The sequence below is a fragment of the Thiocystis violacea genome (genome assembly GCF_016583565.1).
Taxonomy (GTDB): domain Bacteria; phylum Pseudomonadota; class Gammaproteobacteria; order Chromatiales; family Chromatiaceae; genus Thiorhodococcus; species Thiorhodococcus violaceus_A.
On sequence record NZ_NRRF01000022.1, the window covers coordinates 1 to 57,671 of the forward strand.

45 protein-coding genes, 1 tRNA gene and 1 riboswitch (1 of these 47 running past the window's edge) are annotated in these 57,671 nt (G+C 66.1%); of the genes, 21 read left to right on the forward strand and 25 right to left on the reverse strand.

Going from position 1 to position 57,671, the window contains the following annotated elements; all coding sequences use genetic code 11:
* The first annotated feature begins 130 nt into the window (after positions 1–130).
* The 3 genes from parE to CKO23_RS10850 all read left to right on the forward strand — a co-directional run bounded on the left by parE (position 131) and on the right by CKO23_RS10850 (position 5,737).
* Positions 131–2,017 carry a DNA topoisomerase IV subunit B gene (gene parE, locus CKO23_RS10840; RefSeq protein WP_200330919.1) on the forward strand — a complete coding sequence of 629 codons (1,887 nt, stop codon included), beginning with the start codon at positions 131–133 and terminating at the stop codon, positions 2,015–2,017.
* Positions 2,018–2,197: 180 nt separating this feature from the next.
* Positions 2,198–3,316 carry an FIST signal transduction protein gene (locus CKO23_RS10845; protein ID WP_200330921.1) on the forward strand — a complete coding sequence of 373 codons (1,119 nt, stop codon included), beginning with the start codon at positions 2,198–2,200 and terminating at the stop codon, positions 3,314–3,316.
* Positions 3,317–3,445: 129 nt separating this feature from the next.
* Entirely contained in the window at positions 3,446–5,737 is a 2,292-nt protein-coding gene (locus tag CKO23_RS10850; RefSeq protein WP_200330923.1) for a 2OG-Fe(II) oxygenase, read from the forward strand.
* A gap of 260 nt (positions 5,738–5,997) precedes the next feature.
* Here CKO23_RS10850 and CKO23_RS26560 read toward each other — a convergent pair whose 3' ends face one another.
* The 3 genes from CKO23_RS26560 to budA form a co-directional block, all read right to left on the reverse strand.
* Positions 5,998–6,813, reverse strand: a complete 816-nt coding sequence (locus CKO23_RS26560; RefSeq protein ID WP_200330925.1) for a LysM peptidoglycan-binding domain-containing protein — start codon at positions 6,811–6,813, stop codon at positions 5,998–6,000.
* A gap of 191 nt (positions 6,814–7,004) precedes the next feature.
* On the reverse strand, positions 7,005–8,366 hold the full coding sequence (locus tag CKO23_RS10860) for a TrpB-like pyridoxal phosphate-dependent enzyme (protein ID WP_200330927.1): 1,362 nt from the start codon (positions 8,364–8,366) through the stop codon (positions 7,005–7,007).
* Between the two features lie 312 nt (positions 8,367–8,678).
* Positions 8,679–9,638 (reverse strand): acetolactate decarboxylase, encoded by a 960-nt coding sequence (gene budA, locus CKO23_RS10865; RefSeq protein ID WP_242482357.1) that lies wholly within the window; start codon positions 9,636–9,638, stop codon positions 8,679–8,681.
* A gap of 189 nt (positions 9,639–9,827) precedes the next feature.
* Here budA and CKO23_RS10875 point away from each other — a divergent pair, with 189 nt between their 5' ends.
* Together CKO23_RS10875 and CKO23_RS10880 are read left to right on the forward strand one after the other, a co-directional pair.
* Positions 9,828–11,075, forward strand: a complete 1,248-nt coding sequence (locus CKO23_RS10875; protein ID WP_200330929.1) for a lipoprotein-releasing ABC transporter permease subunit — start codon at positions 9,828–9,830, stop codon at positions 11,073–11,075.
* Positions 11,068–11,778, forward strand: a complete 711-nt coding sequence (locus tag CKO23_RS10880; RefSeq protein ID WP_200330931.1) for an ABC transporter ATP-binding protein — start codon at positions 11,068–11,070, stop codon at positions 11,776–11,778. Before CKO23_RS10875 ends, CKO23_RS10880 begins: the two co-directional genes overlap by 8 nt.
* On the opposite strand, the gene CKO23_RS10885 is transcribed toward CKO23_RS10880, so the two are convergent.
* Positions 11,721–12,251: a DUF2062 domain-containing protein gene (locus CKO23_RS10885; RefSeq protein ID WP_207168514.1), complete on the reverse strand. Its 531-nt coding sequence runs from the start codon at positions 12,249–12,251 to the stop codon at positions 11,721–11,723. The two genes, CKO23_RS10880 and CKO23_RS10885, sit on opposite strands and share 58 nt — an antisense overlap.
* A 187-nt stretch (positions 12,252–12,438) precedes the next feature.
* On the opposite strand from CKO23_RS10885, the gene CKO23_RS10890 reads away from it, so the two are divergent.
* Positions 12,439–14,787: a DNA internalization-related competence protein ComEC/Rec2 gene (locus CKO23_RS10890; RefSeq protein ID WP_346014596.1), complete on the forward strand. Its 2,349-nt coding sequence runs from the start codon at positions 12,439–12,441 to the stop codon at positions 14,785–14,787.
* On the opposite strand, the gene CKO23_RS10895 is transcribed toward CKO23_RS10890, so the two are convergent.
* The 6 genes from CKO23_RS10895 to CKO23_RS10920 form a co-directional block, all read right to left on the reverse strand.
* On the reverse strand, positions 14,761–15,501 hold the full coding sequence (locus CKO23_RS10895) for an adenosylcobinamide-GDP ribazoletransferase (protein WP_200330935.1): 741 nt from the start codon (positions 15,499–15,501) through the stop codon (positions 14,761–14,763). The two genes, CKO23_RS10890 and CKO23_RS10895, sit on opposite strands and share 27 nt — an antisense overlap.
* A 32-nt stretch (positions 15,502–15,533) precedes the next feature.
* Entirely contained in the window at positions 15,534–16,115 is a 582-nt protein-coding gene (locus CKO23_RS10900) for a histidine phosphatase family protein (RefSeq protein ID WP_200330937.1), read from the reverse strand.
* Positions 16,116–16,119: 4 nt separating this feature from the next.
* Positions 16,120–17,175, reverse strand: coding sequence for a nicotinate-nucleotide--dimethylbenzimidazole phosphoribosyltransferase (cobT, locus tag CKO23_RS10905; RefSeq protein WP_200330939.1), 1,056 nt, complete (start codon positions 17,173–17,175; stop codon positions 16,120–16,122).
* A gap of 151 nt (positions 17,176–17,326) precedes the next feature.
* Complete coding sequence (gene btuB, locus CKO23_RS10910; RefSeq protein ID WP_200330941.1) at positions 17,327–19,204, reverse strand: TonB-dependent vitamin B12 receptor; 1,878 nt, start codon at positions 19,202–19,204, stop codon at positions 17,327–17,329.
* A 214-nt stretch (positions 19,205–19,418) separates the two neighbouring features.
* Positions 19,419–19,655: riboswitch (cobalamin riboswitch) on the reverse strand.
* A gap of 459 nt (positions 19,656–20,114) precedes the next feature.
* Positions 20,115–21,746, reverse strand: coding sequence for a chaperonin GroEL (groL, locus tag CKO23_RS10915; protein WP_200330943.1), 1,632 nt, complete (start codon positions 21,744–21,746; stop codon positions 20,115–20,117).
* Between the two features lie 58 nt (positions 21,747–21,804).
* Entirely contained in the window at positions 21,805–22,092 is a 288-nt protein-coding gene (locus tag CKO23_RS10920) for a co-chaperone GroES (protein ID WP_200330945.1), read from the reverse strand.
* A 263-nt stretch (positions 22,093–22,355) separates the two neighbouring features.
* Between CKO23_RS10920 and recJ the strand changes: the two genes are divergently transcribed.
* The 3 genes from recJ to CKO23_RS10935 all read left to right on the forward strand — a co-directional run bounded on the left by recJ (position 22,356) and on the right by CKO23_RS10935 (position 25,147).
* Positions 22,356–24,131, forward strand: a complete 1,776-nt coding sequence (gene recJ / locus CKO23_RS10925) for a single-stranded-DNA-specific exonuclease RecJ (protein ID WP_200330947.1) — start codon at positions 22,356–22,358, stop codon at positions 24,129–24,131.
* Between the two features lie 20 nt (positions 24,132–24,151).
* Positions 24,152–24,688: a ribosome biogenesis factor YjgA gene (yjgA, locus tag CKO23_RS10930; protein ID WP_200330949.1), complete on the forward strand. Its 537-nt coding sequence runs from the start codon at positions 24,152–24,154 to the stop codon at positions 24,686–24,688.
* Positions 24,689–24,799: 111 nt separating this feature from the next.
* Positions 24,800–25,147: a transposase gene (locus CKO23_RS10935; RefSeq protein ID WP_200330951.1), complete on the forward strand. Its 348-nt coding sequence runs from the start codon at positions 24,800–24,802 to the stop codon at positions 25,145–25,147.
* Between the two features lie 279 nt (positions 25,148–25,426).
* On the opposite strand, the gene CKO23_RS10940 is transcribed toward CKO23_RS10935, so the two are convergent.
* On the reverse strand, positions 25,427–26,677 hold the full coding sequence (locus tag CKO23_RS10940) for a hypothetical protein (protein ID WP_200330953.1): 1,251 nt from the start codon (positions 26,675–26,677) through the stop codon (positions 25,427–25,429).
* Between the two features lie 212 nt (positions 26,678–26,889).
* On the opposite strand from CKO23_RS10940, the gene CKO23_RS10945 reads away from it, so the two are divergent.
* The 4 genes from CKO23_RS10945 (at position 26,890) to CKO23_RS10960 (ending at position 31,855) form a co-directional block, all read left to right on the forward strand.
* Positions 26,890–27,843, forward strand: coding sequence for a glycosyltransferase family 2 protein (locus CKO23_RS10945; RefSeq protein WP_242482358.1), 954 nt, complete (start codon positions 26,890–26,892; stop codon positions 27,841–27,843).
* 2 nt (positions 27,844–27,845) lie between these two features.
* Positions 27,846–29,489 carry an ArnT family glycosyltransferase gene (locus tag CKO23_RS10950; protein ID WP_200330956.1) on the forward strand — a complete coding sequence of 548 codons (1,644 nt, stop codon included), beginning with the start codon at positions 27,846–27,848 and terminating at the stop codon, positions 29,487–29,489.
* Positions 29,490–29,504: 15 nt separating this feature from the next.
* A complete protein-coding gene (locus CKO23_RS10955) occupies positions 29,505–30,389 on the forward strand; it encodes a phosphatase PAP2 family protein (RefSeq protein ID WP_200330957.1) in 885 nt (294 codons plus the stop codon).
* 260 nt (positions 30,390–30,649) lie between these two features.
* A complete protein-coding gene (locus tag CKO23_RS10960; protein WP_200330958.1) occupies positions 30,650–31,855 on the forward strand; it encodes a tetratricopeptide repeat protein in 1,206 nt (401 codons plus the stop codon).
* 20 nt (positions 31,856–31,875) lie between these two features.
* On the opposite strand, the gene CKO23_RS10965 is transcribed toward CKO23_RS10960, so the two are convergent.
* From CKO23_RS10965 to ettA, 3 genes are all read right to left on the reverse strand, one after another.
* Complete coding sequence (locus tag CKO23_RS10965; RefSeq protein ID WP_200331025.1) at positions 31,876–33,240, reverse strand: glycoside hydrolase 100 family protein; 1,365 nt, start codon at positions 33,238–33,240, stop codon at positions 31,876–31,878.
* Between the two features lie 21 nt (positions 33,241–33,261).
* Complete coding sequence (locus CKO23_RS10970; RefSeq protein WP_200330959.1) at positions 33,262–34,170, reverse strand: ATP-binding protein; 909 nt, start codon at positions 34,168–34,170, stop codon at positions 33,262–33,264.
* Positions 34,171–34,324: 154 nt separating this feature from the next.
* Entirely contained in the window at positions 34,325–35,992 is a 1,668-nt protein-coding gene (gene ettA, locus CKO23_RS10975; RefSeq protein ID WP_200330960.1) for an energy-dependent translational throttle protein EttA, read from the reverse strand.
* Positions 35,993–36,339: 347 nt separating this feature from the next.
* Between ettA and CKO23_RS10980 the strand changes: the two genes are divergently transcribed.
* On the forward strand, positions 36,340–37,572 hold the full coding sequence (locus CKO23_RS10980; protein WP_200330961.1) for an HDOD domain-containing protein: 1,233 nt from the start codon (positions 36,340–36,342) through the stop codon (positions 37,570–37,572).
* A 34-nt stretch (positions 37,573–37,606) separates the two neighbouring features.
* Positions 37,607–38,134, forward strand: a complete 528-nt coding sequence (gene mobB, locus CKO23_RS10985) for a molybdopterin-guanine dinucleotide biosynthesis protein B (protein WP_200330962.1) — start codon at positions 37,607–37,609, stop codon at positions 38,132–38,134.
* A 66-nt stretch (positions 38,135–38,200) separates the two neighbouring features.
* On the opposite strand, the gene CKO23_RS10990 is transcribed toward mobB, so the two are convergent.
* The 8 genes from CKO23_RS10990 to def all read right to left on the reverse strand — a co-directional run bounded on the left by CKO23_RS10990 (position 38,201) and on the right by def (position 48,137).
* Positions 38,201–39,652 carry a TrkH family potassium uptake protein gene (locus CKO23_RS10990; RefSeq protein ID WP_200330964.1) on the reverse strand — a complete coding sequence of 484 codons (1,452 nt, stop codon included), beginning with the start codon at positions 39,650–39,652 and terminating at the stop codon, positions 38,201–38,203.
* Between the two features lie 31 nt (positions 39,653–39,683).
* Positions 39,684–41,057 carry a Trk system potassium transporter TrkA gene (gene trkA / locus CKO23_RS10995; RefSeq protein WP_200330966.1) on the reverse strand — a complete coding sequence of 458 codons (1,374 nt, stop codon included), beginning with the start codon at positions 41,055–41,057 and terminating at the stop codon, positions 39,684–39,686.
* Positions 41,058–41,097: 40 nt separating this feature from the next.
* Positions 41,098–42,465: a sigma-54-dependent transcriptional regulator gene (locus tag CKO23_RS11000; RefSeq protein ID WP_200330968.1), complete on the reverse strand. Its 1,368-nt coding sequence runs from the start codon at positions 42,463–42,465 to the stop codon at positions 41,098–41,100.
* On the reverse strand, positions 42,462–44,663 hold the full coding sequence (locus CKO23_RS11005; RefSeq protein ID WP_200330970.1) for an ATP-binding protein: 2,202 nt from the start codon (positions 44,661–44,663) through the stop codon (positions 42,462–42,464). Before CKO23_RS11005 ends, CKO23_RS11000 begins: the two co-directional genes overlap by 4 nt.
* On the reverse strand, positions 44,645–45,217 hold the full coding sequence (locus tag CKO23_RS11010) for a DUF4390 domain-containing protein (protein ID WP_200330972.1): 573 nt from the start codon (positions 45,215–45,217) through the stop codon (positions 44,645–44,647). The genes CKO23_RS11005 and CKO23_RS11010 overlap by 19 nt, the downstream gene beginning before the upstream one ends.
* A complete protein-coding gene (rsmB, locus tag CKO23_RS11015) occupies positions 45,214–46,590 on the reverse strand; it encodes a 16S rRNA (cytosine(967)-C(5))-methyltransferase RsmB (protein ID WP_200330974.1) in 1,377 nt (458 codons plus the stop codon). Before rsmB ends, CKO23_RS11010 begins: the two co-directional genes overlap by 4 nt.
* Positions 46,556–47,497: a methionyl-tRNA formyltransferase gene (gene fmt, locus CKO23_RS11020; RefSeq protein ID WP_200330975.1), complete on the reverse strand. Its 942-nt coding sequence runs from the start codon at positions 47,495–47,497 to the stop codon at positions 46,556–46,558. Before fmt ends, rsmB begins: the two co-directional genes overlap by 35 nt.
* A gap of 94 nt (positions 47,498–47,591) precedes the next feature.
* Positions 47,592–48,137, reverse strand: coding sequence for a peptide deformylase (gene def, locus CKO23_RS11025; RefSeq protein ID WP_200330977.1), 546 nt, complete (start codon positions 48,135–48,137; stop codon positions 47,592–47,594).
* A gap of 145 nt (positions 48,138–48,282) precedes the next feature.
* On the opposite strand from def, the gene CKO23_RS11030 reads away from it, so the two are divergent.
* From CKO23_RS11030 to topA, 4 genes are all read left to right on the forward strand, one after another.
* A complete protein-coding gene (locus CKO23_RS11030) occupies positions 48,283–49,491 on the forward strand; it encodes a LysM peptidoglycan-binding domain-containing protein (RefSeq protein WP_200330979.1) in 1,209 nt (402 codons plus the stop codon).
* Complete coding sequence (gene dprA, locus CKO23_RS11035) at positions 49,472–50,635, forward strand: DNA-processing protein DprA (RefSeq protein ID WP_440870567.1); 1,164 nt, start codon at positions 49,472–49,474, stop codon at positions 50,633–50,635. Before CKO23_RS11030 ends, dprA begins: the two co-directional genes overlap by 20 nt.
* A 74-nt stretch (positions 50,636–50,709) precedes the next feature.
* A complete protein-coding gene (locus CKO23_RS11040) occupies positions 50,710–51,186 on the forward strand; it encodes a DUF494 family protein (RefSeq protein WP_200331027.1) in 477 nt (158 codons plus the stop codon).
* 216 nt (positions 51,187–51,402) lie between these two features.
* Positions 51,403–53,706 (forward strand): type I DNA topoisomerase, encoded by a 2,304-nt coding sequence (gene topA / locus CKO23_RS11045; protein WP_200330983.1) that lies wholly within the window; start codon positions 51,403–51,405, stop codon positions 53,704–53,706.
* 63 nt (positions 53,707–53,769) lie between these two features.
* Here the strand turns inward: topA and CKO23_RS11050 are convergent, their stop codons facing one another.
* Together CKO23_RS11050 and CKO23_RS11055 are read right to left on the reverse strand one after the other, a co-directional pair.
* Positions 53,770–54,321 carry an N-acetylmuramoyl-L-alanine amidase gene (locus CKO23_RS11050; protein WP_242482360.1) on the reverse strand — a complete coding sequence of 184 codons (552 nt, stop codon included), beginning with the start codon at positions 54,319–54,321 and terminating at the stop codon, positions 53,770–53,772.
* A gap of 2 nt (positions 54,322–54,323) precedes the next feature.
* A complete protein-coding gene (locus tag CKO23_RS11055) occupies positions 54,324–55,817 on the reverse strand; it encodes an HDOD domain-containing protein (protein WP_346014597.1) in 1,494 nt (497 codons plus the stop codon).
* Positions 55,818–55,981: 164 nt separating this feature from the next.
* On the opposite strand from CKO23_RS11055, the gene CKO23_RS11060 reads away from it, so the two are divergent.
* Both CKO23_RS11060 and CKO23_RS11065 read left to right on the forward strand, forming a co-directional pair.
* Positions 55,982–56,545, forward strand: coding sequence for a Sua5/YciO/YrdC/YwlC family protein (locus tag CKO23_RS11060; RefSeq protein WP_200330987.1), 564 nt, complete (start codon positions 55,982–55,984; stop codon positions 56,543–56,545).
* 407 nt (positions 56,546–56,952) lie between these two features.
* Positions 56,953–57,029: transfer RNA gene (locus CKO23_RS11065), tRNA-Arg, on the forward strand.
* Positions 57,030–57,078: 49 nt separating this feature from the next.
* Here the strand turns inward: CKO23_RS11065 and CKO23_RS11070 are convergent.
* Positions 57,079–57,671: the 3' portion of a tyrosine-type recombinase/integrase gene (locus CKO23_RS11070; RefSeq protein ID WP_200330989.1), read on the reverse strand. 532 nt of this gene lie beyond the right edge of the window; only the last 593 of its 1,125 coding nucleotides appear in the window; the start codon falls outside the window, past its right edge; its stop codon occupies positions 57,079–57,081.

A 57,671-nucleotide genomic window follows, 5' to 3' on the forward strand; every position in this document is an offset into this window, starting at 1 on the left:
TTTCATAGAGTTTGAATCAGGCTTTAGAGGTACGGTACCGTAGGTCGGTTAAGCGGTCAAACCAGCACCCTGTGCATGGCTATCCGCAGCCCCTTCATCCGTCTTTCACGCAAGGAACAACCCGATCGCCATGACCGGCAATTACGATGCTTCAGCCATCGAGGTCCTGATGGGCCTCGACCCCGTGCGCAAACGCCCTGGGATGTATACGGACACGACCAGGCCCAATCATCTCGCGCAGGAGGTCATCGACAACAGCGTCGATGAGGCGCTCGCCGGGCATGCCAGACGCATCGAGGTCGTGGTCTATGCCGACGGCTCGCTCGAGGTCACCGATGACGGCCGTGGCATGCCGGTCGATATCCACCCGCAGGAGGGGCTGCCCGGCGTCGAGGTCATCCTGACCAAGCTGCATGCGGGCGGCAAGTTCAATTCGGACAATTACCGCTTCTCCGGCGGTCTGCACGGCGTCGGCGTCTCCGTGGTCAACGCGCTCTCGCGCCACCTGGAGGTCTGGGTCAAGCGCGGCGGGCGCGAGCACAACATGGCCTTCAAGGACGGCAACAAGGTCTCCAACCTCGACGCCGTCGGCACGGTCGGGCGCAACAACACGGGGACCAGACTGCGCTTCTGGCCGAACCCCAAGTATTTCGATACGCCCAAGTTCGCGATCCGTCCGCTGATGCATCTACTGCGTGCCAAGGCGGTGCTCTGCCCGGGTCTCGAGGTGCGGTTTCGCGACGAGAACAGCGGCGAGGAGAACATCTGGTGCTATCAGGAGGGCCTGAAAGACTATCTGGCTCAGGCGCTCGGCGGCGCTGAGATCCTGCCCTCGGCGCCCTTCGTCGGCGACATGGAGGGGAAGAACGAGACCGCCAGCTGGGCGCTTGCCTGGCTGCCCGAGGGCGGCGAGCCCATCGCCGAGAGCTATGTCAATCTCATTCCCACCGTGCAGGGCGGCACCCATGTCAATGGTCTGCGCACGGGTTTGACCGAGGCGGTGCGCGAGTTCTGCGAGTTTCGCAATCTGCTGCCGCGCGGGGTCAAGCTGGCGCCCGAAGACATCTGGGGCCGGTTGAGCTACATCCTCTCGGTGAAGCTGCTGGATCCGCAGTTCTCCGGCCAGACCAAGGAGCGGCTGTCGTCGCGCGAATGCGCCGCCTTCGTCTCCGGGGTGGTCAAGGACGCCTTCAGCCTCTGGCTCAACCAGCACGTCGGGGAGGGCGAGCGCATCGCCGAGCTCGCCATCGGCGCCGCCCAGGCGCGGCTGCGCGCCGGGCGCACCGTGACCCGCAAGAAGGTCACCCAGGGGCCGGCCCTGCCCGGCAAGCTCGCCGACTGTACCTCCACGGACCCTGAGCGCGGCGAGCTCTTCCTGGTGGAGGGCGACTCCGCCGGCGGTTCCGCCAAGCAGGCGCGCGATCGCGAGTTTCAGGCGATCCTCCCGCTGCGCGGCAAGATCCTCAACACCTGGGAGGTCGACCCCGCCGAGGTGCTGGGCTCTCAGGAGGTCCATGACATCGCCGTCGCCATCGGTGTCGACCCCGGCAACGATGATCTCAGCCGGCTGCGCTTCGGCAAGATCTGCATCCTGGCGGACGCGGACTCGGACGGCGCCCACATCGCGACCCTGCTGTGCGCGCTCTTCCTCAGGCACTTTCGCAAGCTGGTCGCCGAAGGTCATGTGTATGTCGCCATGCCGCCGCTCTATCGGATCGACGTCGGCAAACAGGTCTACTATGCCCTGGACGACGACGAGAAGCGCGGCATCCTCGACCGCATCGAGGCCGAGAAGATCAAGGGCAAGGTCAACGTCCAGCGCTTCAAGGGGCTGGGCGAGATGAACCCCGCGCAGTTGCGCGAGACGACCATTCATCCGGATACCCGGCGTTTGGTTCAGCTAACGGTTGACCCGGACGATCACAGCGATAACGTGTTGGATATGCTGCTGGCGAAGAAGCGCGCGGCGGATCGTCGCAGCTGGCTGCAGGAGAAGGGCGATCTCGCGGAGGTGTGAGGCACCCGAACGCGTCTGGCGCCTCTGTCTTCGTCCAAGCCGCCCTGAGGTGCGGTCCGTCGATCAGGCGCTGTGGCGAAGGGCACCAGGAAAGAAGGGCGCCAAGAAAGGCAGCAAGCCGTCTCGATCCCGGCCGATCAACGCTCGGCCGCTTGCAGTTGAAAACCGGAGCGAATCACGATGTCCCAATTCCGATATGGCCATGCGGCGGGAAGCGACTGGAGGGAGGCCGCGGTCGCCTGTCTCTCACAGATCGGCGCAATCCCGAACCAGGCGACATTGGGGCTCCTCTATGTCACCGATGTCCTTGCCCCGGATCTCGAGGCGCTGCTGGGGCTCCTGCGCGCCTCCACGGGCGTCGAGCAGTGGGTCGGTACCATCGGGGTCGGTATCTGCGCCACGGGCGCGGAGTATTACGACCAGCCCGCGGTCGCTGTCATGCTGGCCGAGCTGCCCACGGACGCCTTCCGTGTCGTCAGCGTGCCGGATGGCGACATGGCGCGGTTCGATGCCATCCACGGCGATTGGCTCAGTGACCACCAGCCCTTTCTGGGGCTGGTGCACGGCGATCCTTCCAAGGCCGACATCGAGGAGCTGGTCCAGGCGCTTGCGAGCGGCCTCTCGACCGGCTTCCTCGTTGGCGGTCTTGCGAGCGCGCGGACCACAATGCACGGGATTGCCAACGAGATCCTGAGCGATCCGCTCTCCGGCGTGTTCTTCACTGAAGCCGTGGGTGTGACGACGGCCTTGACGCAGGGCTGCTCGCCCATCGGACCGACGCACGTCATCACGGATTGTCAGCGCAACATCCTCATCGCGATCGACGACCGTTCCGCCTTCGATGTCTTCAAGGAAGAGATTGGCGAGGAGCTGGCCAGCGATCTCGGCCAGCTCGGCGGACAGCTCTTTGCCGGCCTCCCCATTCGCGGGTCGGACACGGGCGACTACATCGTGCGCAACCTGGTCGGCATCGATCCCAACCATGGGCTTCTGGCCATCGGGGAGCTGGTCGAATCCGGCCAGCAGCTGGTCTTCTGTCGCCGTGACGCAGAGACGGCGCTGGAGGACCTGGATCGGATGCTGGCCGCGCTCGAACGCCGGCTGTCTGGGCCGCCACGCGGCGGGGTCTACGTCTCCTGCATGGGGCGCGGCGTCAACCTCTTCGGCCCCGACTCGGCGGAACTCAAGCGCATCCAGGCGCGACTCGGCGATTTCCCCCTGGTGGGCTTCTATGCCAACGGCGAGATCTCCCAGGATCGGATCTATGGCTATACCGGTGTCCTGACACTCTTCACCTGATCGGGCGAGGCGGCTCCCATCCCGCCCTGATCCTGCGTATCCGGGCGCCGCGGCTGCCGGTCCAGCCCCTGGGCGGCCATCGACCTTGGCCTGGCGCCTTCCGAAATCGACTTCACGCGAGTCACAGCAATGCTGAATCTTCAAGAAGACCTTGCCCAAGTCTTGTCCCGCGTCCAGCGCCCGGGTGATTTCTACGCCACCGGCACCCTCGACATCCATCCGCCGCGCTTGATCGTGGACGGGGTCGGAACCCTGGCGTTGCCGCTGTTGCCCGTGCAGGCCGAGCAGTTGATCGCGATCGCGGAGCAGGCACCCTACGGCCGGGGCAGCGAGACACTGGTGGACACCGAGGTGCGCCGGACTTGGCAGATCGATGGGGCGAGGGTGCGTCTGGAGGGCCGGCGCTGGGCGGATGACCTGGCACAGATCATCGCGGAAGTGAGCGCCGGTCTGGGTGTCAAGGGTCAGGTCGCGGCCGAACTCTACAAACTGCTGGTCTATGACACCGGCAGTTTCTTCGTCAGCCATCGCGATACCGAGAAGGCGCCCGGCATGTTCGCGACCCTGGTGCTGGTACTGCCGTCCGAGTACAGCGGTGGAGAGCTGATCATCCGGCACAAGGGGCACGAGGTCGCGCTGGATCTACGCCGCAGCGAACCTTCCGAGGTCGCCTATGCCGCCTTCTACGCGGACTGTCGTCACGAAGTGCTGCCGATCGAGGCGGGCTGCCGGCTGGCGCTCGTCTACAACCTCCTGCGGCCCGACGGCGAGCCACTGCCCGTGGCGCCCGACCACGACGCGGAGCAGCAGGCCGTCGCCGAGCTGCTGCGGCACTGGGGGGCGGTCGCCGCGACCGAGGTCCTTCCGCTCAAGCACACCGAGCCGCTCAAGCTCATTTACCCGCTGGAGCACAGCTACACCGAGGCCGAGCTGAGCTTCTCCACGCTCAAGGGCGCGGACGCGGCGGTGGCCGGTGTCCTTCATGGGGCCGCGCGCGAGGCGGAGTGCGACCTGCACCTGGCGCTGGTGACCATTCGCGAGACCGGCTGGGCCGAGTACGGCGGCGGTGGCCGCTACTGGGACGATGACGAGGCGCGCTACGAGATCGGTGAAGTCGAGGAAACGAGCCAGGAGGTCTGGCATTGGCGCCGCCCGGACGGTGCCCTGTCCGACATGGGCGCGTTGTCCTTCACCGACGAGGAGGTCTGTCCGCCAGACGCCTTCGCCGATCTCGAAGACACGGAGCCGGATTTCGAGGAGGCGACCGGCAACGCCGGTGTCTCCTTCGAGCGCCTCTATCAGCGGGCCGCGCTCGTGCTCTGGCCACGCGGCGAGCGAAGCGCGGTTCTGGCCAAGGGCGGCTTGTCCGTGAGCCTGCCCTTCCTCTCCGCCCTGGTGGCCCAATGGCAGCAGGCGGGAGGCGCGCCGGACGACGCACTCTGGCAGGAGGCGCGGGCGCTTGCCATGCGGATCCGCGATCGCTGGCCCGAGCAGGACTGGCAGCGCCAGCAGGCGAGTCGGAGCGGACAGGGTGCGGCCCTGCTCGACGCCCTCACGCTGCTTGGCGAAATGCGGGCGGCGGCCGCCTTCATCGCGACCAATGGCGTGACAGGCGCCTATAGCGCCGCCGACAACCCGACGATCGCCGCGGCCCTCCGCGCGCTGCCAGCGGACCAGGCGGCCGACCTGCTGACCGGCGTGATCGCCAACAACACCGCGCGGCAGCCGGCGGCCTGCGCGGGCCTGCTCGCGCTCTGCACGGAGCGCCTGGCCGATGTATCAGCGACCTTGCGCACCCCCGCGCTCGCCCTGCTGGCGGCCTTGCCGACCCTGTCCGAGGGCGCGGCCGTCAGAGACAGCGCCCAGCGGCCAACCCCGGAACTGGTGATCTACGCCCTGGTGGGCCTGGAGCGCATCGACTCGGCACTGGCCGAGCGGGCCGTCGAGCACTGTCTGTCCTGGCCCCATGCCTACGCCATGGACAGCGTCATCCTCCCCGCGCTGACCGCGCTGGATGCCCTGTCGGCGAAGGACGCGGCGAAGGGTGAAGCTGCCGCGGTGAGTCGGCTGCGCCGAGCGCTGCTCGACCACCTGGATCGGCGCCTCGCGGAGCCGCTCGCTCCGCCGGCGGATTGGGCGCGTCCGGCCCAGGTCCGCTGCAGCTGTCGCGACTGTGCTCAGCTGACGGTCTTCCTCGCCTCGCCGACGGAGCCCGTCTGGCGCTTCAAGGCCAACGAGCCGCAGCGCAAACACCTTGAGCAGAGCGTGCGCGCCAACCGCTGCGATTTGGACCTCGCCACCGAGACGCGTGGCCGACCCTATACGCTGGTCTGCACCAAAAATCAGGCGAGCTATGAGCGACGCTTGCGCCAGCGCGAGCAGGATCTGACCGATCGCGAGCGGCTCGGTCGAGGCCAATGAGCCCGCGGGGGGCGGAACGCGAAGCGGTTCCACCATTTGGTATCCACCTTGGCATGGCGGATCGCCCTGTCGGGCATCCCCCCTACGCAGTTCATGCTGGCTCCCACGCTCCAGCGTGGGAGCACGGCCGGACGCTCTGCGTCCCGTGCTCGATCGCCCAGCGGCTGAACTGATGATCGACGCCGAACTGTCGGAGCGGGAATGAGGGGTCTCGCCGCGCTATAACCATCAGAGCTGCCGCGAGCCAGAACGCGCTCGGCTCAGGGAATGATCAAGGTCATGCCCGGCGCCAATTGATCCGGGTTGCTCAAGACATGGCGGTTCGCCGCGAACAGGGTGCGCCATTCCGCGCTCGTCCCGTAGAAGCGGTTGCTGATCAGGGCCAGGCTATCCTTGGGGCGGACGTTGTAGACGCTGCGGGCATTGAGCACGCGTGCCAGCTTGAGCTGCATGCGGTGCAGCTGCGCCTCGGCATCGGCGATGGACTGGACCCTGTCCGCATTCCTGTCGGACCCCGAGCGCTCCATCTGGTCTTGTAGGGCGACGAAGGCGGCGGTCGCGGCCTCGCGCGCCGCGTCGGCCGTGAGCGCGCCTCCTTCCGCCTCGGGCAACTGCTCGCGCAGGCTGTCCAGCTCACGCGTGAGGTCTTGGCTCTTGTCCCGCTCCGAGGCGAGTTCCATGGCGAGCCGGTCGATCACTCCCTGCTGATCCGAGAGCTGTTGCTCCATGGCCGCTTGGGTCGACTGGAGCTCCTCCAGTCGGCTGCGCACTCCCTCGAGCGCCTGGGTGCCCTCGGCCAGGCGGCGCTCTGCCTCCATGCGCGCCTGATCCGCGGCCTTGCGCGCGCGGGCGGAGTCCTTGAGCTTGCCATCCATGCCGCGCACGCGCTGGCGCAGCTCCTGCAGCTGCTTGTGCAGCTGATCCAGGGTTTCGAGTGTTGGGTCTGGGGTCTCGGCTGTCTGAGTGACAGGCTCGGACTGCGCGGAGGCCGGCAGCCAGGCGATCACGCCGGACAGGGATAAGACCGCAAGGAGCGCCAGCCGGTTGATGCGCGATGCCGATCGCTGATGGTGCACTCGGGGTTCTCCTGGTGTGGCGCGCGCCGACGGCCGCGGGCGCTGACCTGAAAGACGACGGCCCAGCCGCGACAGCGGCAACCGCGGCGCGATGGGCCGTGCGTCGTCGACGGCGGACTCGATCGTTCGAGGTCTGGCCCGCATCCTTGGTCCGGATCGCCGCCGCGCGGATCACCCGGCCCGCGATGACCTCAGCCGATGGAAGGCAGCCCGGAGAGCGCCATGGCGACCTCGTTCTCGGCATATTCCAGATCCTTGAGCTTGTCGCCGAGATAATCGGTATAGGCCTGCATGTCGAAGTTTCCATGGCCGCTGAGATTGAAGAGGATGGTCTTGGCTTGGCCGGACTCGCGGCACTTCTCGGCCTCGTGGATGGCCGCGCGCACGGCATGCGTTGCCTCGGGCGCGGGGATGATGCCCTCGGACTTGGCGAACTGGATGCCGGCCTGGAAGCATTCGAGCTGGTTGTAGGCGCGCGGCTGAATGTAGCCGAGCTTGGCCAAGTGGCTGATCTGCGGCGCCATGCCGTGGTAGCGCAGCCCGCCGGCGTGGAAGCCGGGCGGGACGAAGGTCGAGCCCAGGGTGTACATCTTGCACAGGGGGGTCAGGTGCGCGGTGTCGCCGAAGTCGTAGGCGAAGAGTCCCTTGGTCAGGGTTGGGCAGGCCAAGGGCTCGACGGCGATGCATTCCACCTCACGCCCGCCGCGCAGCTGATCGCCGAGGTAGGGGAAGGCGATGCCCGCGAAGTTGCTGCCACCGCCGGTGCAGCCGATGACCATGTCCGGATAGGCGTCGGCCATCTCCATCTGCTTCTGCGCCTCCAGGCCGATGACGGTTTGGTGCAGCAGGACATGATTGAGCACACTGCCGAGGGCGTACTTGGTGTCGTCGCGCTGCGCGGCCAGCTCGACCGCCTCGCTGATGGCGATGCCCAGGCTGCCGGTGCTGTCCGGGTGCTCGGCGAGGATGGCGCGGCCTGACTCGGTGGTGTCGCTGGGGCTGGCGATGCATTGCGCGCCGAAGGTCTCCATGAAGGCCCGTCGGTAAGGCTTCTGGTTGAAGCTGACCTTGACCATGTAGACCAGGATCTCCAGCCCGAAGAAGGACCCGGCCAGGGCGAGCGACGAGCCCCACTGGCCGGCGCCGGTCTCGGTGGTGATGCGTTTGACGCCTTCGGCCTTGTTGTAGAAGGCCTGGGCGATGGCGGTATTGGCCTTGTGGCTGCCGGCGGGGCTGACGCCTTCGTACTTGTAGAAGATCTTGGCGGGCGTCTTCAGCGCCTGTTCGAGCCGCCGGGCGCGGTAGAGCGGCGAGGGCCGCCACTGACGCAGGATGTCGCGCACCGGCTCCGGGATCTCGATCTCGCGCTCGGTGCTGACCTCTTGCTCGATGACGGCGCGGGGGAAGATGACGCCGAGCTCGTCCGGTGTGATGGGCTGCTGGGTGCCGGGATGCAGGACCGGGTCGAGCGGCGTGGGGAGATCCGCGTTGATGTTGTACCAGAAACGGGGAAGTTGTTGCTCTTCGAGTAGGTACTTGACTGTGTCGCTCATGCTGACAATGGCCTCAGTGATGGATGGGCGGCCCACGGCAAGGGAAGCGCGCGTGCGTCGCGCGGCGTTTCCGATGGCACTTGCCTGTGCTGCCACCAGGGGCGATCGGGGATCGCTGTCGGTGGCGGGGCTGGTGGGCGCTCGCCCGCCAGTCCGAAATCAGATGATTCCTGCGGTGGAATCACCTGGGCTCCCTGATTGACCGCTGGTCTTCGTGATTGCGGGCCAAGTGTGCCAGGTTTGCGCGCCTGCTTGTATCCCATCCTGCCCTGCATCTGATGCGCGGAGATCGTCCGGGCGGCGGTCGCGCGGTCAGCGCCCTGACTTGCGCTGCTCCACGCTGTGCAGCGCGGCGCTGCGGTCCTCGCCCAGGTCGGTCGCGAGGAAGGCTGGATTCATCGGCAGCAGGATGTCCCAACCGTTGGTCAGGTCGAGTTGCGCGCTCCCGGCGGTCAGCTCGAAGTCCAGCACATGCCCCGCGTGGCTATGATCCTCGGACAGAAAATGCAGATGGAAGCCCGGCACATTGACGCCCTTGGTGAAGCTCGGGCACCAGAAACCGATCAAGGTCCCGGTGATCTCCGTTTGCTGGAAGACCCGCTGCTGCTTCGATGCCTCCAGCAGGGACGGGTAGGGCTTCTCCTGCCGCGGCACGCTGCGGTAGGTGACACTGGCGAACTGCCCGTCGACGCGGATGGCGTAGGCGATGTTGTGACTCGGGAGCTTTGCCTCCAGCCAGTCCTTGAAGGCCCCATAACCCTGCGGCCCGGGCGGGGTCAGGGTCAGGTCGGTCGCGAACGCGGTGACGGCGACGAAGGGTGTGGCGGTCTCGGGCGGCATCTCCCGGACCTGGCCGTCGGCCGCGGCCTGATAGACGATGCCGTCGAGGACGAGGAGCTCGCCATCCAACGCCTCGAAGGTTCCAAGCCCGAAGTCGCCATGCTTCAGAGCATCACCGACCGTGGCGACGCCGTCGTAGACGCCGGCCAGCAGGGCGTCGATGGTCGAGATCTGGTAGAGGGTGTCCGCGTCCTCCGCCGCCTGGGCGCAGAGCGCGAGCGGTAGGGTGACGGCCAGGCAGAGTTGTTGGAGGGGCTTGAGCATGGGGCGTTTCTCCGGCGTGGTGGTTCGGCGTCGCGGCCACTTCATGGCCGCGAGCGCGGCGTAGAGCGCCTCGACGCGATCGAGCTGATCGGCCCAGGGGCTGTCGGCGTGCGGCCAGGTGAGCATGACCCCGCTCTGAGGTTCCCATTCGGCGGGCAGGCGGCGCATGGGACTCTCGATCGATTTGGGCGAAGACTGGGATTCTACGCGCGGTGCTCGCGCCGGCGGGGCGAACCTGACCAGCGACGCCGTTGTCTCATTCCGAACCGCACCGCGCGTGGCAGCTGTCGAGGTGCCGCGCGATTGTCACGCGCTGGTTGCGCAAGCCGTCTGACTTTGTGATTTAATGCCGCGCCTATGTATCACCCCCTCCCTCTCTATATCGGCCTGCGCTACACGCGCGCGAAGCGCCGCAACCATTTCATCTCCTTCATCTCCGGGACCTCGATGGTCGGCATCACCTTGGGGATCGTCGCCCTCATCGTGGTGCTCTCCGTCATGAACGGATTTCACAAGGAGATTCAGCAGCGCATCCTGAGCATGGCCTCGCATGCGACCCTGACCAATCCCTATGGCGGGATGGAAGACTGGCCCGCGGTCCTGGAGCGGGTGCGCGCGCACGAGGACGTGGTCGGCGCGGCGCCCTTCGTCGAGGTGCAGGGGATGCTGGTCAACAGCGCCCAGGTCAGCGGCGCGCTGATCCGGGGCATCGTCCCCAAGGAAGAGGATCAGGTCGCCGAGCTGCGCAAGGAGATGGTCAGCGGATCCGTCGACGATCTGGTCGACGGCGCCTTCAACATCATCCTGGGTCGCGACCTGGCGGCCTATCTGGGGGTCGGCCCCGGCGATAAGGTCACGGTCGTGACCCCGCAGGTCAGCGCGACCCCGGTCGGCATCATGCCGCGGCTCAAGCGCTTCACCGTGAGCGGCATCTTTGCGGTGGGCATGGCCGACTACGACCGCAACGCGGCCTTCATCGAGATGCACGACGCAGCCAAGCTGCTGAGTCTGGGGGAGGCCGTCTCCGGCGTGCGGCTCAAGCTCAATGATATGTGGGAGGCGCCGCGTCTCTCGCGCGAGATCGCCTATGACCTCGGCGGCGTCTACCGCCTGGTCGACTGGACGCAGGTGCACGCCAATTTCTTCAGCGCGCTGGCGATGGAGAAACGGATGATGAGCATCATCCTCTTCCTCATCGTCGCGGTCGCCGCCTTCAATATCGTCTCCACCCTGGTAATGGTCGTCACCGACAAGCAGTCGGACATCGCGGTGATGCGCACCCTGGGGATCTCGCCCGCGCGGGTGATGGCGATCTTCATGGTCCAGGGGACGGTGATCGGCCTGATCGGGACCCTTCTCGGCATGGTCCTGGGCGTGCTGCTGGCCTTCAATGTTGAACCCGTGGTCGGCGCCATCGAGAGCCTCTTCGGGGTTCACTTCCTGGATCCCAGTATCTACTACATCAGCAAGCTGCCCTCGGACGTCCATCTCGCGGACGTCCTCTCGATCAGCGGCGGGGCCTTCCTCATGTCCGTGCTCGCGACCCTCTATCCGGCCTGGCGCGCGGCCAAGACCCAGCCGGCGGAGGCGCTGCGCTATGAGTGACACGGATGAGGTCAAGCCGGTCATCGAGGTGCGCGGCCTGGTCAAGACCTTTCGCCAGGGTCCGCAGGAGGTGCAGGTTCTGCGCCGCGTCAGCTTTCGTGTGCGCCCCGGTGCGCGCATCGCTATCGTTGGTGCCTCGGGCTCGGGCAAGAGCACGCTGCTGCATTGCATCGGCGGACTGGACCGGCCGACGGCGGGGCAGGTGAGCTGGATGGGCGAGGACGTCGGAGGTCTGTCCGAGTCCAAGCTGGGTCTGCTGCGCAACCGCCACCTGGGTTTCGTCTACCAGTTCCATCACCTGCTACCCGAGTTCACGGCGCTCGAGAACGTGGCCATGCCCTTGCTCATCGGTGGGGCACCCCCAGCCGATGCGAGGATTCAGGCGACGGCGATCTTGGAGCGCGTCGGCCTGGGGCATCGCTGCACGCACAAGCCGGGCGAGCTCTCGGGCGGGGAGCGTCAGCGCGCGGCCATTGCGCGGGCGCTGGTGACGCGGCCGGCCTGTCTACTGGCGGACGAGCCGACGGGCAATCTGGACCGCGGCACGGCGAACGGTGTCTATGAGCTGATGCTGGAACTCAATCGCGAGATCGGCACCAGTCTGGTGATCGTGACCCACGATCACGAGCTGGCCGCCCGCATGGGTCACATCTGGCGGTTGGACGACGGCGTCCTCAGCCGGGATGCCGATATCGCCCGATAACGCTCCTTGCGGCGTCGGATCTGGCGCATCAGCTTCCAGCGCCAGAGCACCTGAATGGTCACGTATCCCAGCAGGGCGCAGACCGTGCCGCAGATGAGGGAGCCCAGCAGCAGGGGGCTGAGCACGGCAAGCCAATTGTGCCAGTCCAGCCAGAAGTGAACCTTGAAGCCCGCCGGCGGGATGCCGAGGATCCAGCAGCCCACCAGATAGGCGAAATAGAACATGGGTGGGATGGTGACCGGATTGGAGATCCACACCAGGGTGACGGCGATGGGCAGATTCACCCGCAGGTAGATGGCCAGACCGCCGGCGATGAGCACGTGCCCGACCGGTGGCAGGTACATCACGAAGAGCCCGACGGCGAAGGCCCCGGCAACCGAGTGCCGGTTCAGGTGCCAGAGGTTGGGATCGTGCAGCAGCTTGCCGAAGATGCCAAGGCAACGATTCTCGTGAATCGCGTTGGGGGTTGGCATGACCCGTTTCAGCCATTTTTTCACGCGACAAGCTCGCTTGGTTTCAGCCCCATCCAGAAGGCGCGAGTATAGGTCAGACGTGAGTGCGGCCGTGGACTTTTGTCATGGATGGCACGCCCAATGGAAACATCCGCTGCTGGCGGCCCGCCGCGCAGCCTGATGCCAGTCGAGGGAGAGGCGGCGCTCGGTGCTTAGACTCGGCCTCGCCTTCGCGCTGGGAGCGGCTGGCGTGCATCTGCTCGCGCAGATGCCGCCGTGTTGGCTCGGCATTGGCTCGCTGGCGGTTGCGGGGCTGCTGACCTGGCGGCTCGCTTGGCTGAGTCCGCTCTTATTCCTCGTGCTCGGCGCCTGCTGGGCGCAGTCGCTCGCCTGGCTCACCGTGTCCGCGCCCTTTCCCGAGACCCTGGCGCGCGCACCTCTGATCGTCGAGGGCCGCATCGCCTCGATCCCGACCCGCAACGCGCAGGGAACTCGCTTTCAGTTCGACGTCGAGCGGGCCGAGACGGATGGCCAGCCGCTGTCGTTCGCGGGGCTGGTCCGACTCTCCTGCTACCGTGACTGCCCGCGGCTGTGGGCAGGGGAGCGCTGGCGTCTGCCGGTGCGACTTAAACCGGCGCATGGCTACGCCAATCCTGGCGGCTTCGACTACGAGCGCTGGCTCTTCGAGCAGGGGATTCGAGCCAGCGGCTATACGCGTCGCGCTCGGGCTGGCGATCACGCCGCCATGGTGCGCCTCGACGCGGGTGCCGGCGGTTATTGGCTGGCGCGCTGGCGTCAGACCCTGGGCGAGCATCTCGCGCATCGGCTCGCGGATTCGCCGTCCGCGGGGCTCGTCCAGGCCTTGGTCATCGGTGAGCGCTCGGGCGTTGATCGGGCGACCTGGGCGGTGCTGACGCGCACTGGCACCAATCACCTGATGGCGATCTCCGGCCTGCACGTGGGCCTGATCGCCGCCGCCTGTTTTTTCCTCCTGCGTCGGGTCTGGGCGCTATCCGATCGGACTGTCGCGCTGATGGCCGCGCCGCGCGCCGCCGCGCTTGGCGCGGGGATGGCCGGCTTGGGCTATGCGGCCCTGGCGGGTTTCGCCATCTCGACCCAGCGGGCCCTCATCATGCTCGCCGTGGTGCTGGGCGCCGTCGTGTGGCGGCGCACACTCAGACCCTATCAGGCGCTGGTGCTCGCGCTGGTCGGCGTCCTCGTCTGGGATCCGCGGGCCGTGCTCTCCTACGGCTTCTGGCTCTCCTTCGGCGCCGTTGCCGTGCTCCTCTTCAATCTCGGGCAGCGTCTGCCGAGGCGCGATCTCTGGACCCGCTGGGGCCGCGCCCAGTGGGCCATCGGCATCGGTTTGATGCCCTTGGTCGCGCTCTTCTTCGCGCAGACCTCGTTGGTCGCACCCCTGGTGAATCTGCTGGCCGTGCCGCTCTTCAGCCTGGTCCTCCTGCCGTTGGTCCTGGTCAGCACGCTTCTGAGTCTGATTCCGGGTCTCGATTGGCCCTTGAGGCTGACGGCGCGGCTGCTCGATGGGTCGATGCAGGGTCTGACCTGGGTGGCCGATCAGCCGTGGGCCGCCTTGTCCCTGGCGCAGCGCCCCGCTTGGGTCTGGGACGTCGCCGGCCTGGGCGTCATGCTGCTGTTGTCGCCACGCGGTCTTCCGGGGCGTTGGCTGGGCGCCATCCTGCTGCTGCCCCTGCTCTGGATTCGACCGCCTCAGCCGGACGCGGGCGAGGCCTGGGTCACTCTGCTGGACGTGGGGCAGGGGCTGGCGATGGTGGTCCAGACGGCGGGCGGCACCCTGGTGTACGACGCGGGTCCCGGGTATCCGAGTGGTTTCGAGACCGGCTCCCAGGTCGTCGCGCCCTTTCTTCGTGCCCGCGGCATCGCGCATGTGGAGCGGCTGGTGCTCAGTCATGCCGACCGCGATCATGCCGGCGGGGCCGCCGGACTCCTCGACGCCTTCGAGGTCGATCTGATCCAGAGCGGCGAGCCGGGTGAGCTGGATCTGCCCCAGCAGGTCCAGCGCTGTGTTGCCGGCGAGGGCTGGGACTGGGCCGGGGTCTCCTTCCGCTTCCTGCATCCGTCGGCAGCGGATGCGACGGGCAACAATGCCTCATGCGTCCTGATGATCCGGACCGCCGGGGCCTCACTGCTCGTCACCGGCGACGCCGAGCGCGGCGTCGAGCTGGACCTGGTCGGGAGACTGGGCAAAACGCTGAAGGCCGACGTCCTCATCGCCGGGCATCATGGGAGCAGAACCTCGACCTCGGCCGCGCTGCTCGAGGCCGTCTCGCCCCGCTGGGTGCTGGTGTCCTCGGGTTACGCCAATGCCTTTGGTTTCCCCGCGGCGGAGGTCGTGACTCGCGTGCGCGCCTCTGGCGCGCAGTTGATGGATACGGCGTCCGCGGGGGCCATTCGTCTGGAGATGGGTGCCTCCGGCCTCATGGCGGGGCCGATCGGATGGCGCGAGGAGCACCCTCGGCTTTGGACTCATCGACCCAGTCCCAGCTGGCGGCTAGACCAGGCTGGCGCAGATGAGTAGCAAGAGGGTCTCGGTCAGCTCGACCAGGGCTCCGGCGGTGTCCCCGGTAAAACCGGCGATGCGCGCCATCATGCGGCCTCGCGCAAGGGCGAACAGGACCAGAGTCGCGGCGATGAGGATCACCCCTGTCCAGCCGGCGGCGAGCAGGGTGGCGCCGAAGGCGGCGAGGATCGCGAGCCAGGTCGCCCGCCGAGGCAGCTGGCGCGACTGGGCCGCCGCCATGCCCTCTTGACGTGCATAGGGCGTGGTCAGGAGGATCAGGAGCAGTTGCACGCGCCCCAGCATCGGCACGGCGAGCAACAGCCAGGGCGAGCCGGCGGCGATCAAGGCTTGCAGGCCGGACCACTTGGCGATGAGCACCAGCCCGAGCAGGGTCACCGCCGCGGGACCGCTGCGCGGATCCTTCATGATCTCCAGCGTGCGCTCGCGGCTGCCCAGGCCGCCGATCCAGGCGTCCGCGCTGTCCGCGAGTCCGTCCATGTGCAGCGCGCCGGTGGACCAGACCCAGACGATGAGCGTCAGGGTGGCGGCGATCTGCGGGGCGAGGGCGAGGGCGCCGACCGCCGTCAGGGCGGCGAGGAGCCCCATGAGGAGCCCGATGAAGGGATACCAGGGAACCGACAGGCCGGTCTCGACCGGCGTGGTCTCGCCGTGATCGGGGAAGGGCAGGCGGCTGAGAAAACGTCCGGCAATCCAGAGTGGTCGCGGGCTCACGCGGTTTCGGAGGCTCACGCGGTTGGCGTCACTCAGTTGCCTCGATGGAAGACGAGGCTGGGCCGGCCGGGTGGCTCTGGCGCGCGGATGCGGGTGCGGCAGGCGTAGGGCACCTCGATCAGCAGCAGTGCCGAGGGCGGCATCATGAGCAGGTCCGTGAGAATCGTGCGGATGACGCCGCCATGGGTGATGACGAGGGTATGCGGGTCCGGGCGCCGCAGAATCTGATGCCAGCCCTCCAGCACGCGCGCGCGGAAGTCCGTGAAGGTCTCGGCCTCCGGCGGGTTGAACTCGGCTGGGGCTTCCCAGAAACGGCTGAGATCATCGGGCGGGATCTCATGCGTGGGCACGCCGTCCCAGGCGCCGAAGTCGCGCTCGCGCAGCGCGTCCATGCGCTCGAGCGGCAGCTTGTAGGTCTCCGCGAAGCGCTCGGCGAAGTCTGCGCAGCGCTTCAGGGGCGAGCTGATGATGTGGGTCCAGGTCGGCGCGTCCGCCACCGCCTGGGACATCTGTGCCCAGCCAAGACCGCTCAGCGGATCGTCGGAACGACCGCGGAAGCAGGGGCCGCCCTCGACCTCTCCGTGTCGCACTAGATCCAGATAGCGGTCTGTCACCTGATCATGCCTCGCTGACGCCTGCTTCGCTGAAGGTCGCCATGTTCTGATGGATGGTGCAGGCGAGTCGCAGCAGTGGGACGACCGCGGCCGCGCCAGTGGCCTCGCCGAGACGCAACCCCAGGTCGAGATAGGGGTTGCCGTCGAGCGCCTCCATCATACGCCGGTGTCCCGGCTCGGCGGAACTGTGCGAGAACAGCATCCAGTGGCGCACGTCCGGGTTGATGCGCGCGGCGGCCAGGGCGGCCGAGCTGATGATGAAGCCGTCCACCAGGATGGGCAGCCCGCGCTGCGCCGCGGTGATGAAGGCGCCGGTCGAGGCCGCGCTGTCGAATCCCCCGAGCCGGCGCAGCCGCTCCAGGGGCGAGTGCTCGGGCGCGCCGTGCAGCGCTAGCGCCTGGCGAACGACGTCCGCCTTGTGGGCGACACCCTCCGCATTCAGGCCGGTGCCGGGTCCAACCAGGTCTTGCGGCTCCATGCCGAGCAGGGCGCAGGAGAGGGCGGTGGCCGGTGTGGTATTGCCGATGCCCATCTCGCCACAGATGATGAGTCTGGCGCCATTGTCGATGGCCCGCTCGACCGCCGCGCGTCCCAGGTTCAGCGCGGCCGCCAGCTGCTCCTGGGTCATGGCCGGCTCGCGGGCGATGTTGCCTGTCCCCGCGCCGAGTCGCGCTGAAATGACCCCATCGACCGGACCTGGGTCCGTCGCGATGCCGAGGTCGAAGATCTCCATGCGCGCCTCGATCGCTTTCGCCATGACGGAGACCGCCGCGCCGCCGCGGGCGATGTTGTGGAGCATCTGAATGGTCACTTCCTGGGGGAAGAGCGAGACGCCCTCGGCGGCCACCCCGTGGTCGGAGACGAACTGGAGGATCTGCACGGGGTCGACCGATGGGGTCGCGGTTCCCTGCATTCCGGCGAGCCGGATGGCCATCTCCTCGAGTCGGCCGAGCGAGCCTTGTGGCTTGGTGAGCTGATCCTGGCGGCGGCGCGCCGCCTCGGTCGCCGTGGTGTCGATGGGAAGGCAGGGGTCTTGGACCCAGCCGAGAGTGGTACTCATGATAAGGCTCCAGCGGTCTTGTTGCCGACGCGCCCGGGTTGGTCGACGTCAGCGTGTTGCGGATTCATTCGATGTCGCGGTCTCGGTGTCCGTGGCACCCGCGCCTGGAGGGCGGCGCGGGCGCGGATCTGCGCTAGCGCCGTGATGCGTCTTAGTCGGCGATCGGTGGCTGGTAGTTCAGCGTCAGATAGAAGGACCGGCCGGGTCTGTTGTACAGGTAGGCGGTCTCGTAGTCTTCGTCGAAGGTATTCTCGATGCGCGCCTGCACCTTGAGCGCCGGGTTGACAGCATACTCGACCCGCAGGTCGAGCAGGGCATAGCTGTCGAGCCGCGTGGTGTTGGCCAGGTCGTCGAAGCGCCGCCCGGCGATGAAGAGCGATGCGCCGGCGGACCAGCGCGCGAACTGGCGCTCGACATCGATCTCGAGGCTCTGCTCCGGACGACGCGGCAGGAGGTTGCCTTGGTTGGCGCCGGAAGAGCGATTCTCTGGATCCAGGAGGGTCAGATTCGAGCTGACCTTCCAGTCCGCGTAACGGATCGCGCCGGAGGCCTCGATCCCGCGGATCCGCGCCTCGCGGATGTTGGCCGCGGCACGGCTGGCGGCATCATAGGCGATGAGGTCGTCGATCTGCGTCTCATAGAGCCGGACATCCCAGGTGCCGTCGAGGCGCGCTCCCAGCGGCAGAACCCCATTCAGCCCAAGCTCCAGGCTCCGCGACTGCTCGGGCTCCAGGTCCGGGCTGCCGTAGTCGGGGTAGTAGAGGTCGTTGAACGAGGGGGCCTTGAAGGCGGTGCCGTAGGACAGCGAGACCTGGGTTCCGCCATCGAGTCGATAGCCGGCGGCGGCGTTGCCCGTCGCGTGAGTGCCGAACTGCTGGTTGTCGTCCTGGCGCAGGCTGAGCTTGAGGTCCGTCGGGCCGAAGTGGCCCTGATATTCGCCGAAGACACCCAGGTCGTCGCGCGAGTGCTCGCTGTAGTCGACGGTGCCACCGACGCGATCCTCCTGATAGTCGAGCCCCAGGGTGAGCAGATGGGCCTCTCCGAGGGCGACATCGTTCTGCAGCGACAGCAGGTCGCGCTCGGTCTCGAAGCTGTCGACGAAGACCGCGCCCACGTCGGTCTCGGGGTCGTCGAAGAAGGCGCGATAGCTGTCCCAGCTGCGACCGGCGGACAGGATCAAGGTCCAGGGCGTGAGTGGCTGCAACGTCGCCTTGGTGCCCAGCACCTGCTGCTGCGAGCGCGAGAGGTTGCCGGCATAGGCCGATCCGTCGAAGTCCGTGCGGCTCTCCGAGCTCAGCAGATGGACATCCAGCTTGGCCGCGTCGCTGAAGGCATAGCCGGCGCGCGCGCTGACGCCGAGATTCCGGTAGGGGTCGCGGTCGGGCTGCTCGACGCCGCAGCCGGCGAAGGGTTTGACGCGGCCATCGCAGGCGTTGATCCCGTCCGTGCGGTCGAGATTGGCGCCGAGGTTGAACCAGCCGCGTTCGCCGCCTCCGGTCACGCCGGCGGCAACCTGCGCCGTGCCGAGACTGCCGCCGCCGACACTGAGCCTCGGTGTCAACGGACCGCCGCCGCGCCGCGTGAAGATCTGGATGACACCGCCGATCGCCTCCGAGCCATAGAGGCTGGAGCGCGGACCGCGGACGATCTCGATACGCTCGATCTGCTCGATCGGAAGGTCCTCGAAGGGCGCGCGTCCCGACGTGGAGGAGCCGATCTTGATGCCGTCGACCAGCACCAGGACATGATCCGAGTTGGTCCCGCGCAGAAAGATGGAGGCGCCCTGGCCCGGGCCGCCACTCTGGGCGACGGCAATGCCGGGCAGTCCGCGCAGCAGGTCCGGCACGGAGCGCGCCTGCTTGCGCTCGATCTCGGCGCGGTCGATGACGGTGACCGACGCCAAGGTCTGGGTTTCTGGGGTCCGCGTGGCGGTGACGACCACGGGTTCGAGGGCTGTGACCGGCTCCTCGGCAAAGGCCGGGCCTGCCAGCGGCAGCGCACAGGCCGCCAGCATCAGGGGATGTTTCATGCATTGACTCCAGCTGTGATCCGCGCGCACCCGCACGCATCGACACACGAAGGGGTCGGAGTAGGCGTCTGGGCGAGCGCGGAGATCGAAGCGGGAGGCTCCGTGGGCGTCGCGGACGATCGCCCCTCGCGACCCCGGTTGCGAGACCTCTGGCGAGACCTTGATGCACGGCCGGGTGGTGAGGCACCCCGGTGTCGTCATCGGTCGGTCCATGCCGGTCTCTGATCTTGCGGCCGGTATCCGGGCTCACGAGCGGGGCCTGAACCCCGACGCGACGCCTTCCCATGACGGATCACAGTGGCATCTTGTCGCGTCTTGACTCGCCTACCGTTGCGGGGGCAGCGCCGGCTTTCCGATCCCAAGGGGACGAACCCAAGGGGACGGACACCGGCTTCCCGTTTAACCCAATCGAGACGGATCTCGACTCGGCACCGGAAGATCAAGTCCTTTATTAGACTGTGCTTATTATGACGGGGTCAACGACCAAAGCTGGGCAGGGTCGATGAGCGGGTAGAGCAGCGGGTCCGCACGCCTGCTGGCCGCGGACGGAGCGTCTTCGGCCGCGGACGCCCCGGAGCCAGGCAGCGACGAAAACGCCCGACCGGGAGACCCCGGTCGGGCGTGCGTTGAGCATTGAGCGTTGAGCATTGAGCGTTGAGCGCCGAGCGTTGAGCGCCGAGCGCGCGGCTCGGCGTCGAGGGCAGATCGGTAGGATGGGCAAAGTCCGCGCTCCGAACTCGAGCCCTGCCTCGACGCCAGACGGACGTGCCCATCTTGCAAGACGCCGAGCTGGGATGATGGGCATGCCCCGCGACCCTTGGCACTCCGAAAGAAGCGCATCGCCAGGGCTTTGCCCATCCTACGGGATCGGAGTCCCGGGTCTGTTGTTTCCCGGAAATCGCCTAAGGCATCAGTAGTCCATGTCGTCCATGCCGCCGCCGGAGGCGGCGGGCGCCTTCTCCTTCTTGGGCTCGTCCGCCACCATGGCCTCGGTCGTGATCATGAGGCCAGCGATCGAGGCGGCGTTCTGCAGCGCGGAGCGGGTGACCTTGGTCGGGTCGATGACGCCCATCTCCATGAGGTCGCCGAACTCGCCGTTGGCGGCGTTGTAGCCGAAGCTGCCAGTGCCCTCGGCCACCTTGCTGGCGATCACCGAAGGTTCTTCGCCCGCGTTGGCGACGATCTGGCGCAGCGGCTCTTCCATGGCGCGGCGCGCGATGGCGATGCCGACATCCTGGTCGGCATTGGCGCCGTTGAGCGTCTTCACCGCCTTCATGGCGCGAATCAGGGCCACGCCGCCGCCGGGGACGATGCCTTCCTCGACCGCCGCGCGGGTGGCGTGCAGGGCGTCCTCGACGCGGGCCTTCTTCTCCTTCATCTCGATCTCGGTGGCCGCGCCGACCTTGATGACGGCCACGCCGCCGGCCAGCTTGGCCAGACGCTCCTGCAGCTTCTCGCGGTCGTAGTCGGAGCTGGTGTCATCGATCTGACCGCGGATCTGGTCGCAGCGGCCCTTGATCTCGTCATGCGAGCCGGCGCCGTCGATGATGGTGGTATCGTCCTTGGCGATCTGGATGGTCTTGGCCTGGCCGAGGTCGTTGAGGGTCGCCTTCTCCAGCGAGAGGCCGACTTCCTCGGTGATGACGGTGGCGCCGGTCAGGATGGCGATGTCCTGCAGCATGGCCTTGCGGCGGTCGCCGAAACCGGGCGCCTTGACGGCGCAGACTTTAAGGATGCCGCGCAGGTTGTTGACGACCAGGGTCGCCAGCGCCTCGCCCTCGATGTCCTCGGCGATGATCAACAGCGGCCTGCTAGCCTTGGCGACACCCTCCAGCACGGGCAGCAGATCCCGGATGTTGGAGATCTTCTTGTCGTACAGCAGGATGTAGGGATCGTCCAGCTCCGCCTTCTGGCTCTGCTGATTGTTGATGAAGTAGGGCGAGAGGTAGCCGCGGTCGAACTGCATGCCCTCGACCAGCTCCAGCTCGTTGTGCAGCGACTTGCCTTCCTCGACCGTGATGACGCCCTCCTTGCCGACCTTCTCCATCGCCTCGGCGATGATCTGGCCGATGGAGTCGTCCGAGTTGGCGGAGATGGTGCCGACCTGCGCGATCTCCTTGTTGGTCGAGCAGGGGCGCGAGAGTGCCTGCAGCTCCTTGATGGCGGCCTCGACGGCCTGTTCCATGCCGCGCTTGATGTCCATCGGGTTCATGCCGGCGGCGACCGACTTGAGCCCCTCGCGGACCATGGCCTGCGCCAGCACGGTGGCGGTGGTGGTGCCGTCGCCGGCGGTATCGGAGGTCTTGGAGGCGACCTCCTTGAGCATCTGAGCGCCCATGTTCTCGAACTTGTCCTTAAGCTCGATCGCCTTGGCGACCGACACGCCGTCCTTGGTGACGGTGGGGGCGCCCCAGGACTTCTCGATCACGACGTTGCGCCCCTTGGGGCCGAGCGTGACCTTCACGGCATTGGCGAGGATGTCGACGCCGTGCAGCATGCGTGTACGCGAGCTTTCGCTGAAAGTGATCTGTTTTGCGGTCATTCTTTGTACGCCTCGAAAAAGGAAAATCGGGTTCGAGCCAATGCGGCTGGGCGGTGGACTAGGCGATCACGCCCATGATGTCGTCTTCGCGCATCACCAGCAGCTTCTCGTCCGCGACCTTGACCTCGGTGCCGGAGTATTTGCCGAAGAGCACGCGGTCGCCGACCTTGACGTCGAGCGGGCGCACGTCGCCGTTGTCGAGGATCTTGCCCCGGCCGACGGCGACCACCTCGCCCTGAATCGGCTTTTCTGTTGCGGTATCCGGGATGAGGATCCCGCCCGCGGAGGTACGCTCCTCTTCGCTGCGACGAATGACGACACGATCATGCAGAGGACGGAGGTTCATGGATGTCGATCTCCCTGGGAGAACTCAGTGTGACTGGGGTTGATTGTTGTTTGTTAGCACTCGGCTCGTGCGAGTGCTAACAATTTAGTGCGAAAAACGCGCCTGTCAAGTCTCTTGATGGTCGCCAGGACGGCGCGCCCGGGGCGAGTTGGTGGAGCGCTCCGATTGCCCTACACTCTCGACCCGCTAAACTCCCGACCTCGTTTCGATCGCGTCAGCCGTCCGCGCGCCCGATCTCCCTGACAGAGGAGCCGACCTCAACCGTGACTTCCGTGCGCATCCGCCGCCTTCGCGCGCAAGACAGCTTCGCCCAGGCGCGCACCCCGCGCGATGTCTTGGCCGTGCTCTATGCCAACCGTGGACTCGGCGAGGCCGACGAGCCCACCCCAGGTCTCGCCGCCCTGGCGCCCGCCACGGCCCTGCGCGGGCTGGGGCAGGCGGTGGTCCTGCTGGCGGAATTGATCCAGCAGGGCGGGCATATCCTGGTGGTGGGGGACTATGATGCCGACGGTGCCACGGGCAGTGCGGTCGCCATCCGTGGTCTGCGCGCGCTGGGGGCCGCCAAGGTCTCTTTCCTGGTGCCGAGCCGGTTCGACAATGGCTATGGCCTGAGTCCGGCGGTCGTCGACGCCGCCAAAGACCTGGCGCCCGATCTCATCATGACGGTGGACAATGGCATCTCCAGCCTCTCCGGCGTCGCGCATGCGCGCTCGCTCGGCATCCCGGTGCTGGTGACCGATCATCACCTCCCCGGAGACCGCCTCCCCGAGGCCGTCGGCATCGTCAACCCCAACCAAGGCGGCTGCGCGTTTCCGAGCAAGCACCTCGCGGGCGTCGGGGTCGTCTTCTATCTGCTGGCCGCGCTGCGCAGCCACCTGCGCGAGATCGGCTGGCTCGGGAGCGTCCGGCCCGAGCCCAACCTGGCGGAGCTGCTCGATCTGGTCGCGCTCGGCACCGTGGCGGACGTCGTCACCCTGGACCGCAACAACCGCATCCTGGTCGAGCAGGGGCTGCGACGGATCCGTGCGGGCCGCAGCTGCGCCGGCGTGCGGGCGCTGCTCCAGGTGGCCGGTCGGGACCCGGCTCGGGTGACCGCGAGCGATCTCGGCTTTTTCGTGGCGCCCCGCTTGAACGCCGCCGGGCGGCTGGAGGAGATGTCCCTGGGCGTGGAGTGCCTGCTGAGCGAGGATCCGGCGCGCGCGCTGGAGATCGCTCAGGTGCTCGACGGGCTCAACACGCGCCGGCGCGAGATCGAAGGCGAGATGAAGGATCAGGCCGAGCTGCTCCTGGAGGGGCTTTGCCTCGACGGCCAGGCACTGCCGCCGGCGCTCTGTCTCTTCGGCGAAGACTGGCATCAAGGCGTCTCCGGGATCGTCGCGGCGCGCATCCGCGAGCGCTATCACCGCCCGGTGATCGCCTTTGCCGACGCCGGCGACGGCCAACTCAGGGGCTCGGCCCGCTCGGTCGACGGGCTGCACATGCGCGACGCCATCGACCGCGTCGACCGTCGCCATCCTGGCCTCGTCGAGCGTTTTGGCGGCCATGCCATGGCGGCGGGTCTGACCTTGCAGTCGGCCTGTCTGGATGACTTCCGCACGGCCTTCATCGAAGCGGTCCGCGCGCAGCTCGGCGATGTCCCGGCGCAGCCGGAGATCCTCTCGGACGGTGAGCTTCCCGACGCCCTCATGACCCTGGAGATGGCCGAGACCTTGCGTCTGGCCGGTCCCTGGGGGAAGGGCTTTCCAGAGCCGCGCTTCGACGGCCTCTTTGACGTTCTGAGCGCCCGGCTGGTGGGCGAGCGTCACCTCAAACTGCGCGTCGCGGGCACGCACGCCCAGCCCATCGACGCCATCGGTTTCAATCTCGGCGAGCTGCTTGCGACCGCGCGGGGCCGGGTGCGGCTCGCCTACCGGTTGGATGTGAACGCCTATCGGGGAGTGCGCACGCCGCAGCTGCTTTTCGACTACCTTGAGCCCAGCGATAACCCTGAGCCCAGCGATCACCTTGCGCCGAGCGATCAGCTCGAGCCCAGGGCCTGACAGACTTTGGATCCAGCCCCATGAACGACTACGAAGACGACCTCGCCGACGGCGAAGAAGACAGCCTGCCCGACGGTCCCAGCAAGAGCCAGGTCAAGCGTGACAAGCACGCCCTGCAGGCGCTGGCCGAGCGGATGGCCGGCATGCCGCGCCATGAACTCGAACGCCTCAACCTGAGCGAGCCGACCTGGGTCGCCATTGAGGAGACCCCGCGCATCAAAGACCTGCGAGCCCGCAAACGCCACTGGAAGCGCATCGCCAACCTGCTCGAGCGCGAGGACATGCACGCCGTCCACGCCCTGGTCGACCAGGCCGAGGTCCGCGAGCACGAAGAGACCGCCAGGCATCACGCCCTCGAGCGCTGGCGCGAGCGCATGATCACCGAGGGAGATGCCGCCGTGACCGAGTTCATCGACGCGTGCCCCAGCATCGACCGCCAGCAGCTCAGAGCCCTGGTGCGCGCCGCTCAGAAAGACACCGAGCGCGGCAAGCCCGACGCGCCCCGCAAGCTCTTCCGCTTCCTGCGCGAGGCGATGGAAGGCGACGTCTCGGGATGACCGCTCGCTCCCGCGCCCTGCGCGGGGGCACCACGTCTGGCTCCCACGCTCCGCGTGGGAGCACGGAAGCGACGCTCCAGCGTCGCGTCAGCCACCGCAAGGACCCGCGCAATGGCCAGAGACCGCTACCGCATTCTTGACCCCTCCGCGCCGCACTTCCTTACCTGCACCGTTGTCCAGTGGCTCCCGGTCTTCGCCCAGCCAGCCAACGCCCAGATCCTGCTCGACTCCCTTCAGCACCTGCAAGCCCAATCCCGCCTCAGCCTCTACGGCTACGTCATCCTCGAAAACCACTGCCATCTGCTCGCCCGCTCACCCGATCTCGGCAAGGCCATCGCCAGCTTCAAGTCCTACACCGCCCGCCAGATCATCGACCGCCTCATCGCGCGCCGCTCGCCCATGCTGGACCTCCTGGCCTTTCACAAGGCTCGCCACAAAGTGGATCGCGACCGGGGCTGATCGATGTCGTGACGCAATGGTGAGAACGCCCCCTCTCTGGCTCCCACGCTCCGCGTGGGAGCAGTGCGGCGACGCTCCAGCGTCGCGACGCCCGATGCGCCGGGGAGTTCGCCATGGTCTGCCGGGCTCGGGTCGCTGTTTCTCGACGCAGAGCGTCGTGACGTGCTCCCACGCGGAGCGTGGGAGCTAGAAGTGGCTCGCCCTCTCTCCGGCTCCCATGTGGAGCCCGAGAGCCAGCAACGGACTCTCTTCTGGGTAGCTGGGCACTGTCTGGTGGGTTCAGACGCCGCGCGCCCGCATGGCGGCGCGTAGCCGCCTCAGCGGCTGTGTGAGACGGAAGCGAATGCGTTGGCTCAGGGTCGGGCGATTGCTCAGGGCGTGCACCCGAGCCTGGGTCGCGGCCAGCTCCTCCCGCAAGGCCGTGAGCTGGCCTGTCAGCTCCGACAGCGCGTCTCGATGCTGTCCGAGGTCCGCTTGCTGCTCCCGGTAGCGATCCAGGACATAGGTCGTTCGCTGGTGCTCGACCATGGTGAGATGGGTGAGGATGGGCAGGATGGTCTCCCGCGTTCGCCTCTGGTTCGGCGTTTCGCGGTCATCCACCTCGGGCCAGGGCTCATGGAACAGCCGGCCGTCATCACGGCCCAGGAGTTCGCGGGCAACCCATGCGTTGGATGGCTCGCAATCTTCCAGCAGCGCGCGGGCGATGCGCGGCGAATAGGCGAATCGCGAGAAACCCGGGGACTGGAAGAAGGGGTCGCGCGCCGCCTCGTCCAGGTAGCAGAGCAACGGGGATGGGGGCGCATCTCCCCCGACCACCTCGCCGTACATGGCCACCAGCTCGTGCAGCTCCAGGCAGAAGGTCTGATTGACCTCTTCGATATCCACGCGGTAGCCGGGATCCTTGGGCAACCCGGAGTGCTCGCGAAAATCGGCCACGGCACTGCGGCCGCTGAGCTGGTCGCGCTCGTAGACCCGCACCTCGAGGCTGTCGCGGCCGAAGACCTGGATCCAGGGCTCCAGGAGGGCGCGGTAGTCGAGATCCTCGGCGCGCCACCAGCGCAGTCGGCCGGCTCTGAGTCGGCTGTACCATTCCTCGAAGGGCAGGGTGGGGCCGCGCTCCAGGTTGTCCTTCATGCCCCATTGCAGGTAGGCCGAGCGCAGCCAGTGGTCCTGGCGCCGCAGGTAGACGATGACGCGATAGGCGTTGGCGGGAAGCGCCTCCTTGACGCGCCAGACGCGCTCCAGGCTCGCGGAAAAGGCGCGATTGGATAGGGCCTCCCAGCTCCACAGGAGCCGTGTGGCGCCACTGGTCGCGACGGCGGATTGAAGCGTTGCGAGGCCAAGTTCAAGGGCCGCGTCGGAGCACCACTCGATCTCCTCTGGCTTCATGCTTGCGAGGAAGTCCTCGGGGATTTGGGCCAGGTAACCGTTGCGCAGCAGCCGCTCGCGATTGGTGAGCAGGAAGTACTGGATGCTGGTGCTGCCGGTCTTGCCTGTCCCGATGTGGAGGATCACCTCGTCAAGGACCATGTCTTCTCTCCTTCGGGCTGCGTCTGCTCGAGCCTTTTCGCCGTCGATGCGTCGCTTGGTCAAGCTTGCGGTTGAATTTTTCGGGCGGGCCGTTTAGCGTGCCGCGCCTGGAGTGCAGTTGTTCCGAGCGCAGGGGCTCAAACCCGATGACGGCAAACGCCAATCCCCACGTCTCGTCCGCGAGACAGCCTTCTCTCTCTGTCGTGATCCCAATGTACCAGGAGATCGAGAGCGTCGACCCCATGGTCGAGCGCGTCCATGACGGCCTGGCCGATTATCGCGGCGACTGGGAGCTGATCTGCGTGGACGACGGCAGCCGCGACGGCACGGGCCAGCGGCTGCGCGAGATCGCGGCGCGGGTCGGTCCGCACATGCGTGTGATCTGCCTGAGACGCAACTTCGGTCAGACCGCGGCCATGCAGGCCGGTTTCGATGCCGCGCGTGGCGAGCTGATCGCAACGCTCGACGGCGATCTCCAGAACGACCCCGCGGACATCCCGCGCATGGTGGACGAGCTGCTGGCGCGCGACCTGGACCTGTTGCAGGGCTGGCGGCGCAGGCGCCAGGACGATCTGGTGATGCGCAAGATCCCGTCGCGCATCGCCAACGCCATGATCGGCAAGGTGACGGGCGTGGCGCTGCACGACTACGGCTGCAGCCTCAAGGTCTATCGCGCCGAGGTGATCAAGGAGGTGACCCTGCTCGGCGAGATGCACCGCTTCATCCCGGTCTGGGTGGCGGGCGTGACGGCGCCTCAGCGCATCGGCGAGACCGAGGTGACCCACCAGGCGCGCCAGTTCGGCACCTCGAAATACGGCATTTCGCGGACCTTTCGAGTCCTGCTGGACCTGTTGGCGGCCTTCTTCTTCCTGCGTTTCGGCTCGCGGCCAGGGCATTTCTTCGGCTCGATCGGCATCCTCTTCGGCGTGCTCGGCGGCCTGATGATGACTCATCTCCTGGTGGTCAAGTTCGTCCTCGGGGAGGACATCGGCAACCGGCCGCTACTCTTCGTGTCGATCCTCTTGCTCGTGGCCTCCGTGCAGCTCCTCACGACCGGGGTGCTGGCGGAGCTGCTGACACGCACCTTCTATGCCTCGGGTGAGCGCACCCATCACCGTATCCGCTGGGCGTCCGATCCCGAGACGGCCGGCTGGAGGTCGAGCTGACGATGACCGAGACTCTCGACAAGACATCCGCCGCGCCGGGTCGCTGGCGGCGGACCCTGCAGGGCGTCATGACCTCGCCGGTGCTGCTGGTGCTGGTGATTGCGCTGAGCTTCTTTTGGCAGCTGGGAGCAGTTCCGCTCTACGATCTGGACGAGGGTGCCTTCACCGAGGCGACCCGCGAGATGCTGGACACGGGCAACTTCATCACGCCGCACAAGGACGGCGAGCCGCGCTACGACAAGCCGGTGCTCATCTACTGGGCGCAGGCGGCCTCGGTCAAGGCGCTCGGCTTCGACGAATTCGCGCTTAGGTTGCCCTCGGCGATCGCGGCGACGCTCTGGGTGCTGGCGCTCTGGCTCTTCGTGCGCGCGCGCATCGACAGCGCGACCGCGACCGTCGCCGGTCTGGTGATGACGCTCTGTCTGCAGGTCTCCCTCATCGGCAAGGCGGCAGTGGCGGATGCCCTGCTCAATCTCTTCATCGCGCTGACCTTCTTCGAGATCTACCGCTATTACCTGCAGCCGGATCCCAAGCGCGACCGCGCGTACATCTGGCGTGCCTATCTCTGGATGGGGCTGGGGTTCCTGACCAAGGGGCCGGTCGCGCTCTTCTTTCCCGTCGTGGTCAGCTTCCTCTTCTTCCTCACGGAGCTGCGCTTCAGCAAGGCTGGGCTCAAGACCTTCTCACGCTGGTTCCGCGCGGTCTTTGCGCCCATCGGCTGGCTGATCTTCCTGCTGGTGGCCGGACCCTGGTATCTGGCGGTCTATCTCGACGACGGCGAGGGCTTCTTCCGCAGCTTCTTCCTGGAACACAACCTGGGGCGTTTCGGGGGAGCCATGCAGGGGCACAGCGGCTTCCCCGGCTACTATCTCGCCATCTTGCCGCTCATTCTGCTGCCCTTCACAGGCTGGTTTCTCAGCCTCTTCAAGCGCTACAGGTCGGCCGTGCAGGATCCGCTGGATCGTTTTCTGTGGATCTGGTTCCTGGTGGTTCTCGTCTTCTTCTCCTTTTCGGGGACCAAGCTGCCGCACTACCTGCTCTACGGGGCGGTGCCGCTGTTCATCCTCATGGCGAAGCACCGCAACGCCCTGACGAATCCCTGGCTGGCGTTCGTGCCCCCGATCCTCTTCTTCCTGGCCCTAGTGCTGCTGCCCATGATCCTGAACGTGATGATGGCCGTGGCGAAGAAGCCCAATGAGGTTGCGCTGTACGACTATGGCCGCTCCCTGATCGATCTGCCCTACGGTATGGCGACGATCGCCGGGCTGCTGCTGGTGATCCTCCTGATGCGCTGGTCGAGCGTGGCCTTGTGGCAGCGGCTGGTGCTGGTGGGCATCGTCCAGACCCTCGTCGTCTTTGGCGTCCTGGTGCCCCGGGTCTTCGACGCCCTGCAGACGCCGGTGAAAGAGGCGGCCCTGATGGCGAAGGAGATGGATCTGCCGACCGTCGTCTATCGGACATCCATGCCGAGCTTCAGCGTCTACCGCGCGGCCATCACGCCGAATCGCCTGCCGAACGACGGTGAGCTGGTCTTCCTGCGTGCCGACAAGCTGGGCGAGCTGGCGCTGGCCGATCCCAAGCTGGAACTGCAATTGCTCTACCAGCGCGGCAATGTGGCTCTCTTGAAAGCCCGTCGGCCCGAGTAGCGGACCTCAGGCGCCATGCGTAGGCTCTTCGATCGGCTGCGTGCCCTGTCTTGGCGACGCATCTGGGGGAGGCAACTCCAGGAGGCGCTCTGCGTGGCGCCGCTGCCGTCGCGCGGCAGCGATCGCTGGCTGCTGGGGTTCGCCCTGATTTGCCTGATCGTCGGGGGGAGCCTCGTTCTGGCGTGCGGCTACCATGCCGGGTTTCAGAGACTCAACGCCTTCGCCGCGGCTTCCCCAAGCTGGCTGTGGGCCTGTCTGACGAGCCTGGGTGACGAGCGCGTCGTCTTCGCGCTGACGCTCTTCTTCTCCCTGCGCCATCCGCGCATCTTCTGGACCCTGATCCTTGCCGCACTCATCGCCATCGCCTACAGCCGCGGCTTCAAGGCGCTGTTCGATACCCTGCGCCCGCCCGCCGTGCTAGCCGCGGACGCCTTCCATCTCATCGGCCCCGCGCACACGCGCCACAGCTTCCCGTCCGGCCATAGTGTGACCGCGGGGGTCTTCTTCGGTGTCCTCGTCCTTTATACACGCTGGATCGAGCTGCGGATGTTCTGGCTCCTCGTGGCCCTCTTGGTGGGGTTCAGCCGGGTGGCGGTGGGTGTTCACTGGCCGGTGGATGTCGCCTTCGGTCTCATGGGCGGCGCCCTGGCGGCGTTCCTGGCCGGTTGGCTCGCCACCCGCTGGTCGCGTCCGGCCAGCGTCGTGCGCTTGCATCTGGCCTTTGTGGTGCTCGCGTTCGTGCTGGCGCTCACCCTGGTGTTCGATGACGGTGGCTATTCGCAGGCAGCGCTCATGCTGCGTCTGCTTGGCTTGGCGGCTATCCTGAGCACGCTCCTGCACTATATCGTCCTGCCCGCGATCCAGGCGTCGCCTCGCGCCAGCGGTGAAGACCTCTCCTGAGGGCGGGCGTTCGGGCGCGAGGCTCCGCTTTCCGGCGGATTGCAAGTCGTCCTCAACGCGCTAGACTGCGTTTCACTCACGCGATCGTGTATTGGTCCTGCATCAAGGATGATCTCGGCTGTGTACAGTCTGGAAACCTCGCGGGGTCGAGGTCCTGCCCAGGCCTGCATCCGTGGCGGCCGCGCGCTGACCGCGCGATCGAGGAGCCTCTGATCCGACGCCGGACCGGCGTGCGGGATGACAGACGACAGGAGCGGCGAATGACGCGAGCGGAGGCACGGGCGCTAGATGATCGGGCAGCCGGCCTGGTTTCAGGTGTCGATGAGGCGCTGCTTGCGCCCCTCAAGAAACTCGTCCGCAAAGAGCTGGCGCTCAAGCGTGTCGACAAGGCGATCTGGGCCGAGGTGCGTGCGGCGAGCGGCGGGGATCGTGCGCGCGTCAGGGCGGCCTATTTCGACGCCCGGGCGCGCAAGCTGCTCGACAAGCTCGCGCAGAGACAGCCGCAGGTTTCGGATGAGCCCGCGGCGGCCGCCGAGTCGCGCGTCCGTATCGATGACGACCGTCCGTTCCGGGGCGACCGGATCGCCGATGCTCCAAGCCAGCCTCCAAACTCCGCCGTCACCGCACCTTCCGAGCAGAGTCTCCCGCGACCAGAGGATGCAGACGCCAAGGACGCATGGTGGCCCGCCATCATCGCCCCCCTCGGCGTGACCCTCATGGGTGCCTGTGCGGTCATGGTCTCCGTCCACCTCAAGCAGCCGGGCAGCGCTCTGCTGGATGCCATGGAGGCTGAACGCGCCTCGGCTCTGCGCGACGACGACCGCACTCTGCTGCTCTGGGGCAAGGGGGCCGAGGAGGGGGTTGCTCTCGCCCAACTGCGGTTGGGGCTGATGTATCAGGATGGTCGGGGAGTGGCGCAGGACTATGCGACGGCGGCCTATTGGTACGAGCAGGCGGCCGAGCAGAATGCGGCGGACGCCCAGTTCTATCTGGCGGAACTCTACCAGGCGGGGCTTGGCGTGCCTGCCGATGAACGGCAGGCCGCCTATTGGTATGCGCGCGCCGGCGAGCAATACCGCCTGGCCGCCGAGCGCGGCGACATCCAGGCTCAGGTGAGCCTGGCAGGCATGTACGAGATCGGCTGCGGTGTCGAGCAGGACCAGCGGACCGCGCTCTCTTGGTATCGGCGTGCGGCTGCGCAGGGTGATGTTGCCGCCCAGTTGCAGGTCGGTTGGATGTACTGCGAAGGCATGGGGACAGCCGTGGATGATGAGCAGGCCGCCGCCTGGTACCGCAGGGCGGCGGAGCAGGGGAGCGCGGAGGCCCAGGTGCGGCTTGCCTTCATGTACGAGCACGGTATCGGTGTGCCGAAGGACCGTGCGCAGGCCGAACACTGGTACCTCGCCGCTGCCCAGCAGACCAACTTCGATGCCCATGACATCCTGCAGGACCTGGCCGGGCGCTGATCGCTGCGAGGTCTCCCGCGCTATTCCGGACCCTGGGGGAAGATCTCCACGAGGGATTCGTTCGCCATCAGCCTGTGGGCGAAGAGGTAGCCCGCGGCGGTCCAGATCTGGTTCATATGGGCGCGACGCCCGATGAGGTTGCCGCGCTTGCCGTCGTAGTACTCCGGCCATTGGTCGACGGGCAGGGCGCGGTCGGCGGTCTCGATGGCAAGCTGTGCCAGATCGCCGCGCCCGATCTTGAGCGCGGCGGCGGTGAAGGCCCAGAGCAGAACGGGCCAGTTGCCTCCGTTGTGGTAGGACCAGGGCACGTTCTTGGGGTCGCTGCCCGTCATGAAGACCCACTCCTTGCCGTCCACCGCCGGGTAGACGAGCTTGCAGGGCATCTCTCCAACGAGATCCGGCCAACGGTCGCTGTAGAGAAACATGATGCGGGCGGCCTCTTCGCGCGTGGTCACGCCGAAGAGGATGCTCAACAGGTTGCCGAGCGCGAAGAAGCGGAAGTCCATGCGGCCGGGGCCGAGGTTGCCGACCAGATAGCCGGCGCGGTCCGGGAGCCAGTCCGCCACCCATTCCGGGATGGACTCCGGGTAGATGTTCAGCATGTTGATGCTGCCGTCGCCGAACTCCTCCGTGCGGTAGCGGTGGATGGACCGCAGCTGATTGAGGTCCAGCCAATAGAAGAACCGTAGATAACTGCGCAGCGAGGTGGCGCGCTTGGCGGAGAGGTCGCGCAGGGCGCGGTTCTCGGGCGTTTCGTCGAGCAGATCCAGGGCCGTGATGAGCATGGCGTAGAAAAGCGCCTGGATCTCGAGCGGATGCCCGTAGACCCCCATGCGCCGGTCGATCATGAAGGCGCCGTCGGGGACCAGCAGGGTCGGAAAGACTTCGAAGCCTTCCTTTAGGGTCAGATCCAGGATGCCGCGCAGGGCACGCTGGACGCGCTCCTCACTTGCCAGCGCCTGATCGCCGCTCATGCGCTGATAGATCCCGAGCAGGACCACCCACCACATCATGGCGTCGACCGGTGCGACGCGGCCGATGGCCTGGTCCCCGAAATCGGCGCGAATGCTCTCGCCGGCCTCCGGGTCATGAATGACGCGGAAGCTCGCCGGCAGCATGGCCGGCTCCAGCTCGTGACCGTGAATGCATTTGTGCTGGCTGCGCAGCTCCAGCACCGTGCGCAGGAAGTTACGGACGATGGCGTGATTGCCGTCGGCCATGAAGACCAGTGCCGAGGGGATGAAGTCGCGGATGAAGCAGTCGTGATAGTTGGCCGCGACGGCCCCGGCCGGGTCCATGGCGGCGACCGTGCCGACGGGGTGACCGCGGTAGTTCATGACCGAGGAGGCGAGCAGCTCGGTCGCGGCGTCGATGGCGTCGTTCATCATGGTGCGATGATAGCCGTTTCAGTCCGGTTGTTCGCGTTCCGCCCGAGCGCATCCGCTCTGATCGCGTCCAACCCAGTCGCGGGCGAACTGCCAGGCGGTGCGGCCGCTGCGCGACCCTCGGCGCAGCGCCCACTGGAGCGCGGCGCGCTCGATCGGCTCCCATGCCGTGCCCATTTGCCCGATCTGTCCCTCGGACAGCCGTTTGATCCAGTGCTGAACGACGTTCATGTACTGGGTCTGGCTGAAGGGATGGAAGGAGATCCAGAGCCCGAAGCGGTCCGAGAGTGAGATCTTCTCCTCGACCGATTCGCCCTGGTGCAGTTCGCCGTCCAGGATGCGCGCTTCTCGGTTCTCCGAGTGAAACTCCGGGAGCAGGTGGCGGCGGTTGGAGGTCGCGTAGATGAGGACGTTTTCGGGTGTTGCGGCGATGGAGCCGTCCAGTGCGGCCTTCAGCGCCTTGTAGGCGGACTCGCTGGCCTCGAACGAGAGGTCGTCGCAGAAGAGGATGAAGCGCTCCTCTCGATGACTGATGAGATCCAGGATGTCCGGAAGTTGGATGAGATCGTCCTTGTCGACCTCGATCAGACGCAGCCCAGCCTCCCGGTGGGCGTTGAAGACGGCCTTGACGAGCGATGACTTGCCGGTGCCGCGTGAACCCCAGAGGAGGACGTTGTTCGCCGTGCGGCCGCGCATGAATTGCGCGGTATTGCGGGCGATCTCGTCCTTCTGGCGGTCGAGGCAGAGGAGGTCGTCAAGGGCGAGTTTGTGTGGTGCGTGAATCGGCTGAAGCCAGCCCCGGTTGTTATCGCGGCGCCAGCGGAAGGCATGGGCAGTCCAGTCCGGTGAGCTGTCGACATTGGGTAGAAGGCGCTCGAAGCGGTCGAGAAGCGTCTCGACCTTGGCGATGAGGTGCGTGGTCTTGGACATGGCGATTGGTCTTGCTGGCCTGATGGGAAGCCGCTGGCGATGCGGTGGTTTCCGGGCGACAGAAGGTCGGCGCCGTCACGCACAGGTCGCGGGGCGCGGATGTTGACCATCCCGTGGACTATCGTCTCAGGGATGGCCGTTTCAGGGATGCGCCTCAGGCCGAGAGTCGACGGTACTTCAACCGGTGCGGCTGGTCCGCGTCGCTGCCGAGGCGGCGGTGGCGATCGGCCTCGTAGTCGGCGTAGTTGCCCTCGAACCAGACGGCTTGGGAGTCGCCCTCGAACGCCAGGATGTGGGTCGCGACACGATCGAGGAACCAGCGATCATGGCTGATGACGACCGCGCAGCCGGGGAAGACCAGCAACGCCTCTTCGAGCGCGCGCAGGGTCTCGACGTCCAGATCGTTGGTCGGCTCGTCGAGCAGCAGGAGATTCCCGCCGCTCTTCAGCACCTTGGCGAGATGAACGCGGTTGCGCTCACCGCCGGAGAGATCGCCGATGCGCTTCTGCTGGTCCGTCCCCTTGAAATTGAAGCGGCCGCAGTAGGCGCGTGACGGCATCTCGTAGCGGCCGACGATGATGTTGTCGGCGCCGCCCGAGATCTCTTCCCAGATCGTCTTGCTGTCATCGAGCGAATCGCGGCTCTGATCGACGTAGGCGACCTGGACCGTCTCGCCGACCCGCAGCGTGCCGGCATCCGGCTGCTCCTTGCCGGTAATGATGCGGAAGAGGGTGGTCTTGCCCGCACCATTGGGGCCAATGATGCCGACGATGCCGCCCGCGGGGAGGTTGAAGGAGAGGTTCTCGTAGAGCAGGTTGTCGCCGTAGGCCTTCTTCAGCCCCTCGGCCTCGATGACCAGGTCGCCGAGACGCGGGCCCGGCGGGATGTAGATCTCGTTGGTCTCGTTGCGGGATTGGAAGTCCTGCGACTGCAGTTCGTCGAAGCGCGCCAGACGGGCCTTGCTCTTGGCGTGGCGGCCCTTGGGGTTGGTCCTTACCCACTCCAGCTCCTGCTTCATGGCCTTGATACGCGCCTGCTCCTGCTTTTGCTCCAGCTCCAGACGCTGTTCTTTCTGATCCAGCCAGGAGGAGTAGTTGCCCTCCCAGGGGATGCCGTAGCCGCGGTCCAGCTCCAGGATCCAACCCGCGACATTGTCGAGGAAGTAGCGATCATGGGTGACGGCGACGACGGTGCCCGGATACTCGTGCAGAAAGCGCTCGAGCCAGGCGACGGACTCGGCGTCCAGGTGGTTGGTCGGCTCGTCGAGCAGCAGCATGTCCGGCTTGGAGAGCAGCAGTTTACAGAGCGCGACACGGCGGCGCTCGCCACCGGACAGCTTGGTGACGTCGGAGTCCCAGGGCGGCAGGCGCAGGGCGTCGGCGGCGACCTCCAGGGTGCGCTCCAGGTTGTGCCCGTCGGTGGCCTCGATGAGGTTCTCGAGATCGGCCTGTTCTTTCGCCAGGGCGTCGAAATCGGCATCCGGCTCGGCATAGGCGGCGTAGACGGCGTCCAGGCGCTCCAGAGCCTCCTTGATATGGCCCAAGGCCTCCTCGACGTTGCCGCGCACATCCTTCTGTGGATCGAGCTGCGGTTCCTGCGGCAGATAGCCGACATGGATCCCAAGCTGCGGGCGTGCCTCACCCTCGATTTCGGTATCGATACCGGCCATGATTCGCAGCAGCGAGGACTTGCCCGAGCCATTCAGACCGAGCACGCCGATCTTGGCGCCAGGGAAGAAGGAGAGCGAGATGTCGCTCAGGATCACGCGCTTGGGTGGCACGATCTTGCCAACCCGGTTCATCGTGTAGATATATTGAGCCATGAGATGATGTGAGCCATTCGAGAGGGTGAGCCAATTGGATACTGTCAGTCATTCGATCATGTACGCCAGCGCATGCTTCGAGACAGCGCGGGGTTGGATGCCGTGGGTTCAGCCGTCGGAATCGTGGCGAGGGTTGCGAGACGGATGCTTGCGGTCGCGGTCGCATCGGGGGCGTTGCGCCCCACGCATGGCTGCGCATTTTGCGCTGTCGTCGATGAAATGTCCAAGCGCCACCGGCCGGATACGGATTCTGTGACAGACTCGGCTTCAATACACGGGATTGGGGCGGGAGACTATGCCCGCTTCTGTCCGCTCACGCATTGAATCACGCTCGGAGTACGCACGGCATGACACAACAAATCTCGGCGACGACCCTGGATGACCTGGTCCCTGTGCATCAGCTGAGCAAGGACGAGCGGCTTCGCCTTGCTCGGAGCGGCCAGGTGACGCAGTTGGCGGCGGGCAAGAAGTTGACGGCCATTCAGGAGTATCCCTGGATCGACTACCTGCTGTCGGGTCAACTCTGTCTCATCAATGGAGACAAAAAAGAGACGATCGAGGCCGGCACGATGCGCGCCTGTCAGCCCGTCTTCAACGCGAGCCGGCTGCGCGAGCAGGCCGTCTTCGTCGCCGAGGGCGAGCTGCTGCGCCTGGATCGGCAGCTCTACGAGAGCATCCGCGGGATTCAGCCGCCTTCCCTGACGTCGCTCCGCGAGATCGAGCTCAGCGAGACCGAAGGGGTCTTGGTTGGCAAGCTCTGTCAGGCGTGCAAGAAGGATAATCTCTCGCTGCCGACCCTGCCTAAGGTCGCCAAGGCGATCCAGGACGCGATGAAGGATCCGGACATCACCTCGGCCAAGCTGGCGCGTATCGTCCAGATGGACATGGCGGTCACGGGTGGTCTCATCCGACTGGCGAACAGTGTCATGTACCGCGCGGCTCAGCCCATCCCGGATGTGCGCAACGCCATCATCCGCCTCGGAATGGAGGTCACGCGCTCGGCCGTGGTCAGCATGGCGATGCAGCAGTTGTTCCGGTCCAAGAACCCGCTCATGAAGCACCGGATGAAGGCCGCCTGGAATCGCAGCGTCCACGTTTCCGCCCTCAGCTATGTGCTGGCACGCCATTGCAAGGGATTCAATCCGGAGCAGGCGATGCTCGCCGGGCTGGTACATGACGTCGGCGTGATCCCCATCCTCGACTATGTCAGCCGCGCGCAGATCGAGGTCGAGGAAGACGAGCTGGAGGCGGCCATCATCAAGCTGCACATCATGGTCGGCGAGCTGGTCGTGGACTATTGGGGGCTCGGGCCAGAGATCGTCCGGGTCGTGCGGGAGTCCGGCAACTGGCATCGGGACGGCGAGGATGAGCCGGATTACGCCGACATCGTGCTCCTTGCCCGACTCTATCGACTGAACCAGAACGAGTCGCGCGGACCCTTGCCGCGTTACGACGAGGTGCCGGCCTTCTCCAAGCTCGGTCTCGGCCATCAGGATGCCGGCGAGTCGGTCGATGTCATCGCCGAGGCGGGAGAGGAACTCTCGGCCGTGATGGCGATGCTCAAGGGCGAGCGGGAGTAGTCGCCGATGACGCTGCATCACGCGGACGCTGTCCATGGCGTCTGACGCCCTCCCGCTCATGGGATTCGTGGCACCGAGCGGCAGCGGCAAGACCACCTTGCTGCGTGCCGTGATTCATCTGCTCGCCGTGCGCGGCGTTCGGGTCGGCTATCTCAAGCACGCGCACCACAGCTTCGACCTGGACGTGCCGGGCAAGGACAGCTTCGAGATTCGCGCGGCGGGCGCCGCACAGACCCTGCTGGCGTCCCGCGAGCGCTGGGCCTTGCAGGTCGAGAACGCGGATAAGGGGGTGGACCCGGACCTCGCTCAGATGATCGGCCGGTTCGAGCCTGATCGGCTCGACCTCATCCTGGTGGAAGGCTTCAAGCACGCCCGCTACGACAAGATCGAGGTCTACCGCCTGGCCTCTGGCAAGGCGCCGCTCTATCCTGCGGATCCCGATATCATCGCGCTCGCGACGGACGACAGCCCGCCGCAACAGCCCCATCCGCCGCTGCTTCCACTGCGCGATCCAGCCGCCGTCGTCGATTTCGTCTTGCGGCACTGCGGGCTGATGGGCTGAGGCCGAATCGAGCCTGCCCGGTCGCTTTGGCGAAAGGGGGCGTTCTCCCGGCCCGGTGTCAAGGTCTCAGCGCTGCCAGAAGGTCGGTGTCAGGAGCACCAGCAGGGTGAAGATCTCCAGCCGACCGAGCAGCATGGCGAAACAGAGGATCCACTTTGCCGGATCCTGCAGGTCGGCATAGTGCGCGCCGACCTGGGAGAGTCCGGGCCCCAGGTTGTTGATGCAGGCGGCGACGGCCGAGAAGGAGGTGACCAGGTCCAGGCCGGTCGCCGTCAGCATGAGGTACATGAGCACGAAGCTCGCGACATAGAGCGAGAAGAAGCCCCAGACCGCGTCCACCACGCGGTGATTCACCGTCTTGCCGCCGATGCGCACCGGCAGCTGCGCGTTGGGATGCACCAATCGACCGATCTCACGCCCCCCTTGCTTGATCAAGAGTAGGACGCGGATGACCTTGATGCCGCCGCCCGTCGAGCCCGCGCAACCGCCGACGAAGCTGGCGAAGAGCAGCAGAATCTCCAGGAAGGGCGGCCAGAAGTAGAACTCCGCCGTGGTGAATCCGGTGGTGGTGCCGATGGAGACCGCCTGGAAGAGACCCTTGGTCAGGGACTCTTCCCACGTCAGGTAGGTCTGGCTGGAATAGAGCGTGATGGTCACGATGGTGGTGACCGTGACCACGATCAGCATGTAGAAGCGGAATTCGCTGTCGTGGAAGTAGACCCTGGGGTCCTGTCGGTGCACGGCAACGAAGTGCAGGGTGAAGTTCATGCCCGCCATGAGCATGAAGACGACGGCGATCATCTCGATCAGGGTGCTGTTGAAATAGCCCATGCTGAGGTCATGGGTCGAAAAGCCGCCGATGGCGACGGTCGAGAAGGCGTGGCCGATGGCGTCGAAGAGGCTCATGCCGGCGCCCCAGTAGGCGAGGGTGCAGGCGATCGTCATCCACAGATAGATGTACCAGAGGGCTTTCGCGGTCTCCGTGATGCGCGGTGTCAGCTTGGAGTCCTTCATGGGGCCAGGCATCTCGGCGCGATAGAGCTGCATGCCGCCGATGCCGAGCATCGGCAGCACGGCGACCGCCAGGACGATGATCCCCATGCCGCCGAGCCACTGGAGCTGCTGGCGGTAGAAGAGGATGGATTTCGGCAGGTCGTCGAGGCCGATGATGACCGTGGCGCCCGTGGTCGTCAGGCCCGAGAGCGACTCGAAGACGGCATCCGTGAGTGAGACGTCGGGGCTGGGCGACAGCATGAAGGGCAATGCCCCAGCCAGTCCCAGGGTCGTCCAGAAGAGCACCACCACCAGGAAGCCGTCGCGCAGCCGCAGCACATGCTGCGAGCCGATGACCGGGAGGAAGATGAGGAGCCCCGTGCTCAGAATGATGCCGAGGGAGAACAGGAAGGGCCAGAGGGCGCCGTCCTGATAGATGAGCGCGACCACGGCCGGCGGCAGCATGGTCAAGCTGAAGAGGGTGAGCAGCAGGCCCAGGACCTTCTGCACGGCGGCGAATTTCATGGGTCTGGGGCCATTCCCGCTGAGCGCCCCGCTAGAGGAAGGTCACGCCGACCTGGAACAGCCGCTCGACCTCTTGGATCCGGAGCTTGTCCTGCAGGAAGAGGATGACGTGATCCTCGGCCTCGATCACGGTCTCCGTGTGGGCGATCAGGACCTGGTTGCCGCGCACCAGGGCGCCGATGCTGGCGCCCTTGGGTAGCTTCAGCTCGCCGATACTGCGTCCGACCACCTTGCTGGACATGGTGTCGCCGTGGGCGATGGCCTCGATGGCCTCGGCGGCGCCGCGTCTGAGGGAGTGCACCATGACCACGTCGCCGCGGCGCACATGCTTGAGCAGGCTGCCGATGGTGGCCTGTTGCGGCGAGATGGCGATATCGATGCTGCCGGACTGGACCAGGTCCACATAGGATGGCCGGTTGATCAGCGCCATGACCTTGCGTGCGCCGAGGCGTTTGGCCAGCATGGCGGAGATGATGTTGGCCTCGTCGTCATTGGTGACGGCGCAGAAGACGTCCGTGTTCTCGATGTTCTCTTCCAGGAGCAGATCCTGATCGGCGGCGTCGCCATGCAGGACGATGGTCTTCTCCAGGTCTTCGGCGACGCGTTTGCAGCGGTTGAGGTTGCGCTCGATGATCTTGACGCGGAAGTTGCGCTCCAGCGTCTTGGCGAGTCGGGTGCCGATGTTGCCGCCGCCTGCGATCAGAATGCGCTTGTAGGACTTGTCCAACCGCCGCAGCTCGCCCATTACCGAGCGGATGTGCTCCGGCGCCGCCACGAAGAAGACCTCGTCATCGGCCTGAATGATCGTGTTCCCTTCCGGCTGGATGGCGCGGTCCTGGCGGTAGATGGCGGCGACCCGCGCGGCGACCTTCGGCATGTGATCGTGCAGGGTGCGCAGCTCCTGGCCGACCAAGGGGCCGCCATGGAAGGCGCGCACGGCGACCAGGCGGATGCGCCCGCCGGCGAAGTCCAGGACCTGCAGGGTCCCGGGGTTCTCGATCAATCGGATGATGTAGTCGGTGACCAGCGCCTCCGGGCTGATGGCGACGTCGATGGGGAGGGCATCGGTGCCGAAGAGCTTGGGCTGGTCGAGGAAGCTCTGGGCGCGCACGCGCGCGATCTTGGTGGGGGTGTGGAAGAGGGTATAGGCCACCTGGCAGGCGACCATGTTGGTCTCGTCACTGTTGGTGACCGCGATGATCATGTCGGCGTCCTCCGCGCCGGCGCGCAGTAGGACGTCCGGGTGGGCGCCATGGCCCATCACGGTGCGCAGGTCGAAGCGATCCTGCAGCTCGCGCAGCAGATCGGGATCCTGGTCGACGACCGTGATGTCGTTGGCTTCGCTGACCAGATTGGCGGCGACGGAGGTGCCGACCTGGCCGGCGCCGAGAATGATGATCTTCATTCAGCCTCCGGCCGGCCGCTCGCCGCGTTCAACTGAACCCTCATCGGCGCTCTTTGATCTCGATCCCGAGCGAGCGTAGCTTGCGGTAGAGGTGGGTGCGTTCCATGCCGGCCTCCTTCGCCATCTTGCTGACGTTCCCGGCATGTTTTTCGAGCTGGTAGTCCAGATAGGCCTTCTCGAACTGCTCGCGCGCCTGGCGCAGCGGCTGATCGAAGGAGACCAGTCCCTCAAGCGCCTGGACCTGGACCGGCGGCGGCGCGCCCAGGGCGCTCTCGACCTCTTTCTGGCCGATCTCGTCCCCGGCGCCGAGGATGAGCACGCGCTGCACCAGGTTCTTCAGCTCGCGCACATTGCCCGGCCAGGCGTAGTTGCGCAGGAAGTTCTGGGCGCCCACGCTGAAGCGGCGATACGGCAGCTTCTCGTGCGTGGCGAAGAAGTCGAGGTAGAAGTTCAGCAGGTCGGGGACATCCTCGGAGTGCTCCTGCAGTGAGGGGATGTTCAATGGGACCACATTGAGGTGGTAGAAGAGGTCTTCGCGGAAGCGTCCGGCGCGGACCTCGTCTTCCAGATTGCGCTGGGTGATGGCGACGATGCGTACATCGATCCGCACCGGCTCGCTGCCCCCGACGCGCAGGAAAGAGCCGCTGTCGAGTGCGCCGAGCAGCTTCGATTGGGCGTCCCACTCCATGTCGGCAACTTCGTCCAGCAGCAGGGTGCCGCCGGCCGCCTTCTCCAGGCTGCCGTAATGGGTGTGCTCGCCTTCCTCGGTGCCGAACAGCTCGCGCGAGGCGTTGTCGCCAGCCAGCGATGAGACGCTCAGATCGACGAAGGGACGCTCCTTGCGCGCGCTCTGGGAGTGCAGGTAGCGGGCGAAGGTTTCGCGCCCGCTGCCGGCCTCGCCGGTGATGAGGACCCAGGTGTCGTGCTGGGCGATGCGCTTGACCTGCTCGCGAAGGCGCTGCATGACCGCGCTGCGTCCGACCGGCTCATGGACCTGGGGGGCGCGGCGCTTGAGGCCGATGTTCTCCTGCTGGAGCTTGTCGGCCTCCAGGGCGCGCTCGACCGTGAGCAGCAGCTTGGCCATGGAGAGCGGCTTTTCGAGGAAGTCGTAGGCGCCGAGCCGGGTGGCCTCGACCGCCGTCTCCACGGTGCCGTGGCCGGACATCATGATGACGGGGCAGGGAAGGTCGTCGTCCTCCGCCCATTCCTTCAGCAGCGAGATGCCGTCGATATCCGGCATCCAGATGTCCAGCAGGATGAGGTCGGGGCGGCGATCCCGCAGGGCGTGGCGCGCCGCCTCGCCGTTCTCGGCGATGGCGACGTTGTAGCCCTCATCCTCCAGGATCTCCTTGACCAAGCCTCGGATATCGGGCTCATCGTCGACCACCAGAATATGCGTTGCGCTCATGAGTCTCCGTGTTGCTCCCGACCTTGGACCGCCGGGTCGGCGGCTTGCCAGACTGGTATTCGGACCCTGATCAGGGCGCCTTCACCAGTGTTTTCAGCTTGGATCATACCGCCGTGCTCCTCGATTATCTTCTGTACGATGGCCAGACCGAGCCCCGTGCCCTTAGCCTTGGTGGTGACATAGGGCTCGAACAGGCGGTCCAGCAAGTGTGCCTCGAATCCCGGGCCGTTGTCAGCGACGATGAGCTCGAGCCAGCGGGTCTCCTCTTCCATGCGCAGCTGGGTCGAGACGCGGATCCTGGCGGATGACTGGCCGTCGAGCGCTTCCTGAGCATTCTTGATGAGGTTGTGGATGACCTGCCGCAACCGCAACGGGTCGCCGCGAACCTGGAGTGTCGGGGCCTTGAGATCGATCTTCAGGGCTGGAGTCCCGGCGCTGCGGTAGAGGTCGAGCACCTGCTGGGCCAAGCTGTCGAAGACGAGTGGCGCGGCCTGAATCTTGGGCGCGCGCGCGTAGTCGGAGAAGTCGTTGACCATGGCCTTCATGGCCTCGACCTGCTGGATGATGGTACTGGTCGAGCGGTCGATCACGCGCGCGTCGGCTTCCCCGGCCTTGGTCAGCAGCTTGTGGCGCAGCCGCTCGGCGGAGAGCTGAATGGGCGTCAAGGGGTTCTTGATCTCGTGGGCCAGGCGGCGGGCCACCTCGGCCCAGGCGGCATTGCGCTGAGCCGTGATCAGCGAGGTGACGTCGTCGAAGACCACGACGTGCTCGCGCTGGCTGGCGTCGGGCAGTGTCAGGGGGCTACCCCGACACATCAGGGTCTGGCTGGCCTCGCCGCGCTGCAGCAGGACCTCCGCACGCCAGGCCTGGCCGGCCGCGACATGGCGGCGAATCGTCTCGCTCCAGGGCGTGAGCCAGGGCTGGTCGCGCTCGATCTGCTCCAGCGATGGCCCGGCGTCTTCGGCGAATTGCAGCGACAGGATGCTGCGCGCAGCCGGGTTCGCGGTGCGCAGCCGCAGCGATTCGTCGAGCACCAGGACGCCCGAGGAGAGACGGCCCAGGATGGTTTCGAGGTAGTTGCGCTGCGTCTCAACGGCCTGTTTGCTGCGCGCCGCGGTGTCGCGCGCCGTGGCGATGCGGCGCGACATGGCATTGAAGGAGGCCACCAGGAAGGTCAGCTCGTCGTCGTATCTGGGCAAGGAGATCTGTTGCTCATAGTCGCCCTCGGCGATGGAGCGGGTCGCGCGCGCGATGTCCGCGATCGGGGCGACCAGCCGGCGCGCGGTGTGGAAGGCCGCGATCAGCGCCGCCATGAGCCCGAACAGGAGCACCAGCGAGAGCGTGAGCGAGAAGCTGAGCTTGAGCGACTTGCGCAGATAGGCCAGCTCCGTGTAGCGGTTGTAAGCCTCTTCCAGGCGCGCGGACAGCTCGCTGATGCGCGCCGAGGTCGGAAAGATGGCCTGCATCAGCATGGACCGGCCGCGCGGATCCTGAACCAGGGTGCGCACGACCAGCTCTTCACCCGGACCGTTCTCCAGGCCGACATAGTTGGTGCCGGCGCGCACGCTCTGCTGGATCTCGCGCTCGGCATGGTTGGGGACCAGCTGGGTCGGATCCTCGTTGGCCGTGCCCAACACCTGGCCGTTGCCGCTGTAGACCGTCAGCTCGATGGCGCCGGCCTGGCGGCGCAGGTTGTTCAGGCTGAGCGCGATGGCGGTGGTGGAGCGGTCCTCGATCCCGGCGAGCAGCTGCTCGGTGATCTTACCGAGCAGGCGTTGGTTGAGGTCCAGCGAGGCCTGGTTGAGGACCAGGGCATCCTGCATTGCGCGCCCGATCTTGACGTCGAACCAGCTGTCGATCCCGCGCAGGAGGAACCCGAGCGAGAAGTAGTAGACCACGCCGACCGGGAGCAGGGAGATGAGGGCGAAGAGGACCACGATGCGTGCCGTCAGGCGCGAGCCCGCCGCTTGGCGGCGGTAGCGGCGCACCAGTTTGACGACATTGACCGCCACCAGCACCGCCAGGACGAAGAGGCCGGTCAGCACCAACGCGAGCAGGGGCACGAAGGCGCGGCTCAGCTCCTCCGAGTTCTGCACCGCGTCGCGCATGAGCACGAGGACGACGAAGAGTCCGATGATGAGGATGGCGACCGGGACGGTTCCCAGTCCACGGCGCCAGCTCAGGGGGTTAAGGGCCACTTGCTCCACCCGCTGGCGAGTTTCCAGGACGGTTTCAGATAGGCCATGGGTCTGAGCGGCAGCGGCAGCTCCTCGATGTCCAGGAAGACCTTAATCTGGACTTCATAGTCTTCGTCCGGCTCCAGCGCATCCTGGGAGACGAGCTGGATCTCGCCAATGTCGCCCAGTGCGCGGATGGCTGCGTCGCGCGTCACGAAGTCCCTGCCAGTCGTTCCGGGCAGCCGATAGACCTCGTAGCGCTCGGAGAGCGGCTTGTAACGCACCGCGTAGCGCAGCTGCAGGTCCAGGAGACTGTCCTCCCACAGCCAGGCCTTGGTGCGCCGTATTTGGATGTGATACACGACCGTGAGTGGCACGCCGTTATCCAATGCCTCGAGCGCCGTTTCGCTCGGATTGAAGGCGACGCTGGTGCTGAGATAGAAGTTGGCGTCTTCGAGTCGGGTCTGGGCCTGTCGGACCTCGAAATCGTCGCGTGCCAGCGCCGAGGTCGAGACCGTGAGGAGCAGACTCAGGATCAGTGCGAGATTGAGACCGCCGCCTTTCGATGGGGTCATGAGGACCTCTTCTCGAGCAGGGCATAGAAAAAGCCGTCGTGCCCGCCAGAGGTCGGAAGCAGCTGGCGGCCCCGTGGCGCCGCGCGGCCCCAGGCGTGCGCAATGGCTCGCTCGCGGGCGTCGGGTTGGCGCGCCAGGAAGGCGTCGATCTGCAGATGGTTCTCCTCGACCAGCAGCGAGCAGGTGGCGTAGAGCAGACGCCCCCCGTCCGCGAGCAAGGGCCAAACGGCGTCCAGCATCCTGGCCTGGACCGCGCCGAGCGTTGCAATGTCCGTCGGACGTCGTAACCACTTGATGTCTGGATGGCGGCGAATGACGCCCGTGGCGGAGCAGGGGACATCCAGCAGGATGCGCTCGTAGCGCGTTTCCGCCCAGTCTCCACGTGGATCCGCCGCGTCGCCCTGCGCGACCTTGGCCGCTAGCCCAAGCCGCCGCAGCGTGCTTCGCACGCTCTCCAGTCGGGCCGCGTCGCTGTCGATCGCGACCAGATCCAGCGCGCCACCGGCGCGCTCCAGGATGGCGGCGCTCTTGCCGCCAGGGGCGGCGCAAGCGTCCAGGACACGCTGGCCCGGCTGGGCGTCGAGCAGCTCGGCGGCGAGCTGGGCGCCACTGTCCTGGACCGAGACCAGTCCGGCGTCGAAGCCGGGCAGCTCGCGCGTCGGTCGTGGCACGTCCAGCACAAGGCCGGCCTCCAAGCCGGGGATGGGGTCTGCCTTGATGCCTGCCTCTGCGAGCTGGCGCAGGTAGCTCGCGGCATCCGTGCGCGTCCGATTGACCCGCAGCGCCATTGGCGGGCGGTCGTTGCTGGCGGTGAGGATGTCTTGCCAGTCCTCGGGCCAGGCATCTTTGAGTTGCTCGATCAGCCAGGCGGGGAAGAGCCAGTGGGCCTCTGGCCCTTGCATCACCGCTTCCAGCAAGGCCTCACGCTCCCGTTGGAAGCGTCTGAGCAGGGCGTTGACCAGAGCGGCCTTGCCTGGCTTGCCCATGAGACGGGCGGCTGCGACGGTGGATGAGACGGCCGCGTGGGCGGGGGTGGCCATGGCGTCGAGCTGGTAGAGTCCGACCAGGATGAGACACTCCAGATCCCGGTCGGGCGCCTTGAGCGGGTGCTTGAGCAGACGGCCCGCCAGTGCTTCGAGCCGCGGCAGCATGCGCAGGACGCCGTAGCTCATCTCCTGAGTGAGTGCCAGATCGGCGGGAGACTGCGCGTCGCGGCGCTCTTGCAGGACGCGTGTCAGGGATTGTCCACGGTCGCGAACCCTGTGCACGACGCGCGCTGCCGCCGCGCGCGAGCCCGCGCCGACAGCGCTGCGTTCAGTGCCCTTACCATCCTTGAACTCAACCAAGTCGTACGCCGTCCAGGTGGCGTGCATTCAGGTAGTCGCTGGCGCTCATGGGCTTCTTTCCGGCGGGTTGCAGACGGGTGATGCGCAGGACGCCCTGGCCGGTGGCGACCTGGATCCCGCCTTTGTCGGCTCGGATGACGCTTCCCGGTGGCGCGGGCGTCTCGGCCCGCGGGTCGGACTCGGCGTCCCAGATCCGTAGGCTGGCCCCGTCGATCTCGGTCTGCGCGACCGGCCAGGGGTCGAAGGCACGCACCTGTCGCTCGATCGTCTGCGCGGAGCCGTTCCAGTCGATCACGGCTTCCTCCTTTGTGAGCTTGTGTGCATAGGTGGCTCGACTGTCGTCTTGTGGCTCCGGGACGCTGGAGCCGTCGACGATGCCCGGCAGCGCCTCCATGAGCGCTGCGGCACCCAGATCGGCGAGCCGGTCGTGCAGGCTGCCGCCGGTCTCGCGGGCGGCGATTGGCGTGGCGATGCGATGATAGACGGGGCCAGTGTCCAGTCCCTCTTCCATGCGCATGATGCAGACCCCGGTCTCATCGTCTCCGGCGAGCACGGCGCGCTGGAGGGGGGCCGCGCCGCGCCAGCGCGGGAGCAGGGACGCATGCACGTTGACGCAGCCGAGACGCGGGGCCTCGAGCACGGCGAGCGGCAGAATGAGTCCGTAGGCGATGACGATCATGAGGTCGGCTTCGAGGGCCTGCAGGGCCTGCGCCGCCAGGGGATCGCGTTTGAGGCTCTGCGGCTGATGGACGGTGACGTCGTTCTCCAGCGCGAACTGTTTGACCGGGCTCATCTGCAGCTTGCGGCCACGGCCAGCAGGCCGATCGGGCTGCGTATAGACGGCAACGACGTCCGCCCCGCCCGCGATGAGGGCGGCCAGACTCGGCACGGAGAACTCGGGCGTCCCCGCAAAGATGACTCTAAGGCCCTTCATGTGCCCAACTCAGCCTGCGAGCAGGCGGCTTGCGTGCGGTTGCGAGGTCCACGCCGCCCGCGAGCGGTCCGCGGACAGGTGCGGTCGATGGGCATCAAACGACCTTCCGTCCCGCTGCGGCGGCATCGCTTGGAGCGGCATGGCGCTCCTTCTCCAGCTTCTCCAGCTTGCGTCTGATCCGTTGGCGCTTGAGCATGGAGATGTGATCGACGAAGAGCTTGCCGTCGAGGTGATCGATCTCGTGTTGAATGCAGACGGCGAGCAGACCATCGGCTTCCAGCGTGAAGGGCTTGCCATCGCGGTCGAGCGCTTGCACGCGCACCCGCTCGGCACGCGTGACGGTCTCGAAGAAGCCAGGCACGGACAAACAACCTTCGTCCATCTGTTCCGTGCCTTCCTTCCAGAGGATCTTTGGATTGATGAAGACCATGGGCGAGTCATGCCCTTCGGAGAGGTCCATCACCACCACCCGGCGCTGGACGTCGACCTGATTGGCCGCGAGACCGATGCCGGGAGCGGCGTACATGGTCTCCAGCATATCGCCCACGAGTCGACCTATGGCATCGTCGACGTGGTCCACGGGTAAGGCTTTCTTGCGAAGCCTGGGATCGGGGAAGGTGAGTATGTCGAGCTTGGGCATGTTCTTGTGAGGCTGTGATCTATCGATGAGGCTACGTTGGTCGCCAAGTGGGTAGAAGAAAGGAAGACGGGTGCGCTACTATCCGCCAGATACTACACCCCACAGTGGGGGCGGGTGAATCCCGATTGACCATCCCGGAGGGTCCATGCGCACCATGAAACGCGGTCTTGCCGTCACTTCGATTCTCATCTGCTCCCTAATGTTGGGGATCCCTTCCGCGTTCTCCGCGCAGCTTGCGGCGGACGCTCCGCAGACCTACGTGGTTCGCTCGGGTGACACTCTCTGGTCGATCGCCGGGCGCTTCCTGCGTGACCCCTGGGCCTGGTCGGAGGTCTATGACGCCAATCCGGGACTCGGTGATCCGAACCTCATCTACCCCGGCGACGTGCTGGAGCTGACCATGGTCGACGGCCAGCCGCGCATCCGTCGCTCTGGAGGGGGAGGGGCCGCGCAGGGCGGCCCACGGGTGGTGAAGCTCAGCCCTCAGGTCCGCTCATCCCCCTTGACGCAGGCGGTGCCGACCATCTCGATCTCCGCCATCGGCCCCTTCCTGACCCGGCCCTACGTGGCCGACGCGGATGACATCAAACGGGCTGACTATGTCGTTGGCTTCCCCGATGAGCATCTCGTCGCGGGCGTCAATGACTCCATCTACGTGCGCAAGATCCGCTCGGCGGCACAGACGAATTTCTACGTCCTCCGCCCGGGAGACGAGCTGCGTGATCCCGACTCCAACGAGCTTCTTGGCTACGAGGCCGTCTTCGTTGCCGATGCGGCGCTGGAGCGGGTTGGCGATCCGGCGAAGCTCAAGATCGTGCGCATGGAGCGCGCGGTCTCGATCGGCGACCGCGTGATCCCGTCCGAGGAGGATCGGCCGCTGGCCAATTTCTTCCCCAAGCCCGCGCCGAGCGGAACCCGCGCACGCATCATCTCGGTGCTCAATGGCGTCTCGCAGATCGGCCGCTACGATGTGGTCGTCATCAACCACGGCAGCCGCGATCGTCTCGGCGTGGGTGATGTCTTCGAGGTCTACATCGGCGGAGAGCGGGTGCCGGACGACGTCAAGCGGGGTATCGCCAGTGCCGACTGGCTCATGGAAAGCCCCTTCAGCAGCGAGTTCTGGCTGGGGCGTGATTACGAGCGCAAGGGCTGGCGTCGCGACGAGCCCGATCCGGATTCCTCCTTCCCGATCCACGCCGACTGGCGCCGCAACCAGGGCGAGTACGTGAAGCCCTTCGAGCGATCCGGCATCGTCATGGTGTTCCGAACCTTCGATCGGGTGAGTTTCGGTATCGTCCTGCATGCGAATCGAGCCCTCCACGTGGGCGATTGGCTTGCCCCACCGCCCTCCTGAACCCGATTCGAGTCGGCGCGAGGGTCTCGTCACGGGAGACCTGCGTGACTGGCTCGTCATTGCCGCGGCGTCGGGCGTTGGTCCGAGAACCTTCGCGCGACTGCTGGAGCACTTCGGCAGCCTCTCTGCGGTTATGCGTGCATCCCCAGACCGCCTCGCGCGGGCGGGGCTGCGCGAGGCGGCCATTGCCGCCATCCAGCAGCCCGATGCGCGGAAGCTCGATCTCGCCCTCGGTTGGGCCGAGCAGCCGGACGCGCATATCCTGACACTGGCCGATCCGCGCTACCCGCTCGCGCTGCGCGAGATCCCCGACCCGCCGCCCTTGCTCTTCGCCAAGGGTGATCCCTCTGCACTCAACGAACCACAGATCGCCGTCGTCGGGAGCCGAAATCCGACACCTGGCGGGCGGGAGCTCACCGAGGAGCTGACGCGCCAGCTCACGCACTGCGGTCTTGTCATCACCAGCGGGCTGGCCATCGGGATCGATGGCATCGCGCACGCGGCGGCACTGGAGTCGGGCAGAACGGTGGCGGTCCTGGGCACCGGGCCGGACCTGGTCTATCCGGCGGCGCATCGCGATCTGGCCAAGCGCATCGTTGCATCGGGCGTCATGGTCAGCGAGCTTCCGCCCGGGCAGGGTCCGTTGCCGCAGAACTTCCCGCGGCGCAATCGCATCATCAGCGGTCTGAGTCTGGGTGTCCTGGTGACCGAGGCGGCACTCAAGAGCGGCTCGCTGATCACGGCGCGCGCCGCACTGGAGCAAGGGCGCGAGGTGTTCGCCGTCCCTGGGTCGATCCGCAACCCCATGGCCCGAGGCTGTCACGCCCTGATCCGCGAGGGCGCCAGGCTCGTCGAGACGGCGGACGAGATCCTTGCCGAGCTCGCACCGCAGCTGCGTGCCCTGCTTGCGGCGGAGACGCCCGCCGAGTCCGGGTCGGAGCCCGCTGCCGCGGGTCAGCTGGACCCCGAGCAATGCCAGCTGCTCGACGCCATGGGATTCGACCCCGTCGCCGCGGACGAGCTGATCGCGCGCACGGGCCTGCCGGCCGAGCGGATTTCGTCGATGTTGTTGCTCATGGAGTTGGATGGTCATGTATCATCCGTGCCAGGGGGGCGTTACTGCCGCTGCCGAGATCCGCGGTGAGGCTCGCCTGGGGGCTCATCGGCGTCGATCGCCGTCAACTCATCCGGGTTGGCGTCATGTACCGAGGTTGGCTGATGAACGAGAACATGGTCGATGTCTTGATCTATCTGTACGAGAACTACATGGATGGCGACAGCCAGCCCCCTGTAGAGCAGAGCGATCTCGAGGACGAGCTCTCCCAGGCTGGCTTCACGCAAGGGGAGATCGACAAGGCCCTGCGTTGGCTCGATGAGCTCGCCGCCGGCGTCGAGGCGCCGCAGTATCACGACCACACCCTGGGCTCCGTGCGCGTCTATTCCGAGCAGGAGTGCCAGAAGCTGGATGTGGAAGTACGGGGTTTGCTGTTCTCGCTGGAGCAGAATGGCATCCTGGATCCGGTCAGCCGCGAGTTGGTCATCGATCGGCTCTTGGCCATCGATCATCCTCAAGTGGTCGAGGACGAGGTCAAGTGGGTCGCGCTCCTGGTCCTCATGAACCGCCCGGGCCGGGAAGACGCCTTCACCCAGCTGGAAGAGATGGTCTACAGCGAAGCGCCCAGCTATCTGCACTGACCTGTTACCGGTATGCGGCGACGGGACGGCATTGGTCCCGACGCACCGCCGGAAACCGGCTGTGCCGCGCCTCTTCGTCGGGCTTGGCGTCCACCGATCGCCGCAACTTCTCCTCATCGAACGTCCGCTTCCTCCGATTGAACCCTTGACGTCGGCATTCGTCATGGGTTTAACCTGTGCGCCATTCACCCTCGACCTGCCCGACCCGAGCCCCGCATGAATCTCGTCATCGTCGAATCACCCGCAAAGGCCAAGACCATCAAGAAGTACCTCGGACCCGACTTCGAGGTGGTCGCCTCCTATGGACATGTGCGCGATCTGATCCCCAAGGAGGGGGCCGTCGATACGGACAACGATTTCGCGATGAAGTACCAGATCATCGATCGCAACGAGAAACACGTTCAGACCATCGCCAAGCTGCTCAAGGGGGCCGACGCACTCTACCTGGCCACTGACCCGGACCGCGAAGGCGAGGCGATCTCCTGGCATCTCTATGAGCTTCTCAAGAGCCGCCGGCAGCTGGGTAAGAAACCCGTGCACCGCGTGGTCTTCAACGAGATCACCAAACGTGCGGTACAGGATGCCGTCGCCAATCCCAGAGAGCTCTCCTACGACTTGGTGAATGCGCAGCAGGCCCGGCGCGCACTCGACTACCTGGTCGGCTTCAACCTCTCCCCCTTGCTGTGGAAGAAGATCCGCCGCGGCCTCTCGGCGGGGCGCGTACAGAGTCCGGCGCTGCGGCTCATCTGCGAGCGCGAGACCGAGATCGAGGCCTTCGTCCGTCAGGAATACTGGACCATCGAGGCGGATGCCGAGAAGGACGCCAAGTCCTTCAGCGCCAAGCTGACGACATTCGGCGGGGAGAAGATCGAGCAGTTCAGCATCACCGACGAGACGCGGGCGACCCAGGTCAGGGAGACGCTCGAACAGGCGGCTGGCGGCACGCTCAAGGTGGAGCAGGTCGAGCGCAAGCAACGCAAGCGCCATCCCGCGCCCCCCTTCATCACCTCGACCCTGCAGCAGGAGGCGGCCCGTAAGCTCGGCTTCACGGCGCAGCGCACCATGCGTGTGGCACAGCAGCTCTACGAGGGTGTGGATGTCGGCAGTGGCGCCGTGGGTCTCATCAGTTATATGCGAACGGACTCGGTCAACCTGGCGCAGGAGGCCATCGCGGAGATTCGCGACTATGTGGCGCAGCGCTACGGGACGTCTGATCTGCCGGATCAGCCCCGGCTCTTCAAGACCAAGGCGAAGAACGCTCAGGAGGCGCATGAGGCCATCCGCCCGACGTCGATCCTGCGCGAGCCCGCGGCCATCAAGGTGCATCTCTCGCCCGAGCAGTTCCGGCTCTACGAGCTGATCTGGAAGCGCACGCTCGCCTGCCAAATGGCCCATGCCCTCATCAATCAGGTCGCCATCGACCTGAGCGCGGGGGAGGGGAACCTCTTCCGCGCGACCGGCTCCGTAGTGGCCGACCCCGGCTTCATGCGGGTCTATCTCGAAGGCCGCGACGACGCCAAGGTCGCCGACGACGACGAGGAGCGGATGCTGCCCGAGATGAAGGTCGGCGAGCTGGTCAATCTGAGGGAGATCCGCTCCGAGCAGCACTTCACCGAGCCGCCGCCGCGCTACAGCGAGGCATCCTTGGTCAAGGCGCTGGAGGAGTACGGCATCGGTCGACCCTCGACCTATGCCTCCATCATCTCGACCCTGCAGGATCGCGAGTACGTGGTCCTCGACAAGAAGCGCTTCCTCCCGACCGACGTCGGGCGGGTGGTGAACAAGTTTCTGACCGAGTATTTCACCTCTTACGTCGACTATGACTTCACCGCCCGGCTCGAGGACGAGCTGGATGCCGTGTCGCGCGGCGAGGAGGAGTGGATCCCGCTGCTGGAGCAGTTCTGGAGACCCTTCAAGCAGCTAGTGGATCACACACAGGAGCACGTCAAGCGCAGCGATGTGACCCAGGAGAAGATCGACGAGGTCTGCCCCAAGTGTGGTGGTCAGCTGTCCATCCGATTGGGTCGCAACGGCCGCTTCATCGGCTGCACCAACTACCCGGAGTGCGACTACACACGCGACCTCAACGCCGATAAGGCGGAGCAGGAGGCCCCGGAGGTCGTCGAAGGTCGCTCCTGTCCCGAGTGTGGCTCCGCGCTGGAGATCAAGCGCGGGCGCTACGGCAAGTTCATCGGCTGCAGCGCCTACCCGAAGTGCAAGCACATCGAGCCGCTCGAAAAGCCCGAGGATACGGGCGTGACCTGCCCCAAGTGCCAGAAGGGCACGCTGCAGAAGAAGAAGTCGCGGCGCGGCAAGATCTTCTATTCCTGTTCCACCTATCCCAAGTGCGACTATGCCGTTTGGGACGAGCCCATCGCCGGCCCTTGCCCGAGATGCGGTTGGCCGGTGCTCACGCTCAAGGTCACCAAGACCAAGGGCACGGCCAAGGTGTGTCCGCAGAAGGAGTGCAGCTATCGGGAGTCAGTGGACGAGTCTCAGCCAGAGACCGCGGAATCCTGACCGGAGGCGCGCGGCGGGATTGCTTTCATCCCGCTGGATACCCTGCAGGCGGGCGTCAGGCTGTCATTTCAAGGCGTCTCGAATCCGCTGCCAGGGAAAGTTTCCCTTGGAGCCCGGGTATTCGCCACCGGGATCGACCTTCTGCTTGTAGCGTCGACCACCGCAGAGGAAGCTGCGATCGTCGACGGCGCTGTGACTCTTGATCTGCTCCGGCGTGAGGCCGTGGATGCGGACAAGACGTTGGAGGAGGGTGATGAGGGCATCGATCTGCATGTCGGGGAAGCTGTCCTTGCCGTTGCCGTCATTGACGAGCTCGATGCCGATCGAGCGCGCATTGTGGCCGCGCGCGTGATGCGCCACCTCCGCTTCCGGGACGCCGCTCAGGGTGGTCCCATCGCGTCCGATCAGGTAGTGGTAGCTGATCCCCGGATGGTCCTGGAAATAGCGCCGGATGGATTCCAGGTTTCCGCCTGGCGCATGCCAGAGTTGACCCTGCTTGCAGCCCGGACCGCCGGTCGCGTGGATCACGATGAGATCGATCTCCCTCGCCTGCGTGGGCGACCAGCAGGCAACCGTGAGCAATCCGATGAGCAGACCGGCGCGGGCGGGATTCATCATCATCTCCGTGCGGAGGCCATGGTCAGCCCCATGCTCGCCTGGTGGACGAAATGCTTGAAGTCGTCGAAGCTATCCGCATCCAATGGGCGGTGGCTTGGCCCCCTGTCCGCGTAGAAGAGGCCGATGCTCTGGTTATCGATGATAATGGGCGCGACCATGAAGGCGGTTGGGCCGGTGAGCTGGGTCAGCTGCTCGGGGATGAGCCGATCCACATCCTCTCTGAGGCCAGGCACCACCAGACTGGGGCGTTTGTGGTCCATCGTCTGAAAGAGGATGTCCTGTCCCCTGTGCGGCCGCGTGAAGTTGAAACCCTCCGACGAGCCGACCCAATCGGCCCCGAGCGCGAACTTGGCCTTGAGGGCGCCCTTGTCCGGTGTCGTCAGCGCGAAGACCACGCGGTCCACCCCGACGCCGCGAAAGATCCCTTCCAGGACGAGCTCCATGATCACGTTGAAGTTGCATCCACTGCCATCGAGCATGGACGTGAGCTCGCGCAGGATCTTGATCTGCAGTTTGGTATCGCGTTGAGGCCTTTGCTCCTGCGCGGCGCAAGCCGTCGAGGGGGCGGGGGTGTCGTTGGCCGCGGGCTCGACGCTGTCGTCATGCGCGCGACCAGGGAGCGGGATGTACGGCGCCGCAAAGGAGGCCCCGTAGTCCGTCACGACACTGGCGGCGGCCCGCGCCTTCTGCAACAGCAAGGCCCTCGCTTGGTCCTCTGGGAGTGCCGACAGGACCGCGACCTTCTTCACCACTTGGTCCATTTCTCCAGAGTGCCAGCCGTGCTGTTCGGCGCACCTTGCGATCTGTTGGCCGAGCATGATGCTGTCGATCCGTTGGTCCCTGTGTGCCGGGTGATTGATGGCTTCGTGCAGCAGCTCCGTGAGATGCCACTCGCGCACCAGCTGCCTGCTGAGCTGACTGAGCCGGAAACCGAGCACGCGCTCCTGCGCCTGCTCCGGAGTCAGATCCCCCTGACGCATGAGCTGTTCGACCTTGTCCGCCTGCTCGCCGCCAAAGCACCAGAAGGCGAGTTCGCCGATGCGGTAGAGCAGCGTCGCGATGAACACCTCTTCCGGCGACTTGTCTCCCTGTGCGGCGGCCAGCGCGCGCGCCTGTACCGCGGCGTGCATGGTCCTGCCGAGCTCACGGCCGAGCCGATCCCTGGCGTCCCCTTTGACGAGTGTGTCGATCAGTGTCAGCGTCAGGCAGATATTGCGCACGGCGTTGAGGCCGAGCACGATCACGGCGCGCGTCACCGTACTGATGCCCGTGACGCTCGGGTTGTAGAGGATCGAGTTGGCGAGCTTGAGCACGCGCGCGGTCATGGAGGCGTCCTGCAGGATGACGCCCGCGAGCTCAGACATTGGGGCCAGATCGTTCCCAGCCACGGCAATGACCCGTTGCACCGTATGGTCGAAGATCGGCATATTCTGGCTGCGGACCAGCTCAAGCCATTCGTCCAGACTGGTCATGGTGTTGGTATGGGTGCTCACACGGTCGAAACTCCCGCTCGGTTGGTGAACTATAAGTTGAGAGACATCGGTATTTCCAGCAACCCGGTTTCACCGGTCTATCTCCAGCGACCGCTGACGGCGCGTCCTGTCCTCAAGGGTGTCTCGTCATGTGGCGGCTTGTTGCGAGCAGGGTTTGCGCCGCCATGTCGATAGCCCCTCCTCATCGTCTGCGGTTGGCCGCCCGCGCGCTGCGTCGGGGCGGCGTGATCGCCTATCCGACGGAGGCCGTCTACGGGCTGGGATGCGATCCCTGGAGCCAGCCCGCGGTCATGCGTCTCCTCTCGATCAAGCAGCGCCCGGTTTCCAAGGGGCTCATCCTCCTGGCGTCGAAACTTGAGCAGCTACTCCCCTTCGTCGAGCTGATCCCCGGCGACCGCATGGATGAGATCGCGTCGAGTTGGCCCGGCCCCAACACCTGGCTACTGCCGGCACGCCCGGGAACCCCGCGATGGCTGACCGGGCGCTTCGATACCCTGGCCGTTCGCGTCACGGCCCACCCCCTCGCGTGCGCCCTCTGCGACGTCTATGGCGGTGCGATCGTCTCCACGAGTGCCAATCGGGCTAGACGTCCGCCGGCTCGGAGCAGCTTGGAGGTGCGTCTTGGGCTGGGCGCGCAGCTCGACGATATCTTGGTCGGCCAATGCATCGGAGCGTCGCGTCCTTCGACGATTCGCGATGGTCGCACTGGGCGCGTCCTGCGAATCTGACTCCTGGCCTTGATGCCGGCATCGGCCATGCGCGCCAGCCCGCTTCTGGCCATATGCTGGGTGAGTCCTTCGTTCATCCGATCCAGCGCGTGCAGGGAGCTGCCTCTCGATGCCCAACCGGTCGAGGAGGGGGCCAGTGTGGCCCAAGAGGTGAAATCACTCGGGTCCGCCGTGTCCCTTTCGGGGGGATGAGAGGCATCGAAGCAGAGATCCGGGTCGTTCTTGCTGAGTCGCTCGCGCATGGGTGTGAGCTGACTCGGCGGCGGCGAGCCGTGCTTCGCCCCCTGAGGAAACTGTTTGTTGCTGAGAGTCGAATAAAATTGATTTGACAGAGGCCAAGTCGATCTGAATAATACGCAGCTCGCCGGGGTTGAATGTAAACCGTCAATCCTGCGAAATTATCCAAAGCGCCCGTAGCTCAGCTGGATAGAGTACCTGGCTACGAACCAGGTGGTCGGGAGTTCGAATCTCTCCGGGCGCGCCAAATACCTCGACTAAAAACGGCTTAGATTTCAAGGATCTAAGCCGTTTTTTTATACCACTTTTAGCCGTATCTCCCCTTCGCCGCTTTCCTCAACGTGACTCGATCGTGACTCGGTGCCCTCCAATCGGGCGAGTGCCGCTCGGGTGTTCTCCGGCGCCAGGTGCGCGTATCGCTCCGTCATCTTGACGGTGCTGTGACCCAGCACATCCCGAACCTCGGTCAACGGAACCCCCGCTTGTACCAGCCACGCGGCGCAGGTGTGCCGCAGGTCGTGAAAGTGGAAGTCCTCGATCCCGGCTCGACGGCAAGCCGTGGCGAAGCTCCGTTTGACACTGCCGATCTGGTTTCCCTCCTCGTCACTGAAGACCCATTTTGCGTCTGGGCAATGTGTCGCTTTGTATCGCTCCCGCACGATGATGACATTGCGGGCAATCGCGTTGAGCGGCACAGTCCGGCGCTTACCGGCCTTGGTGTGCATCCCTTCCAGATAGATCAACCCAGCGCGACGGTCGACGCGCGACCACTCCAGGCCCAACAGCTCACCCCGGCGCATTCCAGTATGGAGGGCCAAGGTGATCAGCGGTCCCAGGTGCTCAGCCTTGGGCTCGGCCTCGGCCGCCCGGATCAGGGCCGCGGCCTCGG

Excerpts from the sequence above, each read along its gene's own strand:
- CKO23_RS11060 (WP_200330987.1), top strand. The coding sequence starts at position 55,982 with ATGTCGATAGCCCCTCCTCATCGTCTGCGGTTGGCCGCCCGCGCGCTG.
- CKO23_RS10965 (WP_200331025.1), bottom strand. The coding sequence starts at position 33,240 with ATGAACGACGCCATCGACGCCGCGACCGAGCTGCTCGCCTCCTCGGTC.
- ettA (WP_200330960.1), bottom strand. The coding sequence starts at position 35,992 with ATGGCTCAATATATCTACACGATGAACCGGGTTGGCAAGATCGTGCCA.
- CKO23_RS11040 (WP_200331027.1), top strand. The coding sequence starts at position 50,710 with ATGAACGAGAACATGGTCGATGTCTTGATCTATCTGTACGAGAACTAC.
- CKO23_RS10955 (WP_200330957.1), top strand. The coding sequence starts at position 29,505 with ATGCGTAGGCTCTTCGATCGGCTGCGTGCCCTGTCTTGGCGACGCATC.
- CKO23_RS10880 (WP_200330931.1), top strand. The coding sequence starts at position 11,068 with ATGAGTGACACGGATGAGGTCAAGCCGGTCATCGAGGTGCGCGGCCTG.
- CKO23_RS10950 (WP_200330956.1), top strand. The coding sequence starts at position 27,846 with ATGACCGAGACTCTCGACAAGACATCCGCCGCGCCGGGTCGCTGGCGG.
- trkA (WP_200330966.1), bottom strand. The coding sequence starts at position 41,057 with ATGAAGATCATCATTCTCGGCGCCGGCCAGGTCGGCACCTCCGTCGCC.
- CKO23_RS11000 (WP_200330968.1), bottom strand. The coding sequence starts at position 42,465 with ATGAGCGCAACGCATATTCTGGTGGTCGACGATGAGCCCGATATCCGA.
- CKO23_RS10970 (WP_200330959.1), bottom strand. The coding sequence starts at position 34,170 with ATGTCCAAGACCACGCACCTCATCGCCAAGGTCGAGACGCTTCTCGAC.
- CKO23_RS10875 (WP_200330929.1), top strand. The coding sequence starts at position 9,828 with ATGTATCACCCCCTCCCTCTCTATATCGGCCTGCGCTACACGCGCGCG.
- btuB (WP_200330941.1), bottom strand. The coding sequence starts at position 19,204 with ATGAAACATCCCCTGATGCTGGCGGCCTGTGCGCTGCCGCTGGCAGGC.
- rsmB (WP_200330974.1), bottom strand. The coding sequence starts at position 46,590 with ATGCACGCCACCTGGACGGCGTACGACTTGGTTGAGTTCAAGGATGGT.
- CKO23_RS10860 (WP_200330927.1), bottom strand. The coding sequence starts at position 8,366 with ATGAGCGACACAGTCAAGTACCTACTCGAAGAGCAACAACTTCCCCGT.
- yjgA (WP_200330949.1), top strand. The coding sequence starts at position 24,152 with ATGAACGACTACGAAGACGACCTCGCCGACGGCGAAGAAGACAGCCTG.
- parE (WP_200330919.1), top strand. The coding sequence starts at position 131 with ATGACCGGCAATTACGATGCTTCAGCCATCGAGGTCCTGATGGGCCTC.
- CKO23_RS10920 (WP_200330945.1), bottom strand. The coding sequence starts at position 22,092 with ATGAACCTCCGTCCTCTGCATGATCGTGTCGTCATTCGTCGCAGCGAA.
- topA (WP_200330983.1), top strand. The coding sequence starts at position 51,403 with ATGAATCTCGTCATCGTCGAATCACCCGCAAAGGCCAAGACCATCAAG.
- CKO23_RS10940 (WP_200330953.1), bottom strand. The coding sequence starts at position 26,677 with ATGGTCCTTGACGAGGTGATCCTCCACATCGGGACAGGCAAGACCGGC.
- CKO23_RS10990 (WP_200330964.1), bottom strand. The coding sequence starts at position 39,652 with ATGAAATTCGCCGCCGTGCAGAAGGTCCTGGGCCTGCTGCTCACCCTC.
- CKO23_RS11030 (WP_200330979.1), top strand. The coding sequence starts at position 48,283 with ATGCGCACCATGAAACGCGGTCTTGCCGTCACTTCGATTCTCATCTGC.
- def (WP_200330977.1), bottom strand. The coding sequence starts at position 48,137 with ATGCCCAAGCTCGACATACTCACCTTCCCCGATCCCAGGCTTCGCAAG.
- budA (WP_242482357.1), bottom strand. The coding sequence starts at position 9,638 with ATGCGCCGCCTGCCCGCCGAATGGGAACCTCAGAGCGGGGTCATGCTC.
- CKO23_RS10960 (WP_200330958.1), top strand. The coding sequence starts at position 30,650 with ATGACGCGAGCGGAGGCACGGGCGCTAGATGATCGGGCAGCCGGCCTG.
- CKO23_RS10980 (WP_200330961.1), top strand. The coding sequence starts at position 36,340 with ATGACACAACAAATCTCGGCGACGACCCTGGATGACCTGGTCCCTGTG.
- fmt (WP_200330975.1), bottom strand. The coding sequence starts at position 47,497 with ATGAAGGGCCTTAGAGTCATCTTTGCGGGGACGCCCGAGTTCTCCGTG.
- CKO23_RS10885 (WP_207168514.1), bottom strand. The coding sequence starts at position 12,251 with ATGCCAACCCCCAACGCGATTCACGAGAATCGTTGCCTTGGCATCTTC.
- CKO23_RS10945 (WP_242482358.1), top strand. The coding sequence starts at position 26,890 with ATGTACCAGGAGATCGAGAGCGTCGACCCCATGGTCGAGCGCGTCCAT.
- CKO23_RS10845 (WP_200330921.1), top strand. The coding sequence starts at position 2,198 with ATGTCCCAATTCCGATATGGCCATGCGGCGGGAAGCGACTGGAGGGAG.
- mobB (WP_200330962.1), top strand. The coding sequence starts at position 37,607 with ATGGCGTCTGACGCCCTCCCGCTCATGGGATTCGTGGCACCGAGCGGC.
- groL (WP_200330943.1), bottom strand. The coding sequence starts at position 21,746 with ATGACCGCAAAACAGATCACTTTCAGCGAAAGCTCGCGTACACGCATG.
- CKO23_RS11010 (WP_200330972.1), bottom strand. The coding sequence starts at position 45,217 with ATGACCCCATCGAAAGGCGGCGGTCTCAATCTCGCACTGATCCTGAGT.
- CKO23_RS11050 (WP_242482360.1), bottom strand. The coding sequence starts at position 54,321 with ATGAATCCCGCCCGCGCCGGTCTGCTCATCGGATTGCTCACGGTTGCC.
- cobT (WP_200330939.1), bottom strand. The coding sequence starts at position 17,175 with ATGAGTACCACTCTCGGCTGGGTCCAAGACCCCTGCCTTCCCATCGAC.
- CKO23_RS10850 (WP_200330923.1), top strand. The coding sequence starts at position 3,446 with ATGCTGAATCTTCAAGAAGACCTTGCCCAAGTCTTGTCCCGCGTCCAG.
- CKO23_RS10935 (WP_200330951.1), top strand. The coding sequence starts at position 24,800 with ATGGCCAGAGACCGCTACCGCATTCTTGACCCCTCCGCGCCGCACTTC.